This window comes from Rhizobium sp. FG113, assembly GCF_057809895.1.
Window position 1 is genome coordinate 1 of sequence record NZ_JBMDKV010000007.1, and the last position, 54,275, is coordinate 54,275.

At 62.8% G+C, this 54,275-nt stretch carries 61 protein-coding genes and 2 pseudogenes; 33 read left to right on the forward strand and 30 right to left on the reverse strand.

What is annotated here, in order from left to right; genetic code table 11:
• Both ACODTZ_RS17695 and ACODTZ_RS17700 read left to right on the forward strand, forming a co-directional pair.
• A pseudogene (locus ACODTZ_RS17695) lies at nt 1-191 on the forward strand (efflux transporter outer membrane subunit); the annotation flags it as partial.
• Between the two features lie 172 nt (nt 192-363).
• Complete coding sequence (locus ACODTZ_RS17700) at nt 364-621, forward strand: hypothetical protein (RefSeq protein ID WP_209234733.1); 258 nt, start codon at nt 364-366, stop codon at nt 619-621.
• 65 nt (nt 622-686) lie between these two features.
• On the opposite strand, the gene ACODTZ_RS17705 is transcribed toward ACODTZ_RS17700, so the two are convergent.
• Nucleotides 687-2,525, reverse strand: a complete 1,839-nt coding sequence (locus ACODTZ_RS17705; protein WP_489027031.1) for an ABC transporter ATP-binding protein — start codon at nt 2,523-2,525, stop codon at nt 687-689.
• Nucleotides 2,526-2,581: 56 nt separating this feature from the next.
• Between ACODTZ_RS17705 and ACODTZ_RS17710 the strand changes: the two genes are divergently transcribed.
• Together ACODTZ_RS17710 and ACODTZ_RS17715 are read left to right on the forward strand one after the other, a co-directional pair.
• Nucleotides 2,582-2,836, forward strand: a complete 255-nt coding sequence (locus ACODTZ_RS17710) for a hypothetical protein (RefSeq protein ID WP_489027032.1) — start codon at nt 2,582-2,584, stop codon at nt 2,834-2,836.
• Nucleotides 2,837-2,920: 84 nt separating this feature from the next.
• The gene (locus ACODTZ_RS17715; protein WP_018897204.1) at nt 2,921-3,145 is read left to right on the forward strand and encodes a hypothetical protein; all 225 of its coding nucleotides are present in this window, start codon (nt 2,921-2,923) and stop codon (nt 3,143-3,145) included.
• 205 nt (nt 3,146-3,350) lie between these two features.
• Here the strand turns inward: ACODTZ_RS17715 and olsC are convergent, their stop codons facing one another.
• The 3 genes from olsC to ACODTZ_RS17730 all read right to left on the reverse strand — a co-directional run bounded on the left by olsC (nt 3,351) and on the right by ACODTZ_RS17730 (nt 5,297).
• Nucleotides 3,351-4,196 carry an ornithine lipid ester-linked acyl 2-hydroxylase OlsC gene (olsC, locus tag ACODTZ_RS17720; RefSeq protein ID WP_112980372.1) on the reverse strand — a complete coding sequence of 282 codons (846 nt, stop codon included), beginning with the start codon at nt 4,194-4,196 and terminating at the stop codon, nt 3,351-3,353.
• A gap of 171 nt (nt 4,197-4,367) precedes the next feature.
• Nucleotides 4,368-4,709: an SMR family transporter gene (locus tag ACODTZ_RS17725; protein WP_047514405.1), complete on the reverse strand. Its 342-nt coding sequence runs from the start codon at nt 4,707-4,709 to the stop codon at nt 4,368-4,370.
• A 27-nt stretch (nt 4,710-4,736) separates the two neighbouring features.
• Complete coding sequence (locus ACODTZ_RS17730; RefSeq protein ID WP_489027033.1) at nt 4,737-5,297, reverse strand: TetR/AcrR family transcriptional regulator; 561 nt, start codon at nt 5,295-5,297, stop codon at nt 4,737-4,739.
• 153 nt (nt 5,298-5,450) lie between these two features.
• Between ACODTZ_RS17730 and ACODTZ_RS17735 the strand changes: the two genes are divergently transcribed.
• Together ACODTZ_RS17735 and ACODTZ_RS17740 are read left to right on the forward strand one after the other, a co-directional pair.
• Nucleotides 5,451-5,840, forward strand: coding sequence for a group II truncated hemoglobin (locus ACODTZ_RS17735; RefSeq protein WP_047514411.1), 390 nt, complete (start codon nt 5,451-5,453; stop codon nt 5,838-5,840).
• A gap of 10 nt (nt 5,841-5,850) precedes the next feature.
• On the forward strand, nt 5,851-6,222 hold the full coding sequence (locus ACODTZ_RS17740) for a DUF423 domain-containing protein (protein ID WP_489027034.1): 372 nt from the start codon (nt 5,851-5,853) through the stop codon (nt 6,220-6,222).
• Nucleotides 6,223-6,233: 11 nt separating this feature from the next.
• Here the strand turns inward: ACODTZ_RS17740 and ACODTZ_RS17745 are convergent, their stop codons facing one another.
• The 6 genes from ACODTZ_RS17745 to ACODTZ_RS17770 form a co-directional block, all read right to left on the reverse strand.
• A complete protein-coding gene (locus ACODTZ_RS17745) occupies nt 6,234-6,605 on the reverse strand; it encodes a bleomycin resistance protein (RefSeq protein WP_489027035.1) in 372 nt (123 codons plus the stop codon).
• A 3-nt stretch (nt 6,606-6,608) separates the two neighbouring features.
• Nucleotides 6,609-6,923 (reverse strand): heme-degrading protein HmuQ, encoded by a 315-nt coding sequence (hmuQ, locus tag ACODTZ_RS17750; protein ID WP_489027183.1) that lies wholly within the window; start codon nt 6,921-6,923, stop codon nt 6,609-6,611.
• Nucleotides 6,924-6,931: 8 nt separating this feature from the next.
• A complete protein-coding gene (locus tag ACODTZ_RS17755) occupies nt 6,932-7,201 on the reverse strand; it encodes a hypothetical protein (protein ID WP_489027036.1) in 270 nt (89 codons plus the stop codon).
• Nucleotides 7,198-7,605, reverse strand: coding sequence for a DUF2325 domain-containing protein (locus tag ACODTZ_RS17760; protein WP_047514424.1), 408 nt, complete (start codon nt 7,603-7,605; stop codon nt 7,198-7,200). Before ACODTZ_RS17760 ends, ACODTZ_RS17755 begins: the two co-directional genes overlap by 4 nt.
• Before the next feature lie 147 nt (nt 7,606-7,752).
• On the reverse strand, nt 7,753-9,057 hold the full coding sequence (locus tag ACODTZ_RS17765) for an energy transducer TonB family protein (RefSeq protein WP_489027037.1): 1,305 nt from the start codon (nt 9,055-9,057) through the stop codon (nt 7,753-7,755).
• A 56-nt stretch (nt 9,058-9,113) separates the two neighbouring features.
• Nucleotides 9,114-9,572: a hypothetical protein gene (locus tag ACODTZ_RS17770; protein ID WP_047514431.1), complete on the reverse strand. Its 459-nt coding sequence runs from the start codon at nt 9,570-9,572 to the stop codon at nt 9,114-9,116.
• 142 nt (nt 9,573-9,714) lie between these two features.
• Here ACODTZ_RS17770 and hemP point away from each other — a divergent pair, with 142 nt between their 5' ends.
• The 7 genes from hemP to ACODTZ_RS17805 all read left to right on the forward strand — a co-directional run bounded on the left by hemP (nt 9,715) and on the right by ACODTZ_RS17805 (nt 14,694).
• Nucleotides 9,715-9,897, forward strand: coding sequence for a hemin uptake protein HemP (gene hemP / locus ACODTZ_RS17775; RefSeq protein WP_047514434.1), 183 nt, complete (start codon nt 9,715-9,717; stop codon nt 9,895-9,897).
• A 10-nt stretch (nt 9,898-9,907) separates the two neighbouring features.
• Complete coding sequence (locus ACODTZ_RS17780) at nt 9,908-10,957, forward strand: hemin-degrading factor (protein ID WP_489027038.1); 1,050 nt, start codon at nt 9,908-9,910, stop codon at nt 10,955-10,957.
• A 10-nt stretch (nt 10,958-10,967) separates the two neighbouring features.
• On the forward strand, nt 10,968-11,876 hold the full coding sequence (locus ACODTZ_RS17785) for a heme/hemin ABC transporter substrate-binding protein (protein WP_489027185.1): 909 nt from the start codon (nt 10,968-10,970) through the stop codon (nt 11,874-11,876).
• 20 nt (nt 11,877-11,896) lie between these two features.
• Nucleotides 11,897-12,991: a FecCD family ABC transporter permease gene (locus ACODTZ_RS17790; RefSeq protein WP_489027187.1), complete on the forward strand. Its 1,095-nt coding sequence runs from the start codon at nt 11,897-11,899 to the stop codon at nt 12,989-12,991.
• A gap of 9 nt (nt 12,992-13,000) precedes the next feature.
• Nucleotides 13,001-13,792: a heme ABC transporter ATP-binding protein gene (locus ACODTZ_RS17795; protein WP_112945391.1), complete on the forward strand. Its 792-nt coding sequence runs from the start codon at nt 13,001-13,003 to the stop codon at nt 13,790-13,792.
• Nucleotides 13,793-13,935: 143 nt separating this feature from the next.
• Nucleotides 13,936-14,283 (forward strand): ElaB/YgaM/YqjD family protein, encoded by a 348-nt coding sequence (locus ACODTZ_RS17800; RefSeq protein ID WP_489027039.1) that lies wholly within the window; start codon nt 13,936-13,938, stop codon nt 14,281-14,283.
• 9 nt (nt 14,284-14,292) lie between these two features.
• A complete protein-coding gene (locus ACODTZ_RS17805) occupies nt 14,293-14,694 on the forward strand; it encodes a hypothetical protein (protein ID WP_489027040.1) in 402 nt (133 codons plus the stop codon).
• 84 nt (nt 14,695-14,778) lie between these two features.
• On the opposite strand, the gene ACODTZ_RS17810 is transcribed toward ACODTZ_RS17805, so the two are convergent.
• The gene (locus ACODTZ_RS17810) at nt 14,779-15,333 is read right to left on the reverse strand and encodes an RNA polymerase sigma factor (protein WP_018897185.1); all 555 of its coding nucleotides are present in this window, start codon (nt 15,331-15,333) and stop codon (nt 14,779-14,781) included.
• A gap of 10 nt (nt 15,334-15,343) precedes the next feature.
• Nucleotides 15,344-15,547: a NepR family anti-sigma factor gene (locus ACODTZ_RS17815; protein WP_018897184.1), complete on the reverse strand. Its 204-nt coding sequence runs from the start codon at nt 15,545-15,547 to the stop codon at nt 15,344-15,346.
• Between the two features lie 273 nt (nt 15,548-15,820).
• Here ACODTZ_RS17815 and ACODTZ_RS17820 point away from each other — a divergent pair, with 273 nt between their 5' ends.
• The 5 genes from ACODTZ_RS17820 to ACODTZ_RS17840 all read left to right on the forward strand — a co-directional run bounded on the left by ACODTZ_RS17820 (nt 15,821) and on the right by ACODTZ_RS17840 (nt 21,380).
• Nucleotides 15,821-16,615, forward strand: a complete 795-nt coding sequence (locus tag ACODTZ_RS17820) for a response regulator (RefSeq protein ID WP_047514451.1) — start codon at nt 15,821-15,823, stop codon at nt 16,613-16,615.
• A 186-nt stretch (nt 16,616-16,801) separates the two neighbouring features.
• Nucleotides 16,802-17,815 carry an HWE histidine kinase domain-containing protein gene (locus ACODTZ_RS17825; protein WP_489027189.1) on the forward strand — a complete coding sequence of 338 codons (1,014 nt, stop codon included), beginning with the start codon at nt 16,802-16,804 and terminating at the stop codon, nt 17,813-17,815.
• 444 nt (nt 17,816-18,259) lie between these two features.
• Complete coding sequence (locus tag ACODTZ_RS17830) at nt 18,260-19,621, forward strand: NAD(P)-dependent oxidoreductase (RefSeq protein ID WP_489027041.1); 1,362 nt, start codon at nt 18,260-18,262, stop codon at nt 19,619-19,621.
• Nucleotides 19,622-19,636: 15 nt separating this feature from the next.
• A complete protein-coding gene (gene preA / locus ACODTZ_RS17835) occupies nt 19,637-20,950 on the forward strand; it encodes an NAD-dependent dihydropyrimidine dehydrogenase subunit PreA (protein ID WP_489027042.1) in 1,314 nt (437 codons plus the stop codon).
• A gap of 115 nt (nt 20,951-21,065) precedes the next feature.
• Complete coding sequence (locus tag ACODTZ_RS17840; RefSeq protein WP_489027043.1) at nt 21,066-21,380, forward strand: HigA family addiction module antitoxin; 315 nt, start codon at nt 21,066-21,068, stop codon at nt 21,378-21,380.
• Here ACODTZ_RS17840 and ftrA read toward each other — a convergent pair.
• The gene (gene ftrA, locus ACODTZ_RS17845; protein WP_489027044.1) at nt 21,349-22,377 is read right to left on the reverse strand and encodes a transcriptional regulator FtrA; all 1,029 of its coding nucleotides are present in this window, start codon (nt 22,375-22,377) and stop codon (nt 21,349-21,351) included. The genes ACODTZ_RS17840 and ftrA overlap by 32 nt on opposite strands.
• A 77-nt stretch (nt 22,378-22,454) precedes the next feature.
• Between ftrA and ACODTZ_RS17850 the strand changes: the two genes are divergently transcribed.
• The 3 genes from ACODTZ_RS17850 to ACODTZ_RS17860 all read left to right on the forward strand — a co-directional run bounded on the left by ACODTZ_RS17850 (nt 22,455) and on the right by ACODTZ_RS17860 (nt 26,841).
• Nucleotides 22,455-22,892 (forward strand): rhodanese-like domain-containing protein, encoded by a 438-nt coding sequence (locus tag ACODTZ_RS17850; protein WP_489027191.1) that lies wholly within the window; start codon nt 22,455-22,457, stop codon nt 22,890-22,892.
• An 82-nt stretch (nt 22,893-22,974) separates the two neighbouring features.
• On the forward strand, nt 22,975-24,033 hold the full coding sequence (locus ACODTZ_RS17855; protein ID WP_489027045.1) for a glycosyltransferase family 4 protein: 1,059 nt from the start codon (nt 22,975-22,977) through the stop codon (nt 24,031-24,033).
• Between the two features lie 222 nt (nt 24,034-24,255).
• Nucleotides 24,256-26,841: an HWE histidine kinase domain-containing protein gene (locus tag ACODTZ_RS17860; protein WP_489027046.1), complete on the forward strand. Its 2,586-nt coding sequence runs from the start codon at nt 24,256-24,258 to the stop codon at nt 26,839-26,841.
• Here ACODTZ_RS17860 and ACODTZ_RS17865 read toward each other — a convergent pair.
• Nucleotides 26,836-27,492 carry a TetR family transcriptional regulator C-terminal domain-containing protein gene (locus tag ACODTZ_RS17865; protein WP_289729183.1) on the reverse strand — a complete coding sequence of 219 codons (657 nt, stop codon included), beginning with the start codon at nt 27,490-27,492 and terminating at the stop codon, nt 26,836-26,838. The genes ACODTZ_RS17860 and ACODTZ_RS17865 overlap by 6 nt on opposite strands.
• 301 nt (nt 27,493-27,793) lie before the next feature.
• Between ACODTZ_RS17865 and ACODTZ_RS17870 the strand changes: the two genes are divergently transcribed.
• From ACODTZ_RS17870 to ACODTZ_RS17890, 5 genes are all read left to right on the forward strand, one after another.
• Nucleotides 27,794-29,047 carry a Zn-dependent hydrolase gene (locus tag ACODTZ_RS17870; protein ID WP_489027047.1) on the forward strand — a complete coding sequence of 418 codons (1,254 nt, stop codon included), beginning with the start codon at nt 27,794-27,796 and terminating at the stop codon, nt 29,045-29,047.
• 52 nt (nt 29,048-29,099) lie between these two features.
• Nucleotides 29,100-29,312 carry a hypothetical protein gene (locus tag ACODTZ_RS17875; RefSeq protein ID WP_489027048.1) on the forward strand — a complete coding sequence of 71 codons (213 nt, stop codon included), beginning with the start codon at nt 29,100-29,102 and terminating at the stop codon, nt 29,310-29,312.
• Nucleotides 29,313-29,315: 3 nt separating this feature from the next.
• Nucleotides 29,316-29,522 (forward strand): hypothetical protein, encoded by a 207-nt coding sequence (locus ACODTZ_RS17880; protein WP_489027049.1) that lies wholly within the window; start codon nt 29,316-29,318, stop codon nt 29,520-29,522.
• A 117-nt stretch (nt 29,523-29,639) separates the two neighbouring features.
• Entirely contained in the window at nt 29,640-31,094 is a 1,455-nt protein-coding gene (hydA, locus tag ACODTZ_RS17885) for a dihydropyrimidinase (RefSeq protein WP_489027050.1), read from the forward strand.
• A 3-nt stretch (nt 31,095-31,097) separates the two neighbouring features.
• The gene (locus ACODTZ_RS17890; RefSeq protein ID WP_489027051.1) at nt 31,098-31,478 is read left to right on the forward strand and encodes a hypothetical protein; all 381 of its coding nucleotides are present in this window, start codon (nt 31,098-31,100) and stop codon (nt 31,476-31,478) included.
• A gap of 2 nt (nt 31,479-31,480) precedes the next feature.
• Here ACODTZ_RS17890 and ACODTZ_RS17895 read toward each other — a convergent pair whose 3' ends face one another.
• The gene (locus ACODTZ_RS17895) at nt 31,481-31,894 is read right to left on the reverse strand and encodes a cupin domain-containing protein (protein ID WP_047514486.1); all 414 of its coding nucleotides are present in this window, start codon (nt 31,892-31,894) and stop codon (nt 31,481-31,483) included.
• A gap of 95 nt (nt 31,895-31,989) precedes the next feature.
• Here ACODTZ_RS17895 and ACODTZ_RS17900 point away from each other — a divergent pair, with 95 nt between their 5' ends.
• The 7 genes from ACODTZ_RS17900 to ACODTZ_RS17930 all read left to right on the forward strand — a co-directional run bounded on the left by ACODTZ_RS17900 (nt 31,990) and on the right by ACODTZ_RS17930 (nt 41,849).
• Nucleotides 31,990-32,778, forward strand: coding sequence for an ABC transporter ATP-binding protein (locus ACODTZ_RS17900; RefSeq protein ID WP_489027052.1), 789 nt, complete (start codon nt 31,990-31,992; stop codon nt 32,776-32,778).
• A gap of 207 nt (nt 32,779-32,985) precedes the next feature.
• Nucleotides 32,986-33,870: an ABC transporter permease gene (locus ACODTZ_RS17905; protein WP_113235300.1), complete on the forward strand. Its 885-nt coding sequence runs from the start codon at nt 32,986-32,988 to the stop codon at nt 33,868-33,870.
• Nucleotides 33,867-34,988 carry an ABC transporter permease gene (locus ACODTZ_RS17910; protein WP_489027053.1) on the forward strand — a complete coding sequence of 374 codons (1,122 nt, stop codon included), beginning with the start codon at nt 33,867-33,869 and terminating at the stop codon, nt 34,986-34,988. The genes ACODTZ_RS17905 and ACODTZ_RS17910 overlap by 4 nt, the downstream gene beginning before the upstream one ends.
• 58 nt (nt 34,989-35,046) lie before the next feature.
• Complete coding sequence (locus ACODTZ_RS17915; RefSeq protein ID WP_047514495.1) at nt 35,047-36,018, forward strand: ABC transporter substrate-binding protein; 972 nt, start codon at nt 35,047-35,049, stop codon at nt 36,016-36,018.
• A 414-nt stretch (nt 36,019-36,432) separates the two neighbouring features.
• Entirely contained in the window at nt 36,433-37,626 is a 1,194-nt protein-coding gene (locus ACODTZ_RS17920; RefSeq protein ID WP_489027054.1) for an efflux RND transporter periplasmic adaptor subunit, read from the forward strand.
• Nucleotides 37,627-37,639: 13 nt separating this feature from the next.
• Complete coding sequence (locus ACODTZ_RS17925) at nt 37,640-40,936, forward strand: efflux RND transporter permease subunit (protein WP_489027055.1); 3,297 nt, start codon at nt 37,640-37,642, stop codon at nt 40,934-40,936.
• Between the two features lie 202 nt (nt 40,937-41,138).
• Nucleotides 41,139-41,849 (forward strand): Crp/Fnr family transcriptional regulator, encoded by a 711-nt coding sequence (locus tag ACODTZ_RS17930; protein ID WP_489027056.1) that lies wholly within the window; start codon nt 41,139-41,141, stop codon nt 41,847-41,849.
• Here the strand turns inward: ACODTZ_RS17930 and ureG are convergent.
• The 15 genes and pseudogenes from ureG to urtB form a co-directional block, all read right to left on the reverse strand.
• Nucleotides 41,827-42,438, reverse strand: coding sequence for an urease accessory protein UreG (ureG, locus tag ACODTZ_RS17935; RefSeq protein WP_018897109.1), 612 nt, complete (start codon nt 42,436-42,438; stop codon nt 41,827-41,829). The genes ACODTZ_RS17930 and ureG overlap by 23 nt on opposite strands.
• 91 nt (nt 42,439-42,529) lie before the next feature.
• On the reverse strand, nt 42,530-43,201 hold the full coding sequence (locus ACODTZ_RS17940) for an urease accessory protein UreF (RefSeq protein WP_489027057.1): 672 nt from the start codon (nt 43,199-43,201) through the stop codon (nt 42,530-42,532).
• A gap of 3 nt (nt 43,202-43,204) precedes the next feature.
• The gene (gene ureE, locus ACODTZ_RS17945; protein ID WP_489027058.1) at nt 43,205-43,717 is read right to left on the reverse strand and encodes an urease accessory protein UreE; all 513 of its coding nucleotides are present in this window, start codon (nt 43,715-43,717) and stop codon (nt 43,205-43,207) included.
• 108 nt (nt 43,718-43,825) lie between these two features.
• The gene (locus ACODTZ_RS17950; RefSeq protein WP_489027059.1) at nt 43,826-44,656 is read right to left on the reverse strand and encodes a GGDEF domain-containing protein; all 831 of its coding nucleotides are present in this window, start codon (nt 44,654-44,656) and stop codon (nt 43,826-43,828) included.
• A gap of 341 nt (nt 44,657-44,997) precedes the next feature.
• On the reverse strand, nt 44,998-46,707 hold the full coding sequence (gene ureC, locus ACODTZ_RS17955) for an urease subunit alpha (RefSeq protein ID WP_113523118.1): 1,710 nt from the start codon (nt 46,705-46,707) through the stop codon (nt 44,998-45,000).
• 3 nt (nt 46,708-46,710) lie between these two features.
• Nucleotides 46,711-47,334: a Urease operon accessory protein gene (locus ACODTZ_RS17960; RefSeq protein ID WP_489027193.1), complete on the reverse strand. Its 624-nt coding sequence runs from the start codon at nt 47,332-47,334 to the stop codon at nt 46,711-46,713.
• Nucleotides 47,335-47,350: 16 nt separating this feature from the next.
• Nucleotides 47,351-47,743: a lysozyme inhibitor LprI family protein gene (locus ACODTZ_RS17965; protein WP_489027195.1), complete on the reverse strand. Its 393-nt coding sequence runs from the start codon at nt 47,741-47,743 to the stop codon at nt 47,351-47,353.
• A gap of 38 nt (nt 47,744-47,781) precedes the next feature.
• Nucleotides 47,782-48,087, reverse strand: coding sequence for an urease subunit beta (locus ACODTZ_RS17970; protein ID WP_047514525.1), 306 nt, complete (start codon nt 48,085-48,087; stop codon nt 47,782-47,784).
• A gap of 10 nt (nt 48,088-48,097) precedes the next feature.
• Nucleotides 48,098-48,352, reverse strand: a complete 255-nt coding sequence (locus tag ACODTZ_RS17975) for a DUF1272 domain-containing protein (RefSeq protein ID WP_489027060.1) — start codon at nt 48,350-48,352, stop codon at nt 48,098-48,100.
• Nucleotides 48,353-48,359: 7 nt separating this feature from the next.
• Entirely contained in the window at nt 48,360-48,662 is a 303-nt protein-coding gene (locus tag ACODTZ_RS17980) for an urease subunit gamma (RefSeq protein WP_489027061.1), read from the reverse strand.
• Between the two features lie 20 nt (nt 48,663-48,682).
• Nucleotides 48,683-49,504 carry an urease accessory protein UreD gene (locus tag ACODTZ_RS17985; protein ID WP_489027062.1) on the reverse strand — a complete coding sequence of 274 codons (822 nt, stop codon included), beginning with the start codon at nt 49,502-49,504 and terminating at the stop codon, nt 48,683-48,685.
• Nucleotides 49,505-49,665: 161 nt separating this feature from the next.
• Entirely contained in the window at nt 49,666-50,361 is a 696-nt protein-coding gene (gene urtE / locus ACODTZ_RS17990) for an urea ABC transporter ATP-binding subunit UrtE (protein WP_018897098.1), read from the reverse strand.
• Between the two features lie 202 nt (nt 50,362-50,563).
• Nucleotides 50,564-51,319, reverse strand: a complete 756-nt coding sequence (gene urtD / locus ACODTZ_RS17995; protein WP_018897097.1) for an urea ABC transporter ATP-binding protein UrtD — start codon at nt 51,317-51,319, stop codon at nt 50,564-50,566.
• Nucleotides 51,320-51,416: 97 nt separating this feature from the next.
• Nucleotides 51,417-52,488 (reverse strand): annotated as a pseudogene (gene urtC / locus ACODTZ_RS18000) (urea ABC transporter permease subunit UrtC); the annotation flags it as partial.
• Complete coding sequence (urtB, locus tag ACODTZ_RS18005; RefSeq protein WP_112536737.1) at nt 52,485-54,104, reverse strand: urea ABC transporter permease subunit UrtB; 1,620 nt, start codon at nt 54,102-54,104, stop codon at nt 52,485-52,487. The gene urtB and the pseudogene urtC, both read right to left, overlap by 4 nt.
• Between the last annotated feature and the right edge of the window lie 171 nt (nt 54,105-54,275).

Below are 54,275 nucleotides of genomic sequence, written 5' to 3' on the forward strand. Positions count from 1 at the left end.
AGGACGGCGCCTCCTCGCTGCTCGACGTTCTCGACGCCCAGCGTCAGGTCTCGCTTGCCCAGGCAAGCCTGGCCGCGGCCGTCCAGCAGATGGCAACCGACTACGTCGCCCTCAACGTCGCCATCGGCGGCGGCTACAACCCGGGCGGCAACGCTGCCCCGGCCAAGCAGATCGTGGCAAAGGCAAACTGAGACCACAAGAATTGAGAAAAAGCCCCGGTTCGCCGGGGCTTTTTTGAGCACTCGTCGTGTACCATACCGTAAGATACGCTCCCTGCTCCGGCACTTCCTGTAAAATCGCTCCCGGTTTCGACTGATCGTCGTAACCGCTCCAGCACCAGGACGAAAACAAGGGAGTGAGGCAATGGGCAAGTTGAAACCGTTATGCGCCGCGCTACTGGCGGGACTGTTCGTGGCGACCCTACCCGATGTATCGTGGAGCACAGAGCAGGCGCAGCAGCGCCGGGCGGGGCGTGACGTCAAGCAGACCACACGGCAGAGTGCGCGCGATACGAAGCAGGATTGCCGCGCCGCCAATCAACAAAGCAACGCGGCATGCCGGCAGGACAAGCGGCAGACCAAGCAAAGCGGCCGGCAGACCGCACGCGACCTCAAATATTAAACGCCGCCGGAGACACGCAACGCTCCGCTTCGACGAAGCGCTGCGTACCTCTCTAATGCCAGCGATCACATGCTGGCCTGCACGCTGTGCAAGCCGGCATAGATCCCGTCTCGCGCCATCAGATCCTCGTGCCTGCCCTCCTCGACAATCCCGTCGGCGGTGAGCACCAGGATGCGGTCGGCGTGGCGGACCGTCGACAGGCGGTGCGCGATGACGACGGTGGTACGCCCCTTGGCGAGCCCGAGCAGCGCCTGTTGCACCGCCCGTTCGCTCTCATTGTCGAGCGCACTGGTGGCCTCGTCGAAGATCAGGATCGCGGGGTTCTTCAAGAACGCCCGCGCGATGGTCAACCGCTGCCGCTGCCCGCCCGAAAGCCGCACCCCGCGCTGGCCGATATCGGTATCGTATCCATCGGCAAGCGCCATGATGAACTCATGCGCATTGGCCGCCCGCGCCGCTTCTTCCACCTCCGCATCGGTGGCATCCGGCCGCCCGTAGCGGAGATTGTCGGCGACCGAGCCGGCGAAGAGATAGACGTCCTGCTGCACCACGCCGACATGTCCACGCAGCGACGACAGCGTGACATCACGGATATCGGCGCCATCGATCAGGATCGACCCGGCCTGCACGTCGTAGAAACGGGGAATGAGCGAGCATAAGGTGCTCTTTCCCACCCCTGACGGACCGACCAGCGCCACGAACTCGCCGGGCGCGATGGTGAAGGACAGGTTCTCGAACACACCAGGCGTGTCGGCATCATAACCGAAGCTGACATCCTCGAACCGGATCTCTCCCTTCGGCGTCGGCAGCGCGTGGGCACGGGGCCGGTCAACGATATCGGGCTCGACATCGAGGATCTCCATCGCCCGCACGAAGCCGGTATAGCCCTCCTGCCAGAGCCGCACGAAATTGGCGAGCCGCTGCACGGGATCGACAAGCACTGCAACACAAAGCAGGAAGGTCAGGAGATCAGCCACCGTCATCGCTGACGACACGATCCTGATACCACCGATGACGATGACCAGGATGGTGATGAACTGTGCGAAGCTCTCCGTTCCCACGGAAAACCACGCCTCGCTGCGATAGCCATCGGCACGGCTCACGAGAAAGCGCTCGTTCTGAACGGCGAAACGATCCCTCTCCAGTTTCTCATTCGCGAAGGACTGAACGACGCGGATGCCGGCAAGGCTGTCTTCCAGCCGCTCGTTGACGCCGGCGATCTGCTGCTTGCTGCGCTCCAGCGCGCGGTTCATGCGACGGTTGAAATGCAGCGCGTAGGCGACCGCGAGAGGCGTCAGCAACAGGATCAACCCTGCCAGGAGAGGATCGATATAGAAGAGCACCAGCATGGCGCCGCCATATTTGAGGATGGCGATCGAGACATCCTCGGGACCATGGTGGAACAACTCGCCGAGCCAGAGGGAATCGCTGGTGATGCGGCTCATCAACTGTCCGGTGCGCTGGCGATCGTAGAAGCTGAAGGAGAGCTTCTGGCAATGATCGAACAGCTCCTGCCGGACGGCGGCCTCGATGCGCGCGCCCATCACATGGCCGCGATAATCGACGAAGAAGACCGCGATCATCTGCACGGCCAGCAGCGCCAGCATCACGGCGCCGACCTTGAGGATCAGCAAGGTGGCCTCCCCCGCATCCGTGATCACGAGAAGGCGGTTGGTGACGATATTGGCGCAGACGGGCAACGCCACGGCGGTCGCCGCGACGAGAATGGCGCAGACGACATCGGCGCAGAGCAACGGCAGATGCGGGCGGTAGTAGCTGAGGAACTTGGCAACCCGAGAGCGCCGCCGCGCATGTTGATCGGCGGTGGTATCAGGCTCGGACGTGGTCGGGAGTGGTTTACGACGCGGCGCGTCTTTTCGCGCGCGGGCGAATTGAATAGACATGAAGCGGAGTGTCCTTGTGAGTGATCGTTCCTTTCGTTCTGGACAGGATCGCTTTCATGACAGTCTCCCTGGACGAGTTTGCGTTCAGCTTCGCGCCATCCTTAACAGATCACTCGCCCGCCCGCAAAGGCTGCTCCGGGCAGAAATTCAGGAAAACACGCTTAACGTGCGTTAACGGCGCGAGCAGCGCATTGGCCGACCGTTGGCGGCGCATTCAAGATTCCGATCTGGATCGAGACATTCCGGCCTCTGGTGCCAGCCGTTTCCGGCCCGTCGTTTCGTTCCGCGACAACGCGTCTGTCGCACCCTGAAACACCCGCAAGCCTTAACCTTACTGGGTAACCAATCCATTAGCATCCTGTTGAAAACGAAGGCGGTTATGGCAATCTTCAGCCATGACAAACATCCGCTCTCCAAGATTCAACGCCGATGATATGGGACGGTCGCGGGAATGCGAAAGCGTCTGCAAAGGGGCGATAACCGAAGTTGTCCGTCGCGCAATCGCGGCGGGATGGCGTGAAGCAGAAATCGCGCTTCACCTGGCAGACGCAGCAGAAGATTATGTCATCTACCTGGCAACCAAGCCGGACCGTCGCCTGAAGGCGGCAAACAACAACTAGTTGCGAATGGGGGCGACTGACGTCGCCGGAGCAAGGCCTGCTTACGAGGGGAAGCGACCTGCCTGCTCCGAAACATACGCATCGAGACTGCCTGCGGCGCTATCGCCGCACGATGATTTGAGAGCGGCGTCCCACCCGCCGAACAACAGCATGGCCTCTGAAACGAGGCCATGCTGTTTGATTTTCCAGGCTCAGGCTTGCTGGCTCAGCCCTGCGGCCGGTTTCTGAAAGCCTCGGCTTCCGCGTAGAACTTCTTTTCCCACTCCTTGTGGTTATCGAGCCCCTCGCGAATGAACGGCGTGAAGACGGCGAGGTTCATCAGCGCCCAGTTGACGAAGCGGGCCGGAAACTTCAGCGGCTTGTCGAAATCGACGAACAGCACCACGCGGGTCTTGTCCGTGTGGTTCCAGGCCTCGTGCTCGTAGGCATCGTCGAAGATCAGCGCCTTGCCCTCCTGCCAGTGGCAGATCTGGTCCTTGACGCGGATGGCGAGCTTGTCGGCCGGCTCCGGCACGATCATGCCGACATGCAGGCGCAGCACGCCGTTATAGGGTCCACGATGCGCCGGCAGATGTTTGCCAGGCTCGAAGATCGAAAACATCGCGGTCTTGAGGCCGGGGATCTTCTGCACGGCGCGCCAAGTTTCCGGGCACTGCGCGATGTTCTGTTCCGACTTCACGCCGAAACCGAGAAGGAAGAAGGTCTTCCAGCCGGAATCCGTCGAGATAGTCTTCACGTCGGTCGAGATGTCCTGGAAGGTCGGCAGCTCGCTCTGGCGCACCAGCACGCGCTCCAGCTCGGCGCGGATCTGCGGATAAGCCGCTTCGACCTCCTTCGCCCAGGGGAAAGTGGCGTTGTCGTAGACCGGCGGATTGCCGAGCTTGGCATATTTGAAGTTCAGCTTCTCCGCCCAGGCGACGATGCCCATGAAGAACCGTGTCACGGGGCTCGGGCGCCCCATCGGGGCGATGCCCGAGGTGCCGAAGGTCTGTCCCTCGGGCTTGGAATCGGCGGATTTGGGGGAGGAAAGGTCAGCAGTGCTGTCAGTCATGGGTGTTCCAATGCGCGATGCGTAAACTGTCATCTGTCACTCAGGATATGGACATCGCAGCCGATTGCGCAAGTCAGGCCTCCGTGAGGTGAGGTCAAATGTCGCGACCCCGGGGGCCATCTCCCCTGGTGACTGGGGGCTTTCCTCGCATACGACCGGTTTCCACTAAAATCAATGGGAGACGGATTTGGAGAACAGGTTGACCACCAGCACGCCCGCGATGATCAACCCCAGGCCGATGACGGCAGGCGTATCCAGCCGCTGCTTGAAATAGATGAGACCGACGCTGGAAATCAGCACGATGCCGAGCCCGCTCCAGATCGCATAGGCGATGCCGACAGGGATTACCTTCAGCGTCTGCGACAGGCAATAGAAGGAGGCGGCATAGCACGCGACCATCAGCGCAGTCGGCCAGAACCGGCTGAACTGCTGCGAAAGCTGCAGCGCCGTCGTGCCGATGACTTCGAGCGCGATCGCCGTAAACAGGAGCGCATAGACCGCAACCGGTGCCATGATTGTTGATCCTCTATTCCAGGGAAGCTAGCGTGCGGTCAGTTCGACGAGGCGCGCCAGAAGCGCCTGGCGTTGCGCATCATCGGAGGCGCCGCCGATCATGTCGGCGAGCCAGAGGCCATCGGCGGCGAAACGCACGATCTGCGCATCGATAGACGAGTCCGTGCCGACATATTCCTCGATCCGCCCGTCGATCCACTCCCCCCAGCGCCGCCGCAGCCGCGGCTCGGCCAGAAGCGCGATCGTCACCTGCGCCCAGTGGCCGGCATCGTCAGGGCTGTCGCGCAGGCCGGCAACGGCATTGAGATAGGCGCGCGTGAAACGGCCATGCGGCACCGGATCCTCGCGCATGCGCTCGTCGAGATCGGCATCGAAGCGCGCCAGAAGATCCTCGAACAGCGCGTCGAGCAGCGCGTTCTTGGTCGGGAAATGGTGGAGAAGGCCGCCCTTGCTCACGCCTGAGGCGCCCGACACGGCATCGAGCGTCACGGCACTCATCCCCTGCTCGTTCGTCAGGCGCGCGGCGACATCCAGCAGCTGCTGGCGAACGACGGCGGGTTGCTTGCGGCGGTGATGAGCGTTTGACATGACGCATAAAGATACCGTCTGGACGGTTTTGTCAAGATGCCGCGAGATTCGGCCATTCGGTCTGGTGCGAAATGTCGCGCTTGGTGATGCGGGTTCCGGTTGCGATCGAGGCTGCGGCGGTGCATGAAGGGGCAAGCTGTGAGGAGCCGCGCCGTGAGCGAAAACACCATTACACTTTATGAGGCCGTCGGCGGCGACGCGACGATCCGGGCGCTGTCGCATCGTTTCTACGAGCTGATGGACACGCTGCCGGAGGCGAGCCACGTTCGCGCGGTTCACCCGCCGACGCTCGAAGGCAGCGAAGCGAAATTCTACGAATACCTGACCGGCTATCTCGGCGGCCCGCCTGTCTATGTCGAGAAATACGGCCATCCGCGCCTCAGAAGCCGCCACTTCATCGCCGAGATCGGCCCCGTCGAGCGCGACGAGTGGCTCCTGTGCTTCCGCCAGGCGCTGGAAGAGACTGTTCCGAACCCGAAGCTGCGCGAGATCATCCTTCCGCCGATCGAGCGGCTGGCCGATCACATGCAGAACAAGCAATAGGCTCCCTATAATGACGCTCAATCAGCGCTTCTCGCCGCTTCTCCTGGTATTTTCAGGCCTATTCGGCTTTGCCGGCGTGGCGCTGGCCGCGGCCGCCGCCCATCTCGACGGCGACGGACACTTCCTGGCATCCGCATCCGCCATGTGCCTCGCCCACGCCCCTGCCCTCTTGGCCCTTGCGCTAGCTGGCGAAAAGCTCAAGACAGCCTGGCTCGCCGGCCTCCTTATGGGCGTCGGCACGCTGCTCTTTTCAGGCGACCTGGTGACGCTTCGCTTTGCAGGCTCCGGCCTGTTTCCGATGGCGGCGCCCACGGGCGGCTTCGCCATGATGTTCGGCTGGCTGGCAATCGCCGCCGGCGCCATCTTCCGCAACCGCGCCTAAGACCAAGCGGCTTATGACTGCTGCGGGATCCGTCCGAAGCGCAGCAGATTGCCGTGCGGATCGTGGATGTAGAACTCTTCCATGTTCCACGGCCGCACCGTCATGTCGCTGAGCTTCTCGACACCGCGCGCCTTGTATTCCGCGTGAAGCGCGCCGATACCGCCGCCGCGCAGATAGACGGATGTGCGCTCGCAGAGCGATCGATCGTCCGTCAGCCAGAAATGCAGTTCCATCTCGTCGCGACGCAGGATGAGATAGTCCTTGTCCTGATAGACGATCGTCTCGAAGCCGAGCCCGCCGCGATAAAAGGAAAGCGTCTCGCCGATATTGAGCGACGGCAAAACCGGCAGAACTTCGATACGATCAGGATTGTCAGCCACCATCGCTCAGATCCCGTCCACGACCTGAAAGCCCTCGAACACGGGCGGCCCCTTGTACATCGCCTTGCGGTCGCCGGCATTGCGATGGGCGACGCGGAACTGCTCGGACTTCGTCCAGTTTAGGAAATCTTCTTCGCTGCGCCAGATCGTGTGCGAGGAAAACAGCGTATAGCCCTCCTCCGCATTCTCGCGACCACGCAGCAGCCGGAATTCCACGAAGCCGGGCACCTCCGAAAGGCTGGAATCGCGGTTGCGCCAGACGCTTTCGAATTCCGCTTCCGACCCGATCGATACCTTGAAGCGGTTCATCGCGATAAACATGGGAGCACTCACGCCTTGCGTTTCCTCTCGGCTTCGGGAGCCTCGAAGGCTATCACATTGCGGCCGTCAAGCGCATCGCGCCCAAGCGGTTTTTCCGGCAATTCGCCGGGCATGCGCGCTTCCCAAACCGGAAACTGCTCGACATTGGGATAGTACCTGCGCCGCTCTTCGCGTTCCATCATCAGCTCATAGAGTTCGGGAACCATGCCATCGCCATTGTGTGCGGCCAGCTTGTGCAGGCCGATCAACGTGTACCCTTCCGGGTGTCTATCGCTCATCGGGTGGCGTTTCGCTCGTTCATCGTCGTCAGCGCCCGCTCGAGGCTCGACTTGCTGCCGTTGCGCAGCGGAATGAAGGTCTTGCCGAACTTCTTGCAGCCGGTCTTTACCCTGAGGCACGCATCATGGCTGATACAGTCGATCGGGCAGAAGACGCAGTCGACGGAGGGAAGCACCGTATCGATGCGCGACACAGCCTCTCGCAGGCCGCCATCGTGGTGGATCAGCTCCGCGCCGAAGTTGCTGGCGATCTGGCGCAGATGCGCCACCTGGCAGTCACGCCCGCCGACATAAAGGAAGCTGCGGCCATCAAGCTTGGAACGTCCGGAGGTCTCCTCAACCGTGCTTGTATCCGCACTCACGCGGATTTCCCGGTTAGAACCCTTCTTCGCCTTACGCGCCATTGACCACCCGTTCGTTCATTGATCGGCACACGATTGCTGCGTGTGTGGGTGGACCTTAGTAAACTTGATTTTTAGAGTAAAGTATAAAGTTGATTATTTTGATCATATTTTCTCAAGGACCCGATTTTATCATCGGGCCGCTTGCTGTCAGCGACCCGTCGTGACCTGCACTTCCTGGGTGAAGGTCCAGATCGGCTTGCCCCATTCGGCCGGCAGCGGCGGGAATGGTGCTGCGCGGCGAACGCCATCGACCACGGCGGCGTCGAGTTCGGGAATGCCCGAGCTGCGCGCAACCGACAGGCTGCTCACGCCGCCAGAGCCGTTGATGCTCAACCGGATGCGAACGCTCATCGCGGCATTCATCCGCCTGTATTCGGAAGGCACGCGGACGGACCGCCTGATTTTCGATTGCACCTTGCCCGGATAGTTGGCGACAGCGGCACTGCCGGAGCCGCCGCGATTTCCGGCGCTACGCGAATCCTGGTCGGAGGCCTGGTCGACGCCATCGGAAGCGCCGCGTCGGCTATCCTGCTTGTTCTCGCCCTGAGAGCCCGAACGCGTGACAACCTTCTTCGGCGGCTGCTTCTTCTCTACCGGCTTCGGCTTTTCCACCGGCTTCTGCGCAACCGGCTTCGGGTCCGGCGTCGGCACGGTCTCCGGCTCAGGCGGAATTTCCGCCGTCTCGGTCGGCTGAACCGGCGCGACATCCTCAGGCGTCGCAGGCGGCGTCTCGGTTGCCTCCGGCTGAACTTCCGTCGGCACCTCGGTTGCCATCGGCTGAACGACCGAGGTCTCGGCCGGCACCTGCGATGTCAGTACCTCAGGCTCGACCGCCGTCATGTTCTCAGGCGAGACCCGCGTGACTTCCTGCGTTGGCGCGACAGGCTGCGGATCGACCGGCTGCGCGTCGGGCTGAACCTCTGTCGGCTGCTGCGCGACCTCGGGCTGCACCTGTTCCGCCACGATCTCTTCCGGCTGCGGCTCGGCCGTCTCTTCACCCGACGACGCCTGGTCGAGATCCGAATCGCCGAGCATGATCACGCTCACCGTCTCGCCCGCCTCTTCCTCCGGCTGCTCCGGAGTGACGACGACGCCGACGATCAGGGCAATGGCGAGCGCGCTGTGGAAAATGAAGGAACCGATGCAGGCAGCCGTCACGCCGAGCTTGCCGCGATGCGGCCGGGTGGCCGCCGGCATCTCGACGCTCGCATCCATCAGCGGCGCGGCTGCATGACCGTTGCTTGCGCTGCGCGGATCCTGCGGGAAGGACGAGATTTGCGCCTGGCGCGTATAGTGCAGAACAGCCTCGGCGGCCGGCTGGCGTGCCACGTTGCGAAGATCCGACAGTTCGTGGCCGGGATGCATGCCCGGATTGTTGTCGTTCACACCGCCATCGGCGACCGCCTCGTCGAAGAGAACCTGTCTCGCCTTTGATCTCGCTGAAACCACCATTTTGGACGCCTTGTACCGCTGCAACGGAAGAGGCCGGGGCTACCCCCGGCCGTCACTCAACCTTCGAAAGGAATGGAAACCTGGGAGCGGGTCACCAGACCCTTCATGCACTCGCCCTTGTCGGGGCCTTCGCACGCCGGCGTGTCATTGATCAGCAGCCGCGTCACCGCCTCGCATTTCACGTTCGGCATATCGAACTGCCGCACCCGCTTCTTGCCCTGCGGCAGATCGCGGAAATCGAGAACGGTGATCTTGTCGACGGCGTTCTTGTCGTTGAAGAAGGCAAGCTCGAAGGACACTTTGGTGATCGCTTGCGGCAGCGTGTTCAGCGCCACGAAAGTCATCATGCAGCCCTTCTGCGAAGGCGCCAGCGCGTTGAGTTCCACATCGAGCGCTGCCTTCGGCGCGGCGGCCGCGGCGGGCTCCTGCGCATAGGCCTGGATCGCGCCCGAAAGGACCAGGGAGCCGGCTGCCAAAAGCGTTGCAAATCGGGTGACCGGCCTCGTGACTACCATTGCGTCTCTCCACTGAAATTCTGAAACTTGACTTACAAAGTCCGCTATTGCGTCTTTAAAAAATGATGACTATGAAAGTCAAGATAATTGTAGGTCGTAAGGGCATTTTTGGCCCACCTAAAGAAGCAAAAAAGCCAACGAAATGATGGTCGATAAGCCGGACACACTGAAGCAAACGCTGTTGGCGCGCGACGCCATGGCCGAGGTCCGAATCCTGGAGAGCAGCGAGATTTTTCGCGGCGCCAACGAGATCGTCATTCGCCACGACGGCGCCTTGTACCGGATGAAAATCACCCGCCAGGGCAAGCTAATTCTGAATAAGTAGGGGTAGACATATGACTGAGAACACCAAGCCGTCGCCGGCAGAGATTCGCGCCTTCCGCGCCGAAAACCCGAAGATGCGCGAGCGCGATATCGCCGCCCAGCTCAAGGTTTCCGAAGCAGCGCTCGTGGCCGCAGAAGTCGGCATTTCCGCCACCCGCATCGACGGAAGCGCGATCAAGCTCCTGGAGCGCGTCGCCGAACTCGGCGAAGTCATGGCGCTCTCGCGCAACGAGAGCGCCGTCCACGAAAAGATCGGTGTCTACGAGAACATCAAGACCGGTGGCCAGGGCGCCATCGTGCTCGGCGAAAACATCGACCTGCGCATCTTCCCGAGCCGCTGGGTCCACGCTTTCGCGGTCACCAAGAAGGATGGCGACCAGGAGCGCCTGAGCCTGCAGTATTTCGACAAGGCGGGCACCGCCGTCCACAAGGTTCACCTGCGCCCGGCCTCCAACGTCGAGGCCTATCACTCTATCGTGAACGACCTGAAACTTGAGGACCAGTCGCAGGACTTCGTCGCCGACGACAGCAAGACGCTTGCCGACGAGAGCGGCAGCGTCACCAAGGATGAGCTCCGCGACCACTGGAGCAAGATGACCGACACGCACGAGTTCTTCGGCATGCTGCGCAAGCTGAAGATCGGTCGCCAGGCCGCCGTGCGCACCGTTGGCGACGACTTCGCTTGGCAGCTCGACAACACCGCGACCGCAGAGATGATGCACGCCTCGGTGAAGTCCGGCCTGCCGATCATGTGCTTCGTCGGCAATGACGGCATCGTCCAGATCCACTCCGGCCCGATCTTCAACATCCAGCCGATGGGTCCGTGGATCAACATCCTCGACGAAACCTTCCACCTGCATCTGCGCCAGGACCACATCGCCGAGACCTGGGCCGTGCGCAAGCCGACCAAGGATGGCCACGTCACCTCCGTCGAGGTCTACGGCGCCAATGGCGAAATGATCATTCAGTTCTTCGGCAAGCGTCACGAAGGCTCCGCGGAGCGCGCCGACTGGCGCGACATCGTCGAAAGCCTGCCCAAGGCGACCAGCGTTGCGGCGTAAGCCGAAGGAGATGACGATGCCGAACCACAATCGCGGTTCATTCAAGAAGACATCCATGCTGCGGGGCCTCATGGCCCTGCCGCTGGCAGCCTCGCTTCTCGCCTTCTCGCCGGCTGCCCATGCCGAAGACAAGATCGACAGCAGCCGCCTGATCTCGATCGGCGGCGACCTCACCGAGATCATCTACGCGCTCGGCGAAGAAAAGCACCTGATCGCCCGCGACACGACCAGCCTGTTTCCCGAACAGGCTCTGAAGCTGCCCGACGTCGGCTACATGCGCGCGCTGTCGCCCGAAAACATCCTCGCCATGAACCCGACGGCGATCGTTGCCGTCGAGGGCTCCGGCCCGCCGGAAGCGTTGACGGTGCTGCGCAGCGCCAGCGTCCCCTTCGAGACGGTGCCGAACGCCTATACGCGCGACGGCATCCTCGCCAAGATCGACAAGGTCGGCGCGCTCCTGGGTGTCGAGCCAAAGGCCGCCGAACTGCACAAGCAGGTCGCGACCGATCTCGACGCCGCGATTTCAGACGCTGCCAAGCACCCGGAAAGCGAACGCAAGCGCGTTCTCTTCATCCTCAGCATGCAGGGCGGCAAGATCATGGCTTCGGGCACCGGAACGGCGGCCGATGGCATCATCAAGCTCGCCGGCCTGGTCAACGCCGTCGGCACCTTCCCGGGCTACAAGCCGCTGACGGACGAGGCGATCATCGAAGCCAAGCCCGACGTCATCCTGATGATGAACCGTGGCGACGGCGCAGGCACCAAGAACGAGGACCTGATGAGCCAGCCGGCGCTGGCGTTGACGCCTGCCGTGCAGAACAAGGCGATCATCCGCATGGACGGCCTGCACCTGCTCGGCTTCGGACCGCGCACGGCGAGCGCCGTTCGCGAGCTCACCAAGGCGATCTACGGGGGCTGACCATGGCGGTACTGAACGACATGGACGGACGTCGCATCGTGTTTTCGGCCTCGGGGATGCGTGAGCGTCACCGGGCCGGCGATCGCTCGCTGCTGGCACTGGCGGTCATCGCGCTGCTGGTGGTCGGCTCCGTCGTGTCGTTGCTGTTCTCCGTCACGACGGGCGCCTCGGATGCGTCCTTCCTCGACGTGATCGCCAATGTCGCCGGATCGGATGATGCGCTCAGCATGCGCGACCGCATCATCATATTCGACATCCGCATGCCGCGCGCCATCCTCGGTTTCCTCGTCGGCGGCTCGCTGGCAGTGTCGGGCGCCGTCATGCAGGGGCTGTTTCGCAACCCGCTGGCCGATCCCGGCCTCGTCGGCGTCTCCTCCGGCGCTGGCCTCGGCGCTGTTGTCATGATCGTGCTCGGCGGCGGCTTTGTCGCGCCGCTCTACGTCCTGCTCGGCATCTACGCGCTTCCGCTCGCAGCCTTCGCAGGCGGCCTCGCCACGACGCTGCTCCTCTACCGGATCGCCACCAGCAACGGCCAGACTTCCGTCGCAACCATGCTGCTTGCCGGCATCGCGCTCGGCTCGCTTGCCGGCGCCATGACCGGCCTGCTCGTCTACATGGCCAACGACCAGCAGCTACGCGACCTCACCTTCTGGGGCATGGGCTCGCTCGCCGGCTCGACATGGACCAAGATCGCCGCCGCCGGCCCGATCATCCTCCTGTCCTTCATCGTCGTCCCCTTCCTCGCCAAGGGCCTGAATGCCATCACGCTCGGCGAGGCCGCCGCCTTCCACATGGGCGTTCCGGTCCAGCGGCTGAAGAACATCGCCATCGTCACCGTCGCGGCCGCCACAGGCGCATCGGTCGCCGTCAGCGGCGGCATCGGCTTTGTCGGCATCGTCGTGCCGCATGTGCTCCGCATGGCGATCGGCCCCGATCACCGCTATCTGCTACCGGCCTCGGCGCTCCTCGGCGGTTCACTGCTGATCTTTGCCGACGTTATAGCCCGCACCATCGTCGCGCCCGCCGAACTGCCGATCGGCATCATCACCGCGGCCGTCGGCGGCCCGTTCTTCCTCTGGATCCTGCTGCGCCAGCGTTCCCGCCTTGCCCTTTGAGTATCTGCCATGATCGAAGTCTCCGGCGTCTCCGTCCGCCTATCGGGCAAAACCATCGTTGAAGACGTCGGCTTCACCGCCGCCTCGGGCAAGCTGACGGCAATCGCCGGGCCGAACGGCTCCGGCAAGACGACCACGATGAAAGCAGTATCCGGCGAACTGCCCTATAACGGCTCGATCCGCATCAACGGCGAGGACGTGCGCGGGCTGCAGCCATACCAGCTGGCGGCCGTGCGCGGCGTGCTGCCCCAGGCAAGCAACATCTCCTTCCCCTTCACCGTCCGCGAAATCGTCCGCATGGGGCTGACCTCGGGGCTGAACCGCAATCCCGAACGCGCCGAGCAGACGGCAGCCAAGGCGCTGTCTTCGGTCGATCTTGACGGCTACGAAGGACGCTTCTACCAGCACCTCTCCGGCGGCGAACAGCAGCGCGTGCAGCTTGCCCGCGTGCTTTGCCAGATCTCCGAACCCGTAGTCGACGGCAAGCCGCGCTGGCTGCTGCTCGACGAGCCGGTCTCCAGCCTCGATATCAGCCACCAGCTGACGATCATGCGGCTTGCCCGCGCCTTCTGCGATGCCGGCGGCGGCGTCATCGCCGTGATGCACGACCTTAACCTGACGGCGCTCTTCGCCGACCAGATCATTCTCATGCAGCAGGGCGGCCTCGCAGCCCGCGGCACCGTGCATGAAGTGCTGACCGACGAGACCATGCACTCGGTCTTCGGCTGCCCGCTGCGCATCAACAAGGTGCCTGACGACGGCACCCCATTCGTGCTCGCCCACAGCGCCGTCGGCGGCTGACTACAAGCGGAACCTTTTGCCCACAACCGGCGTTAAGCCATTGATTTGGGTCATTGCCGGGCATCTGTGTTCATGCAAGCTTGCGTTCTGATCCTGTGTTTAACCAGGCGGTGCGAAACCGCGCCGTAACAATGGAGAAAACCATGGCATCTTTCCTTCAGTCCGGCCGTCACCGTCGCAATGGCAGCGCCGCTCTTCACAACATCGAGGCAACGGTCGAGGACCAGATCGCGTCCCTTCAGGACGAAATCGCGTCGCTGACGAAGCTGATCAGCAAGAACTCGCGCAAGCAGAGCGAAAAACTCAGCGCCCAGGCGACATCCGGCTACGAAGATCTGGTTGCCCGCAGCGAGGACTTGCTGCGCGACCTGCAGGATGGTTATCTGCGCGGCGCTTCCGAAGTGCGCGACACCGTTCGCAGGCACCCGGTCGCCACCATCGGCGCTGCTGCCGCATTCGGACTGGTCGTTGCCCTCCTGGCACGACGCTAAGGAGGCTAGATGCTGTTCCCGATCCTCAGCCTCCTGGTAGGCACGAGTGTTCACCGCACCGTTGCGCGCACCAAGCGCAACGGTATTTTCATTGCCATCGCCGCGATTTTCGTGCTGACCGCCTACGCGCTGGCCGTGACAGCCGGCGCGATCTGGCTTGCCGGCATTTATGGCGCCGTCGGAGCAGCACTCTTTCTGGCGGCCTGTGCGCTTCTGATCGCCATCATCGTGATGATCGTCATGATGGTGATGAATGCGCAGGAGGCCCGGCGCGCCAAAGAACGCAAGCAGGCGTTTGAAACTGCTGCTGCGGCCAGCCTCGGGATCATCCGCTCGCAGCCGCTTCTGACCGCCGGCGTGATTGCCGCCATGGTCGCCGCCAATCTCTTCACCTCGAAGGAGCGCGACTAACATCGCTGCCGCTTTCGCTGAACGCATAAAAAAACCGGCGCCCGCAAGGGTCAGCCGGTTTTTCCTTGTCCGTTCAATGCACTCTCAGAACGCGAAGGCCTTGGAGGTCAGCGGCGACGAGGTCGCATCCGGTCCGAAATCGGCTTCGCCGGTGATCTGAAGCATTTCCTGCAGCCGCTGGCGGGCGCGATTGACGCGGCTCTTGATCGTTCCGACCGCGCAGCCGCAGATTTCGGCGGCTTCCTCGTAGGAGAAGCCGGATGCGCCGACCAGAATGATCGCTTCGCGCTGGTCGCTCGGCAATTGCTCAAGCGCCTTCTTGAAGTCTTGCAGGTCGAGCGCGCCATATTGCGACGGGTGCGTTGCCATGGATTCCGTGAACAGGCCGTCGCTGTCCTGGATCTCGCGACCCGCCTTGCGCATCTGGCTGTAAAGCTCGTTGCGCAGGATGGTGAAGAGCCAGGCCTTCATGTTGGTGCCCATCTCGAAGTGGTCCTGCTTGGCCCATGCCTTCATGATGGTGTCCTGCACGAGGTCATCGGCGCGGTCATGACGACCGATCAGCGAGATGGCGAATGCGCGCAGGCTTGGGAGAGCCGAAAGGAGCTCGCGTTTGAAGCTTGGTTGCTGCTTGTCCATAGATCAACCTTCACTTCGCTGCTTTGGCCGAGGCCATTTCGGCCTGGTCGAGCTTTTCGAGGAGATCGAGGAAACGATCGGGGATCGCTTCTTCCTGAACGGCAGCATAAAGCGACCTCAAACGCACCCCGATCTGGCTGTTGGGATCCATGATGTCGCTTGCACGTAACTCAGCGCGTTGGCCGTCTATGTCTTCGTTGTTCCGGCTTGTCATTAACTTTTCACTTCTTGTCCGTTGTCTCTAAGCCTCGCGTACCGCTGCGGGAAAACCTTCATTCCGGTCCCCTGCCGCCTCGGTCGAATTCTCGCCGGACAACCCTCTCGGAATGCATGTCGTGTCGCAGGTCAGTTTACGATGAGCCCCTTCTCGTGGGCAGTAGAATGCGCGGTGGTAAAAAAAGTTCCTGATCATCTGGAACTTTTTTCCGGTAGTGTGCGTTCTCGATGCACTGGAGCTGTTTTTCGGCCCTGCTTATGGGAGCTTTCTATGACACTTTCTACTCGAATTGCGCCGCACCTTCCTTATCTGCGCCGCTATTCACGGGCGTTGACCGGCACACAGACATCAGGCGACGCGTATGTCGCCGCAGTGCTTGAGGCAATCATTGCCGATATATCCATTTTCCCTGACACATCGAACGACCGCGTCGCACTCTACAAACTGTTCACGACGCTGTTTGGTTCCTCGACAGTGCAGATTCCAGAGCCCTCCTCCCCCTACGCCTGGGAGCAGCGCGCCACCATCAACCTCGGCAAGGTCTCGCCGCGCGCCCGCCAGGCCTTCATCCTGGCCTCGGTCGAAAACTTCCGCGTCGGTGAAATCGCCGAAATCCTCGACAGCGAGGAGAGCGAAGTGGCGACCCTGCTCGACAGCGCATCGCGTGAAATCTCCCGCCAGGTCGCGACCGATATCATGATCATCGAGGACGAACCGCTGATTGCCATGGATATCGAGCAGATGGTCGAAAGCCTCGGCCACCGCGTCACCGGCATCGCCCGCACCCACACGGAAGCCGTGGCGCTCTACAACAAGACCAAGCCGAGCATGGTTCTCGCCGACATCCAGCTTGCCGACGGCAGCTCGGGTATCGACGCGGTCAACGACATCCTCAAGACCTCGAGCGTTCCGGTGATCTTCATCACCGCCTTCCCCGAGCGCCTTCTGACCGGTGAGCGCCCCGAGCCGACCTTCCTCGTCACCAAGCCATTCAACCCTGACATGGTCAAAGCTCTGATCAGCCAGGCGCTTTTCTTCAATGAAAGCACGAAGGCAGCCGCCTGACGCTATATTTCAGCCATTGCGGAACAATGCGAAAGGGGGAGCGTTCCAGTCCATCTGCAGCGCTCCCCGGATATTAAGATTTTATCTAGCGCTTGCCTCTAAAAAGAAGCGGTGGGCGGACTTTAGGGTCTGCTGGCGGCATAAACGGATTGAAGGAAAGGCGGCTGGGTGAAGAGGACTGGACCATTGGCCGGCACGCCCTTCGCATTGGAAGGCAAAGAGCTCTTGATGGAGCGGGCGCTCGCAAGCGCCGGCATCGCCGTTGTCTATCAGGATCCCGATCTCGGCATCGTCTACGCCGAGAACCTCCCCGCGCATCTTGAACACGCCGTTCTCCCCGGAGGCAGCGATGCCGACATGTTCGGCGAAGTCCACGCACGCAATCTCGAAACACTGAAGCGCAAGGTGCTGGAAACCGGCGCCCCGGCCAGCACGGAGGCTGACATCGCCATCGACGGCGAGATGCGCACCTACGAAATCAAGGTGCAGCGCGTCACGCTTGGCCACGAAATCGGACTGCTGTCTATCATCACCGAGATCACCGAGACCAGACACCGCGAGAAGGTGCTGAAATCGCTTCTGCGCGAACTGTCGCACCGCTCGAAAAACCTGCTTGCCATCATCCAGGGCATCGCCACGCAGACAGCCCGCAACACGCTGTCACTCGACAGCTTCCTGGTAAAATTCCGTGGCCGGCTCCAGTCGCTGTCGAACTCGCAGGACCTTATCACCGACAGTAGCTGGCGCGGCGCCTTCCTCTTCGAACTCACACGCAAACAGTTCGCTCCCTATTGGCCGGAGAGCGCCGGCCCCCTTCCCGTCACCGGGCTCAATGTTCACCTGACCCCGAACGCAGCGGTCCATGTCGGCCTTGCGCTCCACGAGTTGATCGTCAACTCGGCGACCTTCGGCGCCATTGCCGGCGGCGCGCCAGCGATCGCGCTCGACTGTCAGGAAACCATGCACGGCGACCGCAAGGCGATCAGCTTCACCTGGACCGAAACGCTACCCAACGACGAAGTCCACGAATTCAGCGACAACAGCTTCGGCCGCATCGTGCTCGAGCGCGTCGTGCCCTCGTCGGTCAATGGCAAGGCCGATCTGCGCCTGACGCCAGGCCGCATCGAGTATCACCTGCTGATCCCCGACACCGAATTCGAGATCCTCAAGCGCGCGCCGCAGCAGGTCGGCGGCGTCTGACCGTCGTCATCCAACATTCCATCGATTTTTACTGAATACCGCGCACAAGAAAACAGCCAGTGCGAGGGCGGCGCACCGGCTGTTTTCACTCACCGGGAGGGGACCGTGAGTGTGATCCGAAGGTGGTTTGGGGGCGCGCATTTTTGGGTCGATGCGATCACCATTCGGATATCGCCATAACGGGCTGTGCGAGGAATGGTTCCCGCCCTTCACGAAAAATCTCTGATTTTTTCAATTATTCTTCCGCTGTGAAGATCGGCGCGGCCGCAAGCGCCCATCGAGCAATTTGACAGCAATCAACTAAAAATCGAAAAACCGTTATAAAACAGCATGATACGGCGACCACCAAGCCCGTCTCATGCTAAAATTTTACCGTTTGATAAATTTTTTATCCTGAGTTACGCTTCGTTCCACTGGCCGTTTACCTATAATGAGGGAACTTCAATGGAACGTCTGGACACTGGGATTCATGCTGGCCGGCTTTCGCCCACCGAGTATGACAAGAATTTCTCCGATCTTCACCCCCGCCTCGACAAGCACGAGGCTCTGGTCGCCTCCGACCGCTGTTATTTCTGTTATGACGCGCCCTGTATGACGGCCTGTCCCACCGCCATCGATATCCCGCTCTTCATCCGGCAGATATCGACTGGCAATCCGCTGGGCTCCGCCAAGACCATCTTCGACCAGAACATCCTGGGCGGCATGTGCGCCCGCGTCTGTCCCACCGAAGAGCTCTGCGAGCAGGCCTGTGTGCGCAACGCGGCCGAGGAACGCCCCGTCGAGATCGGCCGCCTGCAGCGCTACGCCACCGATGCCGCGATGCAGGCGGGCAAGCAGTATTACACCCGCGCCGCTTCATCAGGTAAGAAGATCGCCGTCGTCGGCGCCGGCCCGGCCGGCCTCGCCGCCGCGCACCGCCTGGCCGTCAAGGGCCACGAGGTCGTGATCTACGACGCCAAGCCGAAATCCGGCGGCCTCAATGAATACGGCATCGCCACCTACAAGTCCGTCGACGGCTTCGCGCAGAAGGAAGTCGATTATGTGCTCTCGATCGGCGGCATCGAGGTCAGGCACGGCCAACTGCTCGGCCGCGACTTCCAGCTCGCCGACCTGCAGTCGCAGTATGACGCCGTCTTCCTCGGCATCGGCCTATCGGGCGTCAACGCGCTGCGCGTCGAGGGCGAAAACCTCGCAGGCGTCGACGACGCCGTCGATTTCATCGCTGCGCTGCGCCAGACCGACAACAAGGCCGACATCGCCATCGGCCGCCGCGTCATCGTGCTCGGCGGCGGCATCACCGCCATCGATGCGGCCGTGCAGGCAAAGCTTTTGGGCGCCGAGGAAGTGACCATCTGCTACCGCCGTGGCAAGGAGCACATGAACGCCTCCGAGTTCGAGCAGGATCTGGCAACCTCCAAGGGCGTCATCATCCGTCACTGGCTGGCGCCGAAGGCGATCCTTGCGCAGGACGGCAAGGTCGCGGCCCTGGAGGTCGAATACACAACGCTCTCTGAAGGCCGCCTGGCAACCACCGGCGAAACCGGTGTCATTGCCGCCGACCAGATCTTCAAGGCGATCGGCCAGGCGCTCGTCTCGTCGAGCCTCGGAAGCCTGCGCCTGGAATCCGGCCGCATCGTCGTCGATGCCGAAGGCCGCACCTCGCTTGACGGCGTCTGGGCCGGCGGCGACTGCGTCTTCGGCGGCAACGACCTCACCGTCTCGGCCGTCGCCAATGGCCGCGACGCCGCCGAATCCATTCACCGCATGCTGGCTGCCGATGCGCAGCCGGCCGTTGCCGTCGCCTGAAGGGGAGAGTGAACCATGGCTGATCTCCGCAACAATTTCGTCGGCATCAAATCGCCGAACCCCTTTTGGCTCGCCTCGGCGCCGCCGACAGACAAGGCCTACAACGTCGAGCGCGCCTTCAAGGCGGGCTGGGGCGGCGTGGTCTGGAAGACGCTGGGTGAGGAAGGCCCGCCCGTCGTCAACGTCAACGGGCCGCGCTACGGCGCGATCTGGGGCGCCGACCGCCGCCTGCTCGGCTTGAACAACATCGAGCTCATCACCGACCGCGACCTCTACACCAACCTGCGCGAAATGAAGCAGGTAAAGATGAACTGGCCGGACCGCGCGCTGATCGCCTCGATCATGGTCCCCTGCGAAGAGGAGAGCTGGAAGGCGATCCTGCCGCTGGTGGAAGAAACCGGCGCCGACGGCATCGAACTCAACTTCGGCTGTCCGCACGGCATGTCTGAACGCGGCATGGGTGCCGCCGTCGGCCAGGTGCCTGAGTATATCGAGATGGTGGTGCGCTGGTGCAAGCAGTACACTCGCATGCCCGTCATCACCAAGCTGACGCCCAACATCACCGACATCAGGAAGCCTGCCCGCGCAGCAAAAGCCGGTGGCACGGACGCGGTGTCGCTGATCAACACGATCAACTCGATCACCTCGGTCAATCTCGACACCTTCTCGCCGGAACCCTCGATCGACGGACGCGGCAGCCATGGCGGCTATTGCGGCCCGGCGGTCAAGCCGATCGCGCTCAACATGGTGGCCGAGATCGCCCGCGATCCGGAAACCCAGGGCCTGCCGATATCAGGCATCGGCGGCGTCACCACCTGGCGGGATGCCGCCGAGTTCCTGGCGCTCGGCGCCGGCAACGTGCAGGTCTGCACGGCGGCGATGACCTACGGTTTCAAGATCGTCCAGGAGATGATCTCGGGCCTCTCCGACTGGATGGACGCCAAGGGCCACCGCAACCTCGACGACATTACCGGCCGCGCCGTGCCCAATGTCTCCGACTGGCAGTATCTGAACCTCAACTACATCGCCAAGGCGAAGATCGACCAGGACGCCTGCATCAAGTGCGGCCGCTGCCACATCGCCTGCGAGGACACCTCGCACCAGGCGATCACGCAATTCGTCAACGGTGTCAGGCACTTCGAGGTGATGGAAGACGAATGCGTCGGCTGCAACCTCTGCGTCAACGTCTGTCCCGTCGAAAACTGCATCACCATGGAGCAGCTACCCATGGGCAGCCTCGACGAACGCACCGGCAAGACCGTCGACCCCAACTACGCCAACTGGACGACGCACCCGAACAACCCGATGGCCAGGCAGGCTGCGGAGTAAGATCGGAGGTGTCGCGGAACGCTCCGCGGCACCTTTTCTTTGCACAGAGCAGAGTTGCGCCGCAGAGACATGCCCGTCATCATGGCGTCAGATCGCAACGCGAAGGATAGCCACAATGACGGACGCACTTGGTATTCGCGTGAAGAGCCCCGCCTATCCCGGCGACTTTCTGAAGCACGAGGTCTTGGAAGAACTCGCGCTGTCGGTAACCGATGCCGCGCGCGTCCTCGGCGTGACCCGCCCTGCCCTTTCCGCCCTGCTCAACGAGCGCGCGTCACTCTCGCCGGAAATGGCGTTGCGGTTCGAGAAGGCGTTCGGGCTTTCCATGGATACGCTGATGCGCATGCAAAACAGCTTCGACATCGCTCAGGCCCGCAAGCGCGAGAACGACATCAACGTCAAGCCCTATCGCCCCGGCTCGCATCCGTAACACCACCCGAAAACACCTTCCGATAAGCGCCCGGGCTGGTCCCCAGCCGTCGACGAAAGTGATGCCGCATCGTTGCCGGCGTTCCGAAGCCGCAGGCGGTGGCGATGTCGTCGAGCGATGCTTCGCCCTCCCGCTCCAGGAGTTCGCGCGCATGCCGCAGCCGCTCGGTGAGCAGCCATTCGCCGACGCTCGATCCCGTCGTCGCCTCGAAGCGGCGCTGGAATGTGCGCTGGCTCATCCCCGCCTTGGCCGCAAGGAGGCTGATCGGCTGCTCCTCGTTGAGCCGCGACCGCATCCATTCGATGAGCGGCCCGAGCCGCACGCCTTCGCGCGGTTGCGGCACGGGCGCGCGGATGAACTGCGCCTGCCCGCCCTCGCGATGCGGCGGCACGACGAGGCGCCGGGCGACCGAATTGGCCGCCTCCGCGCCGAAATCGCCGCGCACCACATGCAGGCAGAGATCGATGCCGGCCGCACTGCCCGCCGCCGTCAGCATCCGCCCTTCGTCCATATAAAGCACATCGGCATCAAGCCCGATCTCGGGATAGCGCTCGGCGACGGAAGCGACATAGCGCCAGTGCGTCGTCGCCCGCTTGCCCGCAAGCAATCCCGAGGCGGCCAGAACCGCAACGCCTGAGCATAGCGACATGATCCGCGCCCCTCGCCTATGCGCCGCTTGCAACGCCTTTGTCAGCCCGTCGGGCACCGGCGCATCGATCGCCCGCCAGCCGGGAACGACGATCAGATCGGCATCCTCGAGATCGTCGAGACCGCCGTCTACGGTCACGCTCAGCCCTCCGGCCGCGCGAAGCGGCCCGGGTTCGACGCCGCAGGCGCGAAATCGGTACCAATTCGCCCCCATCTCCGGCCTCGGCAAGCCGAAGACCTCATAGGCGATGCCGAATTCGAAGGTGCACAGGCCGTCATAGACGAGCACGGCGACCTTGGGGCCTGATAGTGCGGCAGCATTTGGCATGATCTTTACGCCAGTCGTCATTATGGCCAGTTTCGCCAACACGTATCATCGCGCATCTTCTGCGGCAACAGCAACGACAGGAGACACCGATGACCGACATGATCCCCGAACAGCAGCCCGCGACACCAAGCTACGTCGCCGAAACCCCGGCCGCAGCACCGGAGGCGATTGCAGCCTACTATGCCCGCAAGCTCGCCTTCGAGACCGATTGCTGGGACGTTCACGCCTCGCTTGCATCGGGGCGAATCGACTTCGTTCTCCTCGACGTCCGCTCTCCCGCGATGTTTGCGCTGTCGCATGTGCCCGGCGCCCAGAACCTGCCGCACGGCAAGATGACCGCGCATCGTATGTCCGCGTGGCCTGCGGACGCGCTCTTCGTCGTCTACTGCGCCGGCCCGCATTGCAACGGCACAGACAAGGCCGCCCTACGCCTCGCCAAACTCGGCTACCGGGTCAAGGTGATGATCGGCGGCATGACCGGCTGGGCGGACGAAGGCTTCGATTTCGAAACCGGATCGTCCAACGCTACAGCATAGCGGCGGGCATATGCGCCGAACGGGGAGATTGAGTTTTCCGCGCCGGCGCGCATAGTCATCGCAGGCTCAAGAGGTGGCCCGCATGACCCGTCATATCGTTGCCATCGGCCCGCTGCCGCCGCCGCTCCACGGCTTCTCCTTCGCCACCGCTGCGATGGTGGAGCTGCTCTTGGAAGACCACACCGTCGTCACCAGCAACCTCTCGCCACCGGCAGGCGGTTCCCGCCTCTGGCGGCATCCGGCAAAGGCAATCAGGGTCTTCGCCGCGCTCGCCAGCCTCGCACGCGACCGCGGACACCCAGACAAGGCCTGCTACCTCGCCTGCGACGGCGGTTTCGGCCAGCTCTACACGCTGCTGCTGGTGGCCTTCGCCCGGCTCTTCGCCTACCCGACCTATCTTCATCACCACAGCTTTCGCTATATCGACCGGCCGCGCCTCACCATGCGCGCCATCCTGGCGCTCGCCGCTCCCGACCTCACGCATGTCTTTCTCTGCGGCATGATGCGCGACAGCTTCACCGACACCTATGAGCGGCGCCTGCACACCGCCATCATCTCCAACGCCGCCTTCGTGCCCCCGCAGATCGAGGACGCAGCGATCCCCGCCCGCCCACTGACGATCGGCATGCTCAGCAACCTCAGCCGCGCCAAGGGACTGGAGACCTTTCTCGATCTGCTGCGACAGGCGATCCTGCAAGGCTTGCCGATCCGCGCCGTTCTTGCCGGTCCGGCGACTGACAGCGACGACCGCGCCATGATCGATGCGGCGCTTGGTGAATTTGCCGGCGCGCTCGATTATCGCGGCCGCGTGCTTGGCGACGACAAGGCGAAGTTCTACCGCGATATCGACGTCTTCGTCTTCCCGACGACCTACGCCAATGAAGCCCAGCCCTTGGTCGTCTTCGAAGCCAAGGCCTCCGGAAACGACGTCATTGCCTATGATCGCGGCTGCATCCGCAAGCAGCTCGATGAGACCGATCTCCTCATCCCTGCCGACGGCGCGTTCACGGACATAGCCATCGCGTGGCTCTCGGAAATCCCCGCGGACGACAGGCGCGACCAGCGAAGACATGAGGTCCGGCAGGTCTACGAGATCAGGCAGAAAACCGCGCGCAAACAGGCGAAGTCCTTGATGCAGTGAAATTTCCTGCCCGGCGGGTGGAAATCCGGATGGCTTGACGCATATTTCATCCTGCTCATTAGAGATCTGTCTCGCGTCCCGAACCGAAAACTGGAAATCCCACAGCATGCCCCCTTGCAGCGCGCTTCGCGCCCACACCAGCGATTGCCACGCAGCGGCAGACGTTTTTCCAGTTCGCCCGATGGCAGACGCTGCCCCCTATGATCGGGAGCATGATCAGTCGTGAGCGAGAATTCGAGCGAGAATTTCGGCAAGGTCGACCTTACCAATTGCGACCGCGAACCCATCCATCGCCTCGGCGCGATCCAACCTTTCGGCTTCCTGCTCGTCGTGTCATCGGACTGGATGGTGGCGCGCGCTTCCGCCAACCTCGAACAGTTCGTCGGCATCGCCTGCGATGAGATCATCGGCCAGCCTGTCTCACGCGTCATCAGCGGCAAGACCATGCACACGCTGCGCAACCGGCTGAGCATCATGCGCGGCCCAGACGTGGTGGAACGCCTCTTCGGCATCGAGCTTTCCGAAGGCGGCCCGCTCTTCGACATCGCCATCCACATGAGCGACGATCAGGTGGTGATCGAGGCCGAGCCCTCGCAGGAGGGCGCGCAAGGCGGCTCGCCGGTGTCGATCCGCAGCATGATGGGCCGTCTCGACCAGGCCGAAACGCTGGAGGCCTTCTTCCGCGAAGGCGCCCGCCAGGCCCGCGCGCTCACCGGCTTCGACCGCGTCATGGTCTACCGCTTCGATGAAAGCGGCGCCGGCGAAGTGGTGGCGGAAGCAGCGCGTGCCGGCATCGGCTCGTTCCTCGGCCTGCATTACCCGGCCTCCGACATTCCCGTGCAGGCGCGGGCGCTCTACACTCGCAATCTCTTCCGCATCATCGCCGACATCGACGCCGTCAACGTGCCGCTTGTGCCGGAGATAGATGCGCATGGACGCTCGCTCGATCTCTCCATGTCGATCCTGCGCTCGGTGTCGCCCATCCATATCGAGTATCTGAAGAACATGGGCGTCGGCGCCTCGCTGTCGATCTCGATCGTCGTCGACGGCAAGCTCTGGGGCCTGTTTGCCTGCCATCACTATTCCGCCCGCCTGCCCTCCTTCGAGCGGCGCACGACATCGGAACTGTTCGGCCAGATGTTCGCCTCACGGCTGGAGAGCCGCGAGCGGCGGCTTGCGCTGGAGTTCGAAACCAAGGCCCGCCAGATCGCCGACCGGCTGCTGACCTCGGTCGCCGACAATGCAAGCCTGCTCGACGATCCCTCCTGGCTGATTGACGCGCTGGCCGACGCGATCCCGGCCGATGGCATCGGCGTATGGATCAACGGCCGCTCGGCACTGAACGGCATCACGCCGTCGCAGGCCGAATTCGGCGAGCTCGTCCGTGTCCTCAACCGCAACTCGGCCGGCCGCGTGTTTTCGACCGACAGCATCGCCGAGACATGGCCGGGGACGATGTCCGGCGACATCGTGGCCGGGCTGATCGCCATTCCGATCTCGCGCTCGCCGCGCGACTACGTGGTTCTGTTCCGCCAGGAGATCGTGCGCTCCGTGCGCTGGGCGGGCGATCCGCACAAGCCCGTCGAATACGGCCCGAACGGTCCGCGCCTGACGCCGCGCAAGAGCTTCGAAACCTGGTCCGAGCTGGTGCGCCAGCACTCGCAGCCCTTCTCCGCTGCCGAACGCCGCGTTGCCGAAACCATTCGCGTCACGCTGATCGAGGTCGTGCTGCGGCTGACCGATGAAGCCAACGCCGTGCGCCAGCAGGCCAACGAACGCCAGGAACTGCTGATCGCCGAACTGAACCACCGCGTGCGCAACATATTGAGCCTCATCAGCGGCCTGATCCGCCAGTCGCGCGGCACGACTGACAGCACCGACGAGTTCATCGGCCATCTCGAGGGCCGCGTGCAGGCGCTGTCGCGCGCGCACGACCAGATCACCCGAGATCACTGGGCGCCGGCGCCGCTGCGCGCGCTGTTGCAGGCCGAAGCCGCCGCCTATCTCGGCCCGAATGCCGCGCGCATCATCATGAACGGGCCGGAAGTGCTGCTCGCGCCGCAGGCGTTTTCGATCTCGGCGCTGGTGTTCCACGAATTGGTGACCAATAGCGCCAAGTACGGCAGCCTATGCGACAGCGGCACCGTCGGGGTCGATTGGCACAAGGACGATGCCGGCAATCTCGTCATCCACTGGCGAGAAAGCGATGGCCCGCCCGTCAAGCAGCCGACCCGCCAGGGCTTCGGCACGACGATCATCCGCCGCTCGATCCCCTATGAGCTCGGCGGCCAGGCGGATGTGCGCTATGAGCCTGAAGGCCTCGAGGCGCATTTCCTGATCCCCGAGAAGTTCGCGACCTTCGCCGATGGCGCGGTGTCCCTGTTGCCGGAGCAATCGCTGCAATCGGCCAAGGCCATTCTGGAGACGATCAAGGACCGGCCGCTGGACGGGCTCGACATCTTGCTTGTCGAGGACAATCTCATCATCGCCATGGATGGCGAGGACATCTTCCTGCAGCTCGGCGCCCATAGCGTATCGCTTGCGCCGAATGTCTCGAATGCCCTGGTGGCGATCGATAGCCGCAAATTCGACCTGGCCGTTCTCGACGTCCACCTCGGCGAGGAAACGAGCATCACCGTGGCCGAAAGGCTGGCGGCGAAGGGCGTGCCGCTGATATTGGCGACGGGTTACGGCGAAGGGGTATCGCAGGCCTATGGCGCCCTTGGCGCCAACCTGCTGCAGAAGCCTTATACGATCGAGAGTGTCGCAAGCGCCCTGTCGCGCATCGCGCCGATCGTCAAATCATGACGCCGGCTGGTTCGTCCGCACGCTGAGGCCGTCCACGAAGAGCTGTTCGAGAAAACGCGCCGCGTCCTCGAACCGCCCCTCGCCGGAGTGTGCCTGCCCGAGCACGGCACGCACCTGCACGTCGAAGTCGGCGTAATGCTGCGTCGTCGACCAGATCGAGAAGATCAGGTGGTAGGGATCGCACTTGACGATCTTGCCGGCCTTGGCCCAGCTACGAATGACTGCGGCCTTCTCGTCGACGAGTTCCTTCAGCGGCCCCTTCAACTCGTCCTCGATATGCGGCGCGCCCTGCAGCACCTCGTTGGCGAACAGCCGGCTCTCGCGAGGAAAATCCCGCGCCATTTCCAGCTTGCGGCGGATATAGCCGCGGATCTCGCTCTCGGGATTGCCTTGCGCGTTGAAGGCGCGCAGCGGTTCGAGCCAGGTGAACAGCACGCGGTCGATCAGCGCCCGGTGCATCGCTTCCTTGGTGCGGAAATAATAGAGCAGATTGGGCTTCGACATGCCCGCCACCTCGGCGATCTGGTCGATCGTCGAGCCACGGAAACCGCTCACCGAAAACACATCGAGCGCCGCTTCCAGGATCTGTTCTTCTTTCTCCTCCTGGATGCGGGTGCGCCGCTGTGTTTTCGCAGCTCTCGGGATCGCCATCTCGCTAATTTTTCTCTTTCAAATTCAACTATTTCAGTCAACTTTAAGCGGCGGCGATACAGTGCCGAAAAACTGAGCATCTGCCCTGAATTTTGTCGGTAATTTTCCTGATTTTCGCCTTGAGCCCGACGCCGGAAGTTGTAATGTTTACCAGTCGGTCAAATTATCCGTCAGAAGCAAATCAAAGGCAACTGACGATTTTCAGACGCTAACAAAACAACAACGGCGCTGAAACTGACCACGGGAACAAGCGGACATGCCTCACGCATGCGCCGCGTAAAAACTGGTGAGGAATACGGATATGGTGGCAGCACCAGGCGAGAACATGCGCGTCAACGGGGACCGTCTCTGGGACAGTCTCATGGATATGGCGAAGATCGGCCCGGGGATCGCGGGCGGCAACAACCGCCAGACGCTGACCGACGCCGATGCCGAGGGCCGCAGCCTCTTCAAGACATGGTGCGACGCCGCTGGCATGACCATGGGCGTCGACAAGATGGGCACGATGTTCGCAACCCGCCCCGGCACCGATCCCGACGCGCTTCCCGTCTATGTCGGCTCGCATCTGGATACGCAGCCGACCGGCGGCAAGTATGACGGCGTTCTCGGCGTGCTCGCCGCGCTCGAGGTCGTGCGCACGATGAACGACATGGGCATCAAGACGAAGCACCCGATCGTCGTCACCAACTGGGCCAACGAGGAAGGCGCCCGCTTCGCCCCCGCCATGCTTGCCTCCGGCGTCTTCGCCGGCGTCCACGACATCGACTACGCCTATTCCCGCAAGGACCCCGAGGGCAAGACCTATGGCGACGAGCTGAAGCGCATCGGCTGGCTTGGCGAGGAAGAGGTGGGCGCTCGAAAAATGCACGCCTATTTCGAATATCACATCGAGCAGGGACCGATCCTCGAAGCCGAAAACAAGCAGATCGGCGTCGTCACCCACTGCCAGGGCCTGTGGTGGCTGGAATTCACGCTGACAGGCCGCGAAGCCCACACCGGCTCCACCCCGATGAACCTGCGCGTCAATGCCGGGCTTGCGATGTCGCGCATCATGGAAATGGTGCAGGGCGTGGCGATGGGCGAGCAGCCGGGCGCCGTCGGCGGCGTCGGCCAGGTCTTCTTCTCGCCCAACTCCCGCAACGTGCTTCCCGGCAAGGTCGTCTTCACCGTCGACATCCGTACCCCCGACCAGACCAAGCTCGACCGCATGCGCGCAAAGATCGAGGCGGAAGCCGCCAAGATTTGCGAAGCGCTGGGCGTCGGCTGCTCGGTCGAGGCCGTCGGCCACTTCGACCCCGTCACCTTCGACCCGAAGCTGGTGGACGCCGTCCGCAACGCCGCCGATCGCCTCGGCTACAGCCACATGAACATCATCTCCGGCGCCGGCCACGACGCCTGCTGGGCCGCCAAGGTGGCGCCCGCAACCATGGTCATGTGCCCCTGCGTCGGCGGCCTCAGCCACAACGAGGCGGAGGAGATCTCCAAGGAATGGGCCTCGGCCGGCGCGGACGTGCTGTTCCACGCGGTGGTGGAGACGGCGGAGATTGTGGCGTGATCCAATTGCGCCTATATTCCAGGGGTGAGTTCCCGCCAACGGAGGCTGGTGCATGTCGTCTGACAACCTCATTCTTGAGCACTTGCGTGCCATACGCGGCACTGTCGAGCGACTTTCCGACGACATGCAGGTCATCAAGCAGCGCTTGGGCCAACTGGAAGGCCACATGGCCACGATCACCGGCAACTACGCACTCCTATCCAACCGCCTCGATAGAGTCGACCAACGCCTGCTGCGCATGGAAAGTCCACCTCAAAGGGATTGAGCAATGTCAGACAAGGTCACCAACGAGCTTATCTACGAAACGCTCGAGCGGATTCAGGAAACGCTCGGATCGCACACGCAATATCATCTCGAAACCAAGGAGCGGCTTGGTTTTCTCGAACAGCAATATGCGAGCATCTCACGGCGCGTCGATCGCATCGATGAACGCCTTGAGCGCGTCGAGTGCAGGCTCGATCTCGTGGAGACCTGAGCCAGCCTTCAACGAGCATTTTCCGGAAGGCGTATTTCATATTCATTAGACTGCTGGACACGGCGCGACGGCACCGTGAACGGTGCCCCGTCTTATAAAAAACAGGGAACCCGACCAATGAGCACAGTCATCAAGAACGGCACCATCGTCACCGCCGACCTGACCTACAAGGCGGATGTGAAGGTCGATGGCGGCAAGATCGTCGAGATCGGGCCCAACCTCTCGGGAACAGAGACGCTCGACGCCACTGGCTGCTACATCATGCCCGGCGGCATCGATCCGCACACCCATCTCGAAATGCCCTTCATGGGCACCTATTCCTCCGACGACTTCGACAGCGGCACCCGCGCGGCCCTTGCCGGCGGCACCACGATGGTGGTCGACTTCGCGCTCCCCGCCCCCGGCCAGTCGCTGCTCGAAGCGCTCACCATGTGGGACAACAAATCCACCCGCGCCAATTGCGACTATTCCTTCCACATGGCGATCACCTGGTGGAGCGAGCAGGTCTTCAATGAGATGAAGACGATCGTTCAGGACAAGGGCATCAACACCTTCAAGCACTTCATGGCCTACAAGGGCTCGCTGATGGTGAACGACGACGAGATGTTCGCCTCGTTCCAGCGCTGCGCCGAGCTTGGCGCGCTGCCGCTCGTCCACGCCGAAAACGGCGACGTCGTCGCCTCCATGTCGGCGAAGCTGCTCGCCGAAGGCAATAACGGCCCCGAGGCGCACGCCTATTCCCGCCCCGCCGAAGTCGAGGGCGAGGCCACCAACCGCGCCATCATGATCGCCGATATGGCCGGCTGCCCCGTCTATATCGTTCACACCTCCTGCGAACAGGCTCACGAAGCCATCCGCCGCGCCCGCCAGAAGGGCATTCGCGCCTATGGCGAGCCGCTAATCCAGCACCTGACGCTCGACGAGACCGAATATTTCGACAAGGACTGGGACCACGCCGCCCGCCGCGTCATGTCGCCCCCCTTCCGCAACAAGCAGCACCAGGACAGTCTCTGGGCCGGCCTCGCCTCCGGCTCGCTGCAGGTCGTCGCCACCGACCACTGCGCCTTCACCACCGACCAGAAGCGCTACGGCGTTGGCGATTTCACCAAGATACCCAATGGTACCGGCGGCCTTCAGGACCGCATGCCGATGCTCTGGACCTACGGCGTCAACACCGGTCGCCTGACGATGAACGAATTCGTCGCTGTCACCTCCACCAACATCGCCAAGATCCTCAACATCTACCCCCGCAAGGGCGCCATCCTCGTCGGCGCCGATGCCGACCTCGTGGTCTGGGACCCGAAGCGCTCTAAGACGGTTTCGGCCAAGACCCAACAGTCGGCGATCGACTACAACGTCTTCGAGGGCAAGCAGGTGACCGGCCTGCCGCGCTATACGCTGAGCCGCGGCGTGGTCGTCGTCGAGGAAGAGACAATGAAGACCCGCGAGGGCCATGGCGAGTTCGTCAAGCGCGAACCGGTCACCGCCGTCTCGAAGGCGCTCTCGACCTGGAAGGAAATCACCGCGCCGCGCAAGGTCGAACGATCAGGCATTCCGGCAAGCGGGGTGTGACCGATGGCGCGCGGCAGGCTGTTTCTGACACTGGTTTCGCTGGCCGCGCTGACCTCCGCGGCAAGCGCCGACACCTTGCCGATCAAGGGGAGCTACGGCAACAAGGATGGATGCGCCTACGCCAAGTCGGGCGAATCCACCGGATCGGAAAACTTCTTCCTGCTGACATCGGAAGCCATCACCACGGCGGCCTCCGCCTGCACCATCGAGAAGGTGCTGAAGACCGAGGGCAAGAACTTCACCGCCAAGGTCTCCTGCGAGGCCGAAGGCGAAGAAGCGGCAAGCGAGGAGACGGTAAAGATCACCTATGGCCCGAAAGGCTACACCATCGGCTTCACCTCGGATGCCGGCATAAAGTGGGGGCCGCTGCCACTATGCAAGTGACATCACACCGGCACGTTCCCATCCAGCTCCGGCAACAGCACAACGCTCTCCTGCTCGTTGGGATCGGTACGCGCGATGATCGCCGTGCAGGGCGTGCTGCTGAGATTGGCTGGCAGATGCGGCACACCGGCGGGGATGTAGAACAGCTCACCGGCATGCACGATGACGTGGTGCTCGAGATCGTCGCCGTACCAGGTGTGCGCCTCGCCCGACAGCATGTAGATCGCCGTCTCGTGCGCCTCGTGAAGATGCGCCTTGGCGCGCACGCCGGGCGGGATGGTGAGAAGATGCATGCAGATGCCCTTGGCGCCGACCGTCTCGGCGGCGATGCCCTGGAAATAGCTCAGCCCCTGCTTTCCGTCGTAGGAATGGTCGGGGCGCACGATATGGCAGGTCGGTTTTGATGTCGCATCCATCGTCGTCCTCCTCAAAGCTTGCCGGCGCGGCCCAAACCGCCGCCCATGATATCACGCAAACCGCCGCCGCGCGGGGAAAACAGGATCGATCCGCATTGACGCAAGCTGCCTCCGTCGTATCCGCCAAGGATCTGTGTCTCACCTACCAGGCCAATGACGCGCCGGTGCATGCGCTGAGCAACGTCAACCTCGATGTCCGAAAGGGCGACTTCGTCTCCTTCATCGGCCCATCCGGCTGCGGCAAGACCACCTTCCTGCGCGTCATCGCCGATCTCGAGAAGAAGACCTCGGGCGATATCAAGGTCAACGGCATGACGCCTGAGGAAGCCCGCAAGGCCCGCGCCTACGGCTACGTCTTCCAGGCGCCGGCGCTTTACCCCTGGCGCACCATCGACAAGAACATCGCGCTGCCGCTGGAGATCATGAACTACCCGGCCGATGAGAGGCAGAAGCGCATCGCCGAGGCGCTCGATCTCGTCGGCCTCACCGGCTTCGAGAAGAAGTTTCCCTGGCAACTGTCGGGCGGCATGCAGCAGCGCGCCTCGATCGCCCGTGCGCTCGCCTTCGACGCCGACCTGCTCCTGATGGACGAGCCTTTCGGCGCGCTGGACGAAATCGTCCGCGACCACCTGAACGAGGAACTGCTGAAGCTCTGGGCACGCACCAACAAAACCATCTGCTTCGTCACCCACTCGATCCCCGAGGCGGTCTATCTGTCGACCAAGATCGTCGTCATGTCCCCCCGCCCCGGCCGCGTCACCGACATCATCGACTCGCCACTGCCCCGCGAACGCCCGTTGGATATCCGCGAGAGCCCGGAGTTCCTTGAGATCGCTCACCGCGTGCGGGATGGGCTGAGAGCGGGGCATAGTTATGAACACTAGAGGCTTGCAGTTCGTGGCTACCCCCCTCTGCCCTGCCGGGCATCTCCCCCACAAGGGGGGAGATTGGTTGGGGGCATCCGCTCGCTCCACGCTCATTGTTTGGCTGAGAACAGGCCACGAGTCGATCTCCCCCCTTGTGGGGGAGATGTCCGGCAGGACAGAGGGGGGTAACCCACCGCACACCCTCGCCAATGCGAGGCAAGCCGCATGACCCCAGACACCCTCAAAGACAAAATCATCCCCGTCACATCAATCCTGGCCGCTCTCGTCGCCATCTGGTACGTCGCGGCGATCCTGATGAACGCCTCCTTCCAGCGCGACATGGACACCCGCGCCGGCCAGACCCCGACAACGATGGAGTTCATCGAAAAAACCCTCTCGCAGCCGAAGCCCCTCCTGCCCGCCCCGCATCAGGTGGCGCAGAACGTCTTCGAGAACACCTTCCTGCGCAAGCTCACCAGCAACCGCAGCCTCGTCTATCACTCGGGCGTCACCCTCTCCTCCACTGTGCTCGGCTTCACGCTCGGCACGCTGCTCGGCATCCTGATCGCCGTCGGCATCGTCCACATCAAGGCGCTCGATCGCAGCCTGATGCCGTGGATCATCACCTCGCAGACCATCCCGATCCTGGCGATCGCACCGATGGTGATCGTGGTCCTTGGCGCCATCAACATCACCGGCCTGATCCCCAAGGCGCTGATCTCGACCTATCTCTCCTTCTTCCCTGTGACCGTCGGCATGGTGAAGGGCCTGCGCTCGCCTGAGGTCATGCTGCTCGACCTGATGCGCACCTATAATTCCTCGCCCGCCCAGACCTTCTGGAAACTGCGCGTGCCCGCCTCCGTGCCCTATCTCTTCACCTCCATGAAGGTAGCGATCGCGGCCAGCCTCGTCGGCGCCATCGTCGGGGAGTTGCCGACGGGTGCCGTCGCCGGCATCGGCTCCAAGCTGCTCGCCGGATCTTATTACAGCCAGACCATCGATATCTGGGCGGCACTGATCGCGGGCTCGCTGCTGGCGGCACTCCTGATCATGGTCGTCAGCATCGCCGCGAAGATCGTCGATCGCGCCATGGGCGGGAGGTCGGCATGAAGAACGAGTCCTGGCAGGCAATCGTCGCCCTCCTCCTCGCTATTGCGGCCGCGGCAACGCTGCCGCTGTTCTCCGCCGCATCAGGCAAGCCACCATCGACAGGCATGACGGCGATCACCTTCATCCTGATCGCGGCATCCGCTCTCATCTCCCTGCTGCCGCAATCGAAGACCAGCCGCGCAACGGTGCTCTTCATCGGCGCGCATGGCGGCGCCTGGCTGCTGCTGTCGAGCCTTGATGGCAACGAAGGCTTCGCGGCGAAGCCCTTCGTCCTGCTGATGGCGGCCTGCTGGCTGCTTGCCTGGCGCACGGTCAGCGAGATCGTCGAGATCAGGACCAGTTCGCGTGCCGACGATACCGCCCTGCGGCTGCTGGTGCCCGCCATCTTCGGCGCCTGGATCCTCATCCTCTGGGAAACCGCCACCCGCGGCGCCGGCATCCCCTTTGTGCTCCTGCCGCCGCCGAGCGCAATCGCGGCGCGCATCGTCGGATCGCTCCCGATCCTCGGCGATGATGTCAGGCAGACGATCTTCAAGGCGGTGCTTGCGGGTTATGTCATCGGTTGCGGCGCCGGCTTCGTCGTCGCCATCCTCGCCGATCGCGTCGCCTTCCTGCGCCGTGGCCTGCTGCCGATCGGCAACATGGTCTCGGCGCTGCCGATGATCGGCGTCGCCCCGATCATGGTCATGTGGTTCGGCTTCGACTGGCAGTCCAAGGCCGCCGTCGTCGTCATCATGACCTTCTTCCCGATGCTAGTGAACACCGTCGCCGGCCTTGCCGCATCAGGTCCGATGGAGCGCGACCTGATGCAGACCTACGCCTCCAGCTACTGGCAGACGCTGCTGAAGCTGCGTCTGCCGGCGGCCATGCCTTTCATTTTCAATGCATTGAAGATCAACTCGACGCTGGCGCTGATCGGTGCCATCGTCGCGGAGTTCTTCGGTACGCCGATCGTCGGCATGGGCTTCCGCATCTCCACCGAGATCGGCCGCATGAATGTCGACATGGTCTGGGCCGAAATCGCCGTCGCGGCGCTGGCAGGCTCGATCTTCTATGGCGTCGTCGCCCTCGCTGAGCGGGCGGTGACGTTCTGGCATCCGTCTATCCGTGGTGGCTAGGCGTCATTTATTCCCGACACTGGGGTCGGGCGTAGAGAAAGAAAGAGGGAACAAGAAAATGAAAAAACTGGTTCTTGCAATGATGGCGAGCGCCATGGCGATGGCGGCAAGCCACGCGATGGCGGCCGACAAGGTGACGCTTCAGCTGAAGTGGGTCGCCCAGTCGCAGTTCGCCGGCTATTACGTCGCCAAGGAGAAGGGTTACTACGAAGAGGAAGGTCTCGACGTCGACATCAAGCCGGGTGGTCCTGATATCGCGCCCGAGCAGGTGATCGCCGGCGGCGGCGCCGACGTGATCGTCGACTGGATGGGCGGCGCGCTGGTTGCCCGCGAAAAGGGCGTTCCGCTCGTCAACATCGCCCAGCCTTTCCAGAAGTCCGGCATGGAACTGATCTGCCGCAAGGACGGCCCGATCAAGACCGAAGCCGACTTCAAGGGCCACACGCTCGGCGTCTGGTTCTTCGGCAACGAATATCCCTTCTTCGCCTGGATGAACAAGATCGGCCTCAAGACCGATGGCGGCAAGGACGGCGTGACTGTTCTCAAGCAGAGCTTCGACGTGCAGCCGCTCCTGCAGAAGCAGGCCGACTGCATCTCCGTCATGACCTATAACGAATACTGGCAGGCGATCGATGCCGGCTTCAAGCCTGAGGAACTGACGGTCTTCAACTACACCGCCATGGGCAACGACCTGCTCGAGGACGGCCTTTACGCCAACGAGGAGAAGCTGAAGGACCCGGCCTTCAAGGAAAAGATGGCCAAGTTCGTCAAGGCCTCGATGAAGGGCTGGAAGTACGCCGTCGAGAACCCCGACGATGCAGCCGAGATCGTCGTCGATGCCGGCGGCCAGGACGAAAACCACCAGAAGCGCATGATGAGCGAAGTGGCCAAGCTGATCGGCGACGGCACCGGCAAGCTCGACACCACGCTCTACGACCGCACCGCCAAGGCCTTGCTGGACCAGAAGATCATCAGCAAGGAACCGACGGGCGCCTGGACGCACGACATCACCGACGCGGCCGCCAAGTAAGAAACGGCTGCCAGATCACCTTAAGAACAGGGAACGCGCGGGCTGGCACCGCGCGTTTCTCATTTAAATCATAAAAAATTCTTGGCGTTGTCGGATCAGCGTCGGCTGGCGCGTCATAGGAATGACGGAATTGCGGATCAACAAACCGAATGCCGGCATCACGGAATGGTGATTGATCTCGGCCGTCGAGATTACTAATGTGCGCCGCGAGGAATTATTTTCTGCCGGGCTTGTGCGTGGGGCAAAACGATACCACGTACATGTCGGATTTGCCGGACGAGGGTCATCTTACGGAGTAAGAGACGGCAATGATGCGGGAATATTTCTGAGCTTGCACTTACGGGAGAAGGCCTTCGCGAGCTGAGGACAAGGCGCGAGTTTGGCCAACCTTTTTCAAAGACTGGACAAAGACGCATGGTACGCATGACGCCTAAAACTCTACGCGCCTCCACCCTGATCGCGGCTGCCTTTGCCGCATCGGTCGCTTTCGCGCAGGAAAAACAGCCGCCAAAGGCACAGCAGAACCTGCCCGTGATTGTCGTCACGACCGCCGCCAAGCGCGCGCTGGTCGATCGCGTCATCGGCACCGGCACGATCCGCCCGATCGAGGAAGTCTATATCCAGCCGCAGGTCGAGGGTCTCTCCATCCGCGCGCTCAACGTCGATGTCGGCGACAAGGTTACGGCCGACAGCACGATTGCGACGCTGAACGATGATGCGCTGGTACTGCAGAAGGCGCAGATGATGGCGACCAAGGCCAAGGGCGAGGCAAGTCTCGCCCAGCTCCGCGCCCAGCTGGTCGAAGCCAAGGCCAATGCCGAGCAGGCCCGCCTGCAGCAGTCGCGCGCCGACGAGATGGGCAAGAAGGGAACGGTATCGACCCCCCAGGTCGAGCAGGCCGACGCGACCGCTGAGACCGCCAATGCGCGCGTCTCCTCGGCGGAACAGGCAATCGAGGTGGCGATCGCCGACCTGAAGGTGATCGACAGCCAGATCGCCGATGCCGACCTGAAGCTGGCGCGCACGGACGTGAAGACGCCTGTGTCAGGCGTGATTTCGGCCAAGAACGCCCGCATCGGCGCGATTGCCGCCGGCACCGGCGAGCCGATGTTCACCGTCATCAAGGATAGCGCCATCGAGCTCGTTGCCGAGCTGTCGGAAACCGACATCCAGAAGATCAAGGTCGGTCAGCGCGCCATCGTGACGCTGTCCGGCAACCGTACGAAGATCGAAGGCAAGGTCAGGATCGTCTCCCCGACGGTCGACCAGTCCACACGCCTCGGCCTCGTGCACATCTATATCGACGACGAAAGTGCAGCCCGCTCCGGCATGTATGCCAGCGCCGACATCATCGTCGCCGAAAAGAACGACATCGCCCTTCCCCTGTCGGCGGTCACCACAGGCCGTAACGGCTCCACCGCCCGCAAGGTCGAGGACGGCGTAGTCAAGCAGGTGAAGGTGACGACAGGTATCCAGGATGGTGGCTTCGTCGAGATCTCGGAAGGCCTGAAGGAAGGCGACACCGTCGTCGCCAAGGCCGGCGCCTTCGTTCGCGATGGCGACAAGATCACCCCTGTCACCGAAGCCGTATCGGCACAATCGAACTGACCGAGGCCAATCCATGAATTTCTCCGCATGGTCGATCCGAAATCCGATTGCGCCGCTGCTCGCCTTCGCGCTGCTGGTGTTCGTGGGCATCCAGGCCTTCTACAAGCTGCCGATCACCCGCTTCCCGAATATCGACGTTCCCGTCGTTTCCATCACCGTCACGCAGAGCGGCGCCTCACCGGCCGAACTCGAAATGCAGGTGACGAAGGAGATCGAGGACGCGGTCGCTTCGATCAGCGGCATCGATGAGATCCAGTCGACGGTCACCGACGGCCAGTCGCAGACGGTTGTTGTCTTCCGCATCGAGAAGCCGACCGCCGAAGCCGTTCAGGACACCAAGGATGCGGTCGACAAGATCCGCAGTGACCTTCCCGCCGGCATCGAGGAACCGATCGTCACCAAGGTCGATGTCGAAGGACAGGCGATCCAGACTTTTGCCGTCTCCTCTCCCAACATGACACTCGAGGAACTCTCCTGGTTCGTCGACGACACCGTCAAGCGCGCCCTTCAGGGCCAGCCCGGCATCGGCCGTATCGACCGCTACGGCGGCGCCGACCGCGAAGTGCGTGTCTCGCTCGATCCCGGCAAGCTCGACGCCTATGGCATCACCGCCGCCGACGTGAACCAGCAGCTGCGCGGCACCAACGTCAACCTCGGCTCCGGCCGCGGCCAGGTTGCCGGCAACGAGCAGACGATCCGCACGCTCGGCGACACGCGCGACGTCTCGCAGCTCAACACCACCACGATCAGTCTGCCCAACGGCCGCTTCGTCAAGCTCTCCGAGCTCGGCACGATCGACGACACATACGAGGAGCAGAAGTCCTTCTCGCGCTTCAACGGCACCCCGTCGGTCACCTTCGCCGTGTTCCGTGCGAAGGGCGCCAGCGAGGTCTCGGTCGCCGAAACCGTTTCGGAAAGCCTGACGGAGATCCGCAAGGCCAATCCGAACGTCAAGATCGAGATGGTGGATGACAGCGTCTACTTCACCTATGGCAACTACGAGGCAGCCCTTCACACACTGATCGAAGGCTCGATCCTCGCCGTCATCGTCGTCTTCCTGTTCCTGCGCAACTGGCGCGCCACGCTGATCGCCGCCGTGGCGCTCCCCTTGTCTGCCATTCCGACCTTCTGGATCATGGATATCATGGGGTTCTCGCTGAACCTCGTGAGCTTCCTGGCGCTGACGCTGGCGACCGGTATTCTCGTCGACGACGCGATCGTCGAGATCGAGAACATCGCCCGCCATATCAAGATGGGCAAAACGCCCTACAAGGCAGCGCTGGAAGCGGCTGACGAAATCGGCCTCGCCGTTATCGCCACCAGCTTCACCATCATCGCCGTCTTCGTGCCGGTGTCGTTCATGCCAGGCATCGCCGGGCAGTATTTCATCCAGTTCGGCCTGACGGTCGCCTTCTCGGTCTTCTTCTCGCTCGTCGTGGCGCGCCTCATCACGCCCTTGATGGCTGCCTATCTGATGCGCGCCGAAGACGGCATGGAAGACCATCACGACAATGACGGCACGATCATGCGCGGCTATACGCGTCTGGTCACCGGCACCACGCGCAAATGGTACTGGCGCTACACCACGCTGCTCTGCGCCATCGCCTTCCTGATCGGCTCGATGATGTTGCTCAGCCGCGTACCGGGCAGCTTCATGCCGCCGGACGATTCCTCGCGCGTCGTGCTCTCCGTCGAACTCCCGCCGAACGCCACGCTCGAAGACACGGCCGCCGCATCGACCAAGGTCTACGACGCCGTGCGCGGGATCAACGGCGTGGAAAGCGTCTTCGTTCTCGGCGGTGCGTCGCCCAAGGGCGATCTGGAGCTTCGCCGCGCAACCGTGCGCGTCATCCTCGGCAATATCGATCACTCGCTGCTGAAGACCCTCGTCAACAAGGGTCTCGGCGGGCTGCCTGTTATCGGCAACCTGATCCCGAAGATGGAAGAACACGGCCGCACGCGTCCGCAGTGGGATGTCGAGAAGGATATCTTCGCCGCCGTGCGCGGTATCCCTGACGTGCGCATCTCCAAGGTCAACGATCGTGCCGAGCGCGACCTCACCTTCAACTTCCTCTCCTCCAACGAGGACGATCTGAACGAGGCCGTCAGCCTGCTGGAATCGAAGCTGCGCGCGTCGCCGATCCTGGCCAACGTCTCCTCCGAAGGCGCCCTGCCCCGTCCGGAACTGCAGATCCGCCCGCGCATGGCCGAAGCCTCACGTCTCGGCATCACGCCGCAGCAGATCTCCGAGACGATCCGCGTCGCCACCATCGGCGATATCGACGCCAACCTCGCCAAGATCTCGCTCGACGACCGGCAGATCCCGATCCGCGTGCAGGCATCGCTCGATGTCCGCCGCGATCTGGCCGCCATCCGCGCGATCAAGATCAAGACGGCGAGCGGCGCCAGCGTACCGCTCTACAGCGTCGCCGATGTCGACTATTCAGAAGGTCCGAGTTCGATCAAGCGCAACAACCGCAACCGCGTCGTCGCCATCGGCTCCGACGTGCCCTTCGGCACCGCGCTCGATACCTCGACCGCCGAGTTCAAGCGCATCGTCTCCGAAACCGAGCTGCCGAAGAGCGTGCATCTGGCCGAAAGCGGTGACGCCAAGGTTCAGGGCGAAATGGTTCAGAGTTTCGGCAATGCCATGCTGATGGGCCTGATGCTGGTTCTGGTCGTGCTGATCCTGCTCTTCAAGGATGTGATCCAGCCCTTCACCATCCTGTTTTCGCTGCCGCTTGCGATCGGCGGCGTGGCACTGGCGCTGATCGTCACCCAGAACGCGCTCTCCATGCCGGTTCTAATCGGCATCCTGATGCTGATGGGTATCGTCACCAAGAACGCCATCCTGCTCGTCGATTTCGCGATCGAGATGAAGCGGCACGGGATGGAGCGTGTCGAAGCCATGGTGGAAGCCGGCCGCAAGCGCGCCCGCCCGATCATCATGACCTCGATCGCCATGTCGGCGGGCATGCTTCCCTCGGCGCTCGGCGTCGGCGAAGGCGGCTCGTTCCGCTCACCGATGGCGATCGCCGTGATCGGCGGCATTATCGTCTCGACGGTTCTGTCGCTTGTCGTCGTGCCCTCCTTCTTCCTGATCATGGACGACCTCTCCCGCCTGCTCGGCTGGCTGTTCGGCCGTCTTGTCGGCAAGAAGGACGAAGAGCAGCTGCCGCTCTCGCCCGAGGAACTCACAACCGCCGTCACCAGCCTTGACGGCCGCGTCACCGCGATCGAGAAGCCCGACGACAAGAAGGGCAAATCAGCCGGCAACGTCGTCCGCCTGCCGCCCTTCGCGGCGGAATAATCGGATCACACGAAAAAGCCGGGGTTCGCCCCGGCTTTTGATCTTCGGCTTCATGAAATGTCCGCAAGTGGCGCATGGCTGCGACCTCAGGCTTTCTTGTTTCTTGCTCCCACTTGATGCAGATCAACTTTCACCGCAACCATTCCGGCTAGTTTAAGCGCATGGCAGGCGCGGCCTGCGACCGACGAATGTGGAGAAAGAGATGACGACGGGCTTGAAACTGAGCAATGTGCACAAGGCCATGCTTGGCGAAACCATTCTTTTTTCCGGCCTCAACCGGGATGAGCGCAACGCGCTTCTCGCTTGCGCGACCATCGTACGCTACCAGACGCATGACATGCTGTTTCATCAGGGCGAACGGGGCGAGTATTTCTATTGCGTGCTGACGGGCTTCGCCCGGCTCTATCGGCTTGGCGGCGACAATCAGGAAGGCGACATCCGCATTTGCGAGCCCGGCGACAGCTTCGCCGAATGCCTTGTCACGGACGGCGGCGATTATCGCTATGGCGCCCAGGCCATGGAGCACTCGATCTTCGCGCGCTTCAATCTCGAACAGGTCCGGGCGCTGGTCGAACACCGGCCGCATATCGGCATCGCGATCATGCGCAGCCTCTCGCAGCACCTGCTATCGACGATCGATTGCCTGGCGAGCGACCGCATGCAGACCGCACCCCAGCGCGTCGCGACCTATCTGCTCACCCATTGCAAACCGGAGGGTCTGGAGGCGAAGATGCGGCTCCCCTTCCAGAAAAGCCTGTTGGCGCGCAAGCTCGGGCTGGCGCCCGAGGCTCTCTCCCGCGCCTTCTCGTCGCTGCGCGCCGCCGGCGTTACCGTCAGCGGCCGCTCGATCGAGATCAGCAATCTCAACGTCCTGAAGACGATCCCGGCGATTACAAGCCGCCATGCACCTTGAGGAAGTCAACGATGGCGCCGATGCCGTCGCCGCGTTTCATGTCTGAGAACACGAAGGGGCGTGTGGCGCGCATGCGCGTCGCGTCGCGATCCATCACGTCGAGATCGGCGCCGACATAAGGCGCGAGATCCTTCTTGTTGATGACGAGAAGGTCCGACTTGGTGATCCCGGGCCCGCCCTTGCGCGGGATTTCCTCACCCTGGCAGACCGAGATCACATAGATGGTGATATCGGCGAGATCGGGCGAAAAGGTCGCGGCCAGATTGTCGCCGCCCGATTCGATGAAGACCACGTCGAGATCGGGAATGCGCTCGTTGAGGCCGGCAATGGCCTGCAGGTTGATCGTCGCATCCTCGCGAATGGCGGTGTGCGGGCAGCCGCCCGTTTCCACGCCGACGATGCGCTCCGACGGCAGCGCCTGCATCCGCATCAGCGCCTCGGCATCCTCGGTCGTGTAGATGTCATTGGTGACGACGGCGACCGAATATTGGTCGCGCATCGCCTTGCAGAGCTTTTCCGTCAGCGCCGTCTTGCCCGAGCCGACCGGCCCGCCGATCCCGACCCGCAGAGGTCCATTTCCTGATTTCATATCGTGCACTCCAATCGAGAATAAACATAGCGCGTCAACCGCAAGGCGGCCACCGGCAAATAGCGCAGATCGTTAGCGACAAGCGCTGTCGTCACGATCGGAACAGCCGCGTCGATTGCGTCTCGTGCCGTAGCGAGACGATATCGGCCTGCACCGTTGCCGAGCCCAGCGCATCGAGCGTCGAGCCCGCCGCCCGCCGCGCAAGCAGCGCGATATCCCCTTCCCGCGCCGCCATGATCGCAACGCCATTCTTCTGGCCTGCAACGCCGAGCCGGATACCGGCGGAAACGGCCTGCGAGACATAGGCGTGCAAGAAAGCGGCGATCGCCTTCTCGGCGCCGATCCCATGCGCGCCGGACACCGCGCCGACGGCAACAGGATAAGCCACATGTTTCGGCAACCGTGTGAACACCTCATCAGGCCATGCGCCGGCGGCAGACAGGAAAGCGTCGCCAAGCAGCATCGTTTCCTGATGCCGCTCGCGCGATCCCGCCAACGCCTCGGCAAGCCCAGCCACATCGGATAGCGCCGAGGTGTCGCCATGCACCCTGTTGCTCTCGGCAAGCAGCACGACGTCGTTCCAGACGGCGCCGTGATCCATCATGGCACCGAGCCAATCGCCAAGCGATACTGCATCGTGCACGAGCCCGTCATGCACGGCGCGCTCCAACCCGCCCGAATAGGCGAACGAGCCCACGGGAAAGGCCGGCGAGAGCCATGCCATCAACCGCAGCAGCGCCTGCAGATCACCGTTCTCGGTCATGGCTCAGTCGTGCGAATGATTTTGGCCGTGGCCATGCCCATGGCCGTGGCCATGCCCGTGATCATGTCCATGCGAATGGCTGCCATGGGAATGATAGGCACCACGAGCCGGCTGGAACGGCTCGGTGACATCTGACACCGTCGCGCCCAGCCCCTCAAGCATGGCGCGAATGACATGGTCGCGCAAGATCAGAATACGCTCTTCCTCGATCTGCGCGCCCAGATGCCGGTTGCCCAGATGCCAGGCGAGCTCGATCAGATGCAGGCGATCGCGGGCCTTGATCTCGAACAGCTTCTCGTCGGCCGCAACGATCTCCACCAGCTCGCCATCGCCGAGAACCAGCATGTCGCCATTGGCAAACAGCACCGGTTCCTTGAGGTCGAGCATGACCATCTCGCCATTGTCGAGATGCAGCAGCTTGCGCCGGAGATGCCTCAGATCATGCGGCAGCACGACCTTGTGCGTGGGGTGGGAAGACGGCGTGCCGGCCGGCAGATAGGAGGTGATATACTGCATGATGTGTCCATTCCGGTTCAGGCGAGGAGCATGCAAAATCGGCTGGAACCGCGCAAGGGTCAAAACGCCGTATTGCGCACTATACGCGTGTCGTTGCAACGCTTTAGTCTAGTGAATGGCGGACGACCTGCCGTCGACGTTGGTTTCATCCTGGCTGAGCCGCATGCGGCGCTGCAGGCCCTCATCCTCGTGGACCACGCGATTGCGGCCAAGCGTCTTCGCCAGATAGAGCGCCTTGTCGGCGGCGGTATAGGCCGCCTGCCTGCTTCGCCCATCGAAGAGCTCCGCGATGCCGGCCGACATGGTGACATTGAAGCTGCAGCCATCGAGCGCGATCGTCCGTTCGGCAAGCCGGTTGCAGGCGGCCCGGATCTGCGCCACCCGCTCCTCTTTCAAGGGAGCAATGACGACAACCCCGAACTCCTCGCCGCCGAGCCGCGCGACGGTCGAGTCCGCGCTGAATGCCGCCGACAGCTCCGCGGCGACAGCGACGATAACAGCATCTCCGCAGGCATGCCCGTAGCGATCGTTGACAGCCTTGAAGCGGTCCACATCGAAGATCGCCAGACAGGCAGGCTCGTCGACATCATCGAGCGCCTCGGTAAATGCCCGTCGGTTCAGGAGGCCGGACAGCATGTCGGTACGGCTCAGCTGCTCGAACTCGGCGCGCGAGACGCTGAGCTGATGCATGGCATAGCCCGCGACCAGGGCCAGCGCTCCCGATACGATCCCGCCGATCACCCAGGATAGCGCCACGCCATAGATCACGGCATGCTCCAGCGAGACGGGCAGCACACCGGCCCAATCGAGCGGCAACAACAGCACCGCAATACCAAGCGACGAGAGCATCACCGCGGCGAAACTCATCTTCAGCGCATAGGTGTAAATCGTCAGGCGATTCCTGAAATCGCCGAGCTCCGCCTCGAGTAAAATATGCATCCGAATCGACCTTTTTGCCCTCGCCCAAGTCTATTGATGAGACACGAACCGCTGCCGGGGTCTTAAGGGAATCGCTAAGATTTTAACGAGTTTTGTAAATTGTTCGTGCGCTGCACAATGGATCGAAACGCGACGAAAATGGCCATGGAAATAGCCGCGAGGCCGCACTTCTAAGAAATTGATAAATCACAGTTTTCAGGATTTCGCCGGTCGCAGCGTCCCATTTCGGACGCAACGCCCCATGGTGGAACAGGGCACAATCGTGATGCAACTTTAAGAATGCATTGCTAAACGTGTAGTCAGAAGTTGGCCGGCACCGGGGCGCCGGCCATTAAAGGTCATCAATACATGAAATAGCGCTGCGCCATCGGCAGCGAGGTCGCCGGTTCGCAGGTCAGAAGCTCGCCGTCGGCGCGTACCTCGTAGGTCTCCGGATCGACTTCGATATGCGGCGTCAGGCTGTTGTGGATCATCGACGCCTTGGAGATGCCGCCGCGCGTGTTCTTGATGGCGACAAGGTCCTTGGCGACGCCGAGGCGGCCCTTCAGACCGGCGTCGAGCGAAGCCTGCGAAACGAAGGTGACCGATGAATTGGTGCGCAGCTTGCCGTAGGCGGCGAACATCGGGCGATAGTGCATCGGCTGCGGCGTCGGGATCGAGGCGTTCGGATCGCCCATCGGGGCCGCCGCGATCGAGCCGGCGAGCAGCACCATCTCCGGCTTCACGCCAAAGAAAGCCGGGTTCCAGAGCACGAGGTCGGCGCGCTTGCCAACTTCGATCGAGCCGATCTCGTGGCTAACCCCTTGAGCAATCGCCGGGTTGATCGTGTACTTGGCGATATAGCGACGGACGCGGAAGTTGTCGTTGTCGCCCGTCTCTTCCTTCAGCGGACCGCGCTGGCGCTTCATCTTATCGGCCGTCTGCCAGGTGCGGATCGCCACTTCGCCGACGCGGCCCATGGCCTGGCTGTCGGACGAGATGATCGAGAAGGCGCCGATATCGTGCAGGATGTCTTCGGCCGCGATCGTTTCCTTGCGGATGCGGCTTTCGGCAAACGCGATATCCTCGGGGATCGACGGCGACAGGTGGTGGCAGACCATCAGCATATCGAGATGCTCGGCGACAGTGTTGACCGTATAGGGCCGCGTCGGGTTGGTGGACGACGGAATGACGTTCGACTGGCCGCAGATCTTGATGATATCGGGCGCGTGGCCGCCGCCTGCGCCTTCCGTGTGGAAGGCGTGGATGGTGCGGCCCTTGAGCGCCCCGATCGTATCCTCGACGAAGCCGCTTTCGTTCAGCGTGTCGGTGTGGATCATCACCTGGATATCGTATTCGTCGGCAACCGAAAGGCAGCAATCGATCGCAGCCGGCGTCGTGCCCCAGTCCTCGTGCAGCTTCAGCGACGACGCGCCGGCCAGCACCATCTCCTCGAGTGCGGCCGGCAGCGAGGCGTTGCCCTTGCCCGCGAGCGCCAGGTTCATCGGGAAGCCGTCGAAGCTCTCGATCATCCGCTCGATATGCCAGGCGCCGGTGCAGGTGGTGGCGAGCGTGCCATGCGCCGGGCCAGAGCCGCCGCCGAGCATGCAGGTGATGCCGGACATCAGCGCTTCCTCGATCTGCTGCGGGCAGATGTAATGGATATGCGCGTCCATGCCGCCGGCCGTGATGATCTTGCCTTCGCCGGCGATCGCCTCCGTCGACGGGCCGACGATGATGTTGACACCAGGCTGCGTATCCGGATTGCCGGCCTTGCCGATCGCGTGGATGCGGCCGTTCTTCAGCCCGATATCGGCCTTGACGATGCCGGTATGGTCGATGATCACGACATTGGTGATGACGGTATCGACCGCGCCCTGCGCCCGCGTTGCCTGGCTCTGCCCCATGCCGTCGCGGATGACCTTGCCGCCGCCGAACTTCACCTCTTCGCCATAGGTGGTGAAATCCTTCTCGATCTCAATGAAGAGTTCGGTATCGGCAAGCCGCACCTTGTCGCCGGTGGTCGGGCCGAACATGCCGGCATAGGCGGCGCGGGAAATCTTGTAGGGCATGGGTCAGGCTCCTTGGGAGGACGAACGGGATGCGGACGGATAAAACCGCGTGACGCGGCCGGCGGCGACGTAAGCGTCGACGAGCTGCCTTTCGGCGGCAAAGGGATGCCACTCCCAGCCTTGATGGCCGAAGCCGACAAGCGCGATCGGGGCATCGGGAAATCGGTTCATGACCTCGGCGATCACGATCATGCCGCTGCTCGGCACGACGTAAGGCGCGGGGTCAAATGCGGCCAGCGCCTGGTCGACGCCATCATGAATCACTTTGTCAACGACCACATGCGTCTTGCCAGCGTCCTTGCAGAAGGCGTTGAATTCACTCGTATAGTCGTCGCAGAAATCGTCGAGCTCTGGATGCGAGACGGCCAGCGGGCCTTTCAGCGCCGCGAATTTTTCCGGATCGCGCACGCTCCAGATCTCGGCAGCTTCGACCACGGCGGGATGCGCGCGCCACGCTTCGGACGACAGCATCGCCTTGGCGGGACGGCCGGTATTGCAGACGGCGACGACATCCGTGCGGCCGGGGCTCGCCTCATAGGATCGGCATTCGTTGAACCGGATGACGAAGCCTGCCGCGGCAACTGCCGCCGCCCCTTCCGCACCGATCTCACCATTGCCGACGATCATGATGCTCTCTGTCACCTCAGTTGCTCATCGCGTCTTCGAGCGTCTTCAGCTCCTTGGTCCTGGCATCGGTCACGTTGGCGATGCAGCCGGCAACCAGCATCGGCTCCGTCGTGCCGCCACGCGCCTGAAAGCCCTCAGCTTCGCATTGCGCATCACGGTAGGTAATCCACGCGCGCTGGGCAGTGACCAGAGCTTTCTCCGCCCCCTTCATGTCGTCATCCTGATCCTTGTCGATGGCGACCATGACGGCGCGGGTCTTCTTGTATTGAACGTTGAGCGCCTTGTCGGCCTCGTCCTGCCGCGCCCGCTCGCAGAGCGTCATGTCGGTCTGCGTCGTCGGGCTCTTGCAGTCGATCTCCTCGGCGCCGGCGCCACCGGCACCAATCAGCGCCAGCAGCCCGAAACCCATAGGCATCAAGAAACGCATCATCTCCTCCCGAGACATGATCACAGCTTGCCCATCACCAGCTGGCGGAAGCCGTAGACCTCGCGCTTGCCGGATAACGGGATCAACGTGACCGAGCGCGTCTGCCCCGGCTCGAAGCGTACCGCGGTGCCGGCCGGAATATCGAGCCGCATGCCATGCGCCTTCTCGCGATCGAAGGAGAGCCCGGCATTGGTCTCGCCGAAGTGATAGTGGCTGCCGACCTGCACCGGACGGTCGCCGGTGTTCGATACCTCGATGGTCACGGTCGGCGCGCCGGCATTGAGTTCGATTTCGCCTGGTGCGGCAATGATTTCGCCTGGGATCATGATTTTCTCCTCACGCAGCCTTCACGGGCGCGCAGCCCTCGGCCTTCAGCACGCGTTTCGTCGATGCCGGGTTGTTGATGAGCTTGGCCGCCGGGCGCACCGGCCGGCGCACCAGTTCGCCGCCGCAATTCGGGCAGACGCCTGAAAGCACGTTGTCGGCGCAATCAGCGCAATAGGTGCACTCGAAGCTGCACATCATGGCCGTCAGGCTTTCGGGCGGCAGGTCCTTGTCGCAGCATTCGCAATTGGGTCGAAGCTCGAGCATGATGGCCTCAGCGGATCGGTTCGTGAACGGTCACCAGCTTCGTTCCGTCAGGAAACGTCGCTTCCACCTGCACGTCGTGGATCATCTCGGCGATGCCGTCCATAACCTGGTCGCGGCCGATGACATGGGCGCCGGCTTCCATCAACTCGGCCACCGGCCGGCCGTCACGCGCGCCTTCGACGACGTAGTCGGTGATGAGCGCGATCGCCTCGGGATAGTTGAGCTTGACGCCCCGCTCCAGCCGCCGCCGCGCGCCCATCGCCGCCATCGAAATCAACAGCTTGTCTTTTTCTCTCGGTGTGAGGTTCATCGTGCATCCATCTGCTTGAACTAGAGATTCCAGACTTTCGGCACAGGCGCGCCATTGCGCAAGGCTGAAATGATCGGGATCAGGATTTTTCGAAGTGCGAAGCCGTCCGACGCCGCGAGCCGAACGACCAGCTTGCCCGCCCAGCAGCTGGCGCCGCCCATATGACCGTCGAGCAACGGCCTGACCGCATTGAGATAGCCTTCCGCCTGCGGCCCGACATAGAGCAGCGTCGCGAAGGCGACCTGGCCTGACAGCACCGCCGGCTCCCGTGTCAGCGCCTGGACTTCGCCCGCGAGCCTCAGATCCTCGGCATGGCAGAGCCGACCTTCCCTGCGGATACGCCAGCGATCGCGAAACAGCCCCGAGACAACCGCCTCGCCCATCGCCTTGCGCCCGAGCAGCACCGCCTCGACCGCCAGAAACTCCGCGCCCTCTTCGAGATCGACGTCGAGCCGTCGATAGAGCGAGGAGCGATCGAAGAGAATGGTTTCCTGCGGCAGCCAGTCGACGCGCGCATTGGCGCCGACATTGATTTTCGTGGTGATCTCGGCGGTGCCGGCGGAAGCCTTGTAGATTTTCTCACAGGCCTGCGTGGTCACGTCGATGCGCGTGCCGGGACCGGCCACGACGCTCCAGTCCATGCGGTCGCCACCGGTGAGACCACCAGCCGTATTGATGATGACGGCTTCCATCGACGCATCGAAAGTATCGGGCAGCCGGATCTTCGCGGCGCCCTCCTGATAGAGCTCGCGGATGCGCGTGCGACCGCCCAGCGACTTCGCGGCCAGATGCCCGCGGCCTTCGGCCCTTTGCGGTCTGGTGGCTGCCGCGGCGTTCGTCATTCCATGCCCTTTTCATGCCGCCGGTTTGCCCGGCCGTTCTCATTCAATCCTGTAACTGATTGAAAGCAAGCAATTTCCGTGCCGCGCGAAGGACACTGCAATCCCGGCGCCAGCCAGCCACGCGGATATCGTCGAGTGCCTTTAAAAGCGGCGAATGCCGATCAGACGGTCAGGTGCCGGCGCGCCTCGGGTGTATCCAGTGTTTCCGCCAGGCCTTCATGCACGATCTCGCCGCGATCCATGATGTAGACGTAATCGGCAAGCTCCCGGCAGAAATCGAGATACTGCTCGACCAGCAGGATCGCCATGCCAGTACTATCACGCAGATAGCGGATGGCCCGGCCGATATCCTTGATGATCGACGGCTGGATGCCCTCGGTCGGCTCATCGAGCACGAGGATCTTTGGCCGCGTCACCATCGCCCGGCCGATCGCCAACTGCTGCTGCTGCCCGCCCGAGAGGTCGCCACCGCGCCGCCCAAGCATGGTCTGCAGCACGGGAAACAGGCTGAAGATATCGTCGGGAATGTTCTTGTCGCGGCGGGTAAGCGGGGCGAAGCCGGTCTCGAGATTTTCCTTCACCGTCAGCAACGGAAAGATCTCGCGCCCCTGCGGCACATAGCCGATGCCCTGCTTGGCGCGCGCATAGGGCGCAAGGCCGTTGAGTTTTGTGTCGTTGAAGGTCACCGTCCCTGAAGACAGCGGATGCTGGCCGGTGACGGCGCGCAACAGCGAGCTCTTGCCGACACCGTTGCGGCCGAGCACGCAGGTGATCTTGCCCATCTCCGCCTTCAGCGAGATGCCGCGCAGCGCCTGCGCCGCGCCATAGTGGAGGTTTGCGTTTTCGACGGTCAGCATGGTTTTCCCCTATGATGGCTTGCAGTTGTGGCGCCCCCCTCTGCCCTGCCGGGCATCTCCCCCACAGGTGGGGAGATCGACTCGTTGCAAGCCCCTCGCCAGACAATGAAGGTTAAAGCGAGCGGGTAAGCCCAGCCAATCTCCCCCCTTGTGGGGGAGATGCCCGGCAGGGCAGAGGGGGGTATCATGCGCACAACGCTCATCACCGCCCCAGATAATTCTCGATCACCTTCGGATCGGAACTCACAAAATCGATCGACCCCTCGGCCAGCACCGAGCCTTCAGCGAGACACGTCACTTTCACCCCAAGGTCGCGGATAAAGCCCATGTCGTGCTCAACGACGACCACCGACCGCGTCTTGGCGATCTCCTTGAGCAGGATCGCCGTCTCCGCCGTCTCCGCATCCGTCATCCCGGCCACCGGCTCGTCGACCAGCAACAGTTTTGGCTCCTGCGCGAGCAGCATGCCGATCTCCAGCCACTGCTTCTGCCCATGGCTGAGATTGGCGGCGAGATCGTCGCGGCGATGCGTCAGGCGAACGGTCGCGAGGATCTCATCGATACGCGACCGGTCCTCGCTCGACAGCCGATAGAACAGCGTCGAGAACACGCCGCGCCGGCGGTTCAGCGCCAGTTCGATATTGTCCCAGACCGTATGGCTCTCGAACACCGTCGGCTTCTGAAACTTGCGGCCGATGCCGAGCTGGGCGATGTCGGCTTCGTCGAGCTTGGTGAGGTCGGTCTGGCCGTTGAAGAAGACCTGGCCGGTATCCGGCCGGGTCTTGCCGGTGATGATGTCCATCATCGTCGTCTTGCCGGCGCCGTTCGGGCCGATGATGGCGCGCAGTTCGCCCGGCTCGATGACGATCGACAGCGAATTCAGCGCCTTGAAGCCATCGAAGGAGACGGAGACGTTGTCGAGATAGAGAACGCTGTTGGGTTTGACGTCAGGGATCATGGCGCTCACTCCGCGGGCTGGATTTCTGCATCGACACCGTCTTCGCGCTTGGCGGGCGGCGTGTCGCTGGAGGATGGCTTGCGCTTGCCGATATACTGGCCGATCGTGCCGACGATGCCCTTGGGCAGGAACAGCGTCACCGCCACGAACAACCCGCCAAGCGCAAAGAGCCAGAATTCTGGGAAGAGGCCGGTAAAGATCGTCTTGCCGCCATTGACCATGATGGCGCCGATGATCGGCCCAATCAGCGTCGAACGCCCGCCCACCGCCGTCCAGATGACGACTTCGATCGAGTTGGCCGGCGCGAATTCGCCCGGGTTGATGATGCCCACCTGCGGCACGTAGAGCGCACCGGCGATCCCTGCCATCATCGCCGAGACGACGAAGGTGAAGAGCTTGAAGTGTTCGACGCGGTAGCCGAGGAAGCGCGTGCGGCTTTCCGCGTCGCGCACGCCGACCAACACCTTGCCGAACTTCGAGCGCACGATGGCCGACGCGATGAGCAGCGACAGCGCCAGCAGGATCGCGGTGGCCGAGAAGAGCGCCGCGCGCGTGCCGTCGGCCTGGATGTTGTAGCCGATGATATCCTTGAAATCGGTCAGGCCGTTATTGCCGCCGAAGCCCATGTCGTTGCGGAAGAAGGCGAGCAGCAGCGCATAGGTCATCGCCTGCGTGATGATCGAGAGATAGACGCCGTTGACGCGCGAGCGGAAGGCGAACCAGCCGAAGACGAAGGCGAGCAATCCGGGCACGACAAGCACCATCAGCGCCGCGAACCAGAAATGGTTGAACCCATGCCAGAACCACGGCAGTTCCTTGTAGTTCAGGAACACCATGAAATCGGGCAGGATGGGGTCGCCGTAGCTGCCGCGCGTGCCGATCTGGCGCATCAGATACATGCCCATCGCATAGCCGCCGAGCGCGAAGAAGGCGCCGTGGCCGAGCGAGAGAATGCCGCAGAAGCCCCAGACGAGATCGAGCGCCAGCGCCAGAAGCGCATAGGTCAGATACTTGCCGAACAGCGACATGATGTAGGTGGGTATATGCAGCGGGCTTGATGCCGGCGTCATCAGGTTCAGGACAGGCACCAGCACGGCGAGCGCCAGCAGGATGATGAGCGCGACGATGATCTTGCGATCGAGAGACCGGAGAAGGAAGGCCGTAATCATGCTTCCACCGCCCTTCCTTTGAGTGCGAAGAGCCCACGCGGCCGCTTCTGGATGAAGAGAATGATGAGGACGAGCACCAGGATCTTGCCGAGCACGGCGCCGGCGAAGGGCTCGAGGAACTTGTTGACGACGCCGAGCGACAGCGCGCCCACCAGCGTGCCCCACAGATTGCCGACGCCGCCGAACACCACGACCATGAAGCTGTCGATGATGTAGCTCTGGCCGAGATTGGGCGAGACGTTGTCGATCTGGCTGAGCGCCACGCCCGCCATGCCGGCGATGCCGGAACCGAGCGCGAAGGTGAAGGCATCGACCCATCCGGTCCGGATACCCATCGACGACGCCATCCGGCGGTTCTGCGTGACGGCGCGCATCTGCAGGCCGAAGGCGGAACGCTTGAGGAGCATCAGCAGCGTCACGAACACCGCCATCGAAAAGACGATGATCCACAGGCGGTTCCAGGTGATCGACAGACCGCCGAGTTCGAACGCGCCCGACATCCAGCTTGGATTACGGACTTCGCGGTTGGTCGGCCCGAAGATCGAGCGCACCGCCTGCTGCAGGATGAGCGAGACGCCCCAGGTGGCGAGCAGCGTTTCCAGCGGACGCCCGTAGAGATAGCGGATCACGGTGCGTTCGATGACGAGGCCGACGAAGCCGGTGAAGAGGAAGGCGGCGGGTACGGCAAAGGCTAGCGAATAGACTTCGAGGCCGGGGAATGTCGAGGCGATATACTGCTGCACGACATAGGTCGTGTAGGCGCCGATCATCACCATCTCGCCATGCGCCATGTTGATGACGCCCATGACGCCGAAGGTGATCGCAAGGCCGATGGCCGCAAGCAGCAGTACCGAGCCGAGCGACAGGCCGTACCAGACGTTCTGCACCACGTCCCAGAGCGCCAGGCTGCGGTTGATCGTGTTGATATGCGTCTGGATCTCGCCCTTGAGTTCGTCAGGCGCAGTCGCCATGGCCGTCGTTAGGATGGTGAGCGCGTTGCGGCCGCCACGGGCGGCGATCGTGTCGATCGCGGCCTTCTTGTCCTCGGCGCCGACATCGCTCTTCAGCACCATCACGGCGCGGGCGGCTTCCATCGTCTCCTTGACCTCGCCGTCCTTCTCGGCGGCAAGGGCGGAGTTCAGCAGTTCGAGATTGGCGGGATCGGCATCGCGCAACAGCCCCTGCGCAGCCGCAAGGCGGGCGCCACGATCAGGAGAGAGCAGCGTCAGCTGGCTCATCGCCGAAGCGATGACGCCGCGCAGCGAATTGTTGATCCTGACCTTGGACATATAGTCCGCATCAATATCGGCGACGGCTTCGCCGCTGATCGGATCGGAAAAAGTCGGCTCGTCCTCCGTGCCGCCCTGGAGCAGAACCGGGCCACCGCTTTCCGAATTCACGTAAAGCTGGCCGTCGCTGAGCTGCTGCAGGATCTGGCTGACATGGGCATCGCCGGATGCGACCAGCGCCTTGATGGCGACCTCGCGCTCCGGGAAATCGCCGACGCCGAGCGCGTCGACCAGCGCGTGGATGTCTTCCTGCGCCTTCAGCGCCGTGGCGAATGCCGGCAGGGCCAGGCACAAGGTCAAAAGCAAAATCTTGATGGCGCGATACATCGGCTTTCTGCCTCGGTTATCGTTGGCCTTCCGGCGCAATCGCAAAGAGAAAATAAACATTCCGTGGGTTCGGTCCGCCAATTGGGACCGTCCGCCGTCCGAAGCATGAAGGCCGCGCTTCGGGGAGAGAACTTCCGCCCGGACAGGAGGGCCGGACGGAAGCTGTTTTCA

Excerpts from the sequence above, each read along its gene's own strand:
- ACODTZ_RS17700 (WP_209234733.1), top strand. The coding sequence starts at position 364 with ATGGGCAAGTTGAAACCGTTATGCGCCGCGCTACTGGCGGGACTGTTC.
- ACODTZ_RS17705 (WP_489027031.1), bottom strand. The coding sequence starts at position 2,525 with ATGTCTATTCAATTCGCCCGCGCGCGAAAAGACGCGCCGCGTCGTAAA.
- ACODTZ_RS17710 (WP_489027032.1), top strand. The coding sequence starts at position 2,582 with ATGACAGTCTCCCTGGACGAGTTTGCGTTCAGCTTCGCGCCATCCTTA.
- ACODTZ_RS17715 (WP_018897204.1), top strand. The coding sequence starts at position 2,921 with ATGACAAACATCCGCTCTCCAAGATTCAACGCCGATGATATGGGACGG.
- olsC (WP_112980372.1), bottom strand. The coding sequence starts at position 4,196 with ATGACTGACAGCACTGCTGACCTTTCCTCCCCCAAATCCGCCGATTCC.
- ACODTZ_RS17725 (WP_047514405.1), bottom strand. The coding sequence starts at position 4,709 with ATGGCACCGGTTGCGGTCTATGCGCTCCTGTTTACGGCGATCGCGCTC.
- ACODTZ_RS17730 (WP_489027033.1), bottom strand. The coding sequence starts at position 5,297 with ATGTCAAACGCTCATCACCGCCGCAAGCAACCCGCCGTCGTTCGCCAG.
- ACODTZ_RS17740 (WP_489027034.1), top strand. The coding sequence starts at position 5,851 with ATGACGCTCAATCAGCGCTTCTCGCCGCTTCTCCTGGTATTTTCAGGC.
- ACODTZ_RS17745 (WP_489027035.1), bottom strand. The coding sequence starts at position 6,605 with ATGGTGGCTGACAATCCTGATCGTATCGAAGTTCTGCCGGTTTTGCCG.
- hmuQ (WP_489027183.1), bottom strand. The coding sequence starts at position 6,923 with ATGTTTATCGCGATGAACCGCTTCAAGGTATCGATCGGGTCGGAAGCG.
- ACODTZ_RS17755 (WP_489027036.1), bottom strand. The coding sequence starts at position 7,201 with ATGAGCGATAGACACCCGGAAGGGTACACGTTGATCGGCCTGCACAAG.
- ACODTZ_RS17760 (WP_047514424.1), bottom strand. The coding sequence starts at position 7,605 with ATGGCGCGTAAGGCGAAGAAGGGTTCTAACCGGGAAATCCGCGTGAGT.
- ACODTZ_RS17765 (WP_489027037.1), bottom strand. The coding sequence starts at position 9,057 with ATGGTGGTTTCAGCGAGATCAAAGGCGAGACAGGTTCTCTTCGACGAG.
- ACODTZ_RS17770 (WP_047514431.1), bottom strand. The coding sequence starts at position 9,572 with ATGGTAGTCACGAGGCCGGTCACCCGATTTGCAACGCTTTTGGCAGCC.
- hemP (WP_047514434.1), top strand. The coding sequence starts at position 9,715 with ATGATGGTCGATAAGCCGGACACACTGAAGCAAACGCTGTTGGCGCGC.
- ACODTZ_RS17780 (WP_489027038.1), top strand. The coding sequence starts at position 9,908 with ATGACTGAGAACACCAAGCCGTCGCCGGCAGAGATTCGCGCCTTCCGC.
- ACODTZ_RS17785 (WP_489027185.1), top strand. The coding sequence starts at position 10,968 with ATGACGATGCCGAACCACAATCGCGGTTCATTCAAGAAGACATCCATG.
- ACODTZ_RS17790 (WP_489027187.1), top strand. The coding sequence starts at position 11,897 with ATGGACGGACGTCGCATCGTGTTTTCGGCCTCGGGGATGCGTGAGCGT.
- ACODTZ_RS17795 (WP_112945391.1), top strand. The coding sequence starts at position 13,001 with ATGATCGAAGTCTCCGGCGTCTCCGTCCGCCTATCGGGCAAAACCATC.
- ACODTZ_RS17800 (WP_489027039.1), top strand. The coding sequence starts at position 13,936 with ATGGCATCTTTCCTTCAGTCCGGCCGTCACCGTCGCAATGGCAGCGCC.
- ACODTZ_RS17805 (WP_489027040.1), top strand. The coding sequence starts at position 14,293 with ATGCTGTTCCCGATCCTCAGCCTCCTGGTAGGCACGAGTGTTCACCGC.
- ACODTZ_RS17810 (WP_018897185.1), bottom strand. The coding sequence starts at position 15,333 with ATGGACAAGCAGCAACCAAGCTTCAAACGCGAGCTCCTTTCGGCTCTC.
- ACODTZ_RS17815 (WP_018897184.1), bottom strand. The coding sequence starts at position 15,547 with ATGACAAGCCGGAACAACGAAGACATAGACGGCCAACGCGCTGAGTTA.
- ACODTZ_RS17820 (WP_047514451.1), top strand. The coding sequence starts at position 15,821 with ATGACACTTTCTACTCGAATTGCGCCGCACCTTCCTTATCTGCGCCGC.
- ACODTZ_RS17830 (WP_489027041.1), top strand. The coding sequence starts at position 18,260 with ATGGAACGTCTGGACACTGGGATTCATGCTGGCCGGCTTTCGCCCACC.
- preA (WP_489027042.1), top strand. The coding sequence starts at position 19,637 with ATGGCTGATCTCCGCAACAATTTCGTCGGCATCAAATCGCCGAACCCC.
- ACODTZ_RS17840 (WP_489027043.1), top strand. The coding sequence starts at position 21,066 with ATGACGGACGCACTTGGTATTCGCGTGAAGAGCCCCGCCTATCCCGGC.
- ftrA (WP_489027044.1), bottom strand. The coding sequence starts at position 22,377 with ATGACGACTGGCGTAAAGATCATGCCAAATGCTGCCGCACTATCAGGC.
- ACODTZ_RS17850 (WP_489027191.1), top strand. The coding sequence starts at position 22,455 with ATGATCCCCGAACAGCAGCCCGCGACACCAAGCTACGTCGCCGAAACC.
- ACODTZ_RS17855 (WP_489027045.1), top strand. The coding sequence starts at position 22,975 with ATGACCCGTCATATCGTTGCCATCGGCCCGCTGCCGCCGCCGCTCCAC.
- ACODTZ_RS17865 (WP_289729183.1), bottom strand. The coding sequence starts at position 27,492 with ATGGCGATCCCGAGAGCTGCGAAAACACAGCGGCGCACCCGCATCCAG.
- ACODTZ_RS17870 (WP_489027047.1), top strand. The coding sequence starts at position 27,794 with ATGGTGGCAGCACCAGGCGAGAACATGCGCGTCAACGGGGACCGTCTC.
- ACODTZ_RS17875 (WP_489027048.1), top strand. The coding sequence starts at position 29,100 with ATGTCGTCTGACAACCTCATTCTTGAGCACTTGCGTGCCATACGCGGC.
- ACODTZ_RS17880 (WP_489027049.1), top strand. The coding sequence starts at position 29,316 with ATGTCAGACAAGGTCACCAACGAGCTTATCTACGAAACGCTCGAGCGG.
- hydA (WP_489027050.1), top strand. The coding sequence starts at position 29,640 with ATGAGCACAGTCATCAAGAACGGCACCATCGTCACCGCCGACCTGACC.
- ACODTZ_RS17890 (WP_489027051.1), top strand. The coding sequence starts at position 31,098 with ATGGCGCGCGGCAGGCTGTTTCTGACACTGGTTTCGCTGGCCGCGCTG.
- ACODTZ_RS17895 (WP_047514486.1), bottom strand. The coding sequence starts at position 31,894 with ATGGATGCGACATCAAAACCGACCTGCCATATCGTGCGCCCCGACCAT.
- ACODTZ_RS17905 (WP_113235300.1), top strand. The coding sequence starts at position 32,986 with ATGACCCCAGACACCCTCAAAGACAAAATCATCCCCGTCACATCAATC.
- ACODTZ_RS17910 (WP_489027053.1), top strand. The coding sequence starts at position 33,867 with ATGAAGAACGAGTCCTGGCAGGCAATCGTCGCCCTCCTCCTCGCTATT.
- ACODTZ_RS17915 (WP_047514495.1), top strand. The coding sequence starts at position 35,047 with ATGAAAAAACTGGTTCTTGCAATGATGGCGAGCGCCATGGCGATGGCG.
- ACODTZ_RS17920 (WP_489027054.1), top strand. The coding sequence starts at position 36,433 with ATGGTACGCATGACGCCTAAAACTCTACGCGCCTCCACCCTGATCGCG.
- ACODTZ_RS17925 (WP_489027055.1), top strand. The coding sequence starts at position 37,640 with ATGAATTTCTCCGCATGGTCGATCCGAAATCCGATTGCGCCGCTGCTC.
- ACODTZ_RS17930 (WP_489027056.1), top strand. The coding sequence starts at position 41,139 with ATGACGACGGGCTTGAAACTGAGCAATGTGCACAAGGCCATGCTTGGC.
- ureG (WP_018897109.1), bottom strand. The coding sequence starts at position 42,438 with ATGAAATCAGGAAATGGACCTCTGCGGGTCGGGATCGGCGGGCCGGTC.
- ACODTZ_RS17940 (WP_489027057.1), bottom strand. The coding sequence starts at position 43,201 with ATGACCGAGAACGGTGATCTGCAGGCGCTGCTGCGGTTGATGGCATGG.
- ureE (WP_489027058.1), bottom strand. The coding sequence starts at position 43,717 with ATGCAGTATATCACCTCCTATCTGCCGGCCGGCACGCCGTCTTCCCAC.
- ACODTZ_RS17950 (WP_489027059.1), bottom strand. The coding sequence starts at position 44,656 with ATGCATATTTTACTCGAGGCGGAGCTCGGCGATTTCAGGAATCGCCTG.
- ureC (WP_113523118.1), bottom strand. The coding sequence starts at position 46,707 with ATGCCCTACAAGATTTCCCGCGCCGCCTATGCCGGCATGTTCGGCCCG.
- ACODTZ_RS17960 (WP_489027193.1), bottom strand. The coding sequence starts at position 47,334 with ATGATCGTCGGCAATGGTGAGATCGGTGCGGAAGGGGCGGCGGCAGTT.
- ACODTZ_RS17965 (WP_489027195.1), bottom strand. The coding sequence starts at position 47,743 with ATGGGTTTCGGGCTGCTGGCGCTGATTGGTGCCGGTGGCGCCGGCGCC.
- ACODTZ_RS17970 (WP_047514525.1), bottom strand. The coding sequence starts at position 48,087 with ATGATCCCAGGCGAAATCATTGCCGCACCAGGCGAAATCGAACTCAAT.
- ACODTZ_RS17975 (WP_489027060.1), bottom strand. The coding sequence starts at position 48,352 with ATGCTCGAGCTTCGACCCAATTGCGAATGCTGCGACAAGGACCTGCCG.
- ACODTZ_RS17980 (WP_489027061.1), bottom strand. The coding sequence starts at position 48,662 with ATGAACCTCACACCGAGAGAAAAAGACAAGCTGTTGATTTCGATGGCG.
- ACODTZ_RS17985 (WP_489027062.1), bottom strand. The coding sequence starts at position 49,504 with ATGACGAACGCCGCGGCAGCCACCAGACCGCAAAGGGCCGAAGGCCGC.
- urtE (WP_018897098.1), bottom strand. The coding sequence starts at position 50,361 with ATGCTGACCGTCGAAAACGCAAACCTCCACTATGGCGCGGCGCAGGCG.
- urtD (WP_018897097.1), bottom strand. The coding sequence starts at position 51,319 with ATGATCCCTGACGTCAAACCCAACAGCGTTCTCTATCTCGACAACGTC.
- urtB (WP_112536737.1), bottom strand. The coding sequence starts at position 54,104 with ATGTATCGCGCCATCAAGATTTTGCTTTTGACCTTGTGCCTGGCCCTG.